44 protein-coding genes (2 of these 44 running past the window's edge) are annotated in these 57,671 nt (G+C 47.6%); 15 read left to right on the forward strand and 29 right to left on the reverse strand.

Going from position 1 to position 57,671, the window contains the following annotated elements:
• On the forward strand, positions 1-449 hold the end of the coding sequence (locus LZG72_RS18490; RefSeq protein WP_233875829.1) for a beta-N-acetylhexosaminidase. Its footprint begins 1,933 nt before the window's first position; the window shows 449 of its 2,382 coding nt (coding positions 1,934-2,382); its start codon lies beyond the left edge, outside the window; its stop codon occupies positions 447-449.
• Between the two features lie 10 nt (positions 450-459).
• Here the strand turns inward: LZG72_RS18490 and LZG72_RS18495 are convergent, their stop codons facing one another.
• The 5 genes from LZG72_RS18495 to LZG72_RS18515 form a co-directional block, all read right to left on the reverse strand.
• Positions 460-1,962, reverse strand: coding sequence for an arylsulfatase (locus tag LZG72_RS18495; protein ID WP_233875830.1), 1,503 nt, complete (start codon positions 1,960-1,962; stop codon positions 460-462).
• Positions 1,963-1,980: 18 nt separating this feature from the next.
• Complete coding sequence (locus LZG72_RS18500; RefSeq protein ID WP_233875831.1) at positions 1,981-3,507, reverse strand: RagB/SusD family nutrient uptake outer membrane protein; 1,527 nt, start codon at positions 3,505-3,507, stop codon at positions 1,981-1,983.
• Entirely contained in the window at positions 3,494-6,844 is a 3,351-nt protein-coding gene (locus LZG72_RS18505) for a TonB-dependent receptor (RefSeq protein ID WP_233875832.1), read from the reverse strand. The genes LZG72_RS18500 and LZG72_RS18505 overlap by 14 nt, the downstream gene beginning before the upstream one ends.
• A gap of 113 nt (positions 6,845-6,957) precedes the next feature.
• Positions 6,958-7,911, reverse strand: coding sequence for a FecR family protein (locus LZG72_RS18510; protein ID WP_233875833.1), 954 nt, complete (start codon positions 7,909-7,911; stop codon positions 6,958-6,960).
• Between the two features lie 79 nt (positions 7,912-7,990).
• A complete protein-coding gene (locus LZG72_RS18515) occupies positions 7,991-8,566 on the reverse strand; it encodes an RNA polymerase sigma-70 factor (RefSeq protein WP_233875835.1) in 576 nt (191 codons plus the stop codon).
• A 137-nt stretch (positions 8,567-8,703) separates the two neighbouring features.
• Here LZG72_RS18515 and LZG72_RS18520 point away from each other — a divergent pair, with 137 nt between their 5' ends.
• The 7 genes from LZG72_RS18520 to LZG72_RS18550 all read left to right on the forward strand — a co-directional run bounded on the left by LZG72_RS18520 (position 8,704) and on the right by LZG72_RS18550 (position 20,347).
• Entirely contained in the window at positions 8,704-11,838 is a 3,135-nt protein-coding gene (locus LZG72_RS18520) for a TonB-dependent receptor (protein ID WP_233875837.1), read from the forward strand.
• 19 nt (positions 11,839-11,857) lie between these two features.
• Entirely contained in the window at positions 11,858-13,315 is a 1,458-nt protein-coding gene (locus tag LZG72_RS18525) for a RagB/SusD family nutrient uptake outer membrane protein (protein WP_233875839.1), read from the forward strand.
• A 77-nt stretch (positions 13,316-13,392) separates the two neighbouring features.
• Positions 13,393-14,862, forward strand: a complete 1,470-nt coding sequence (locus tag LZG72_RS18530; protein WP_233875841.1) for a sulfatase — start codon at positions 13,393-13,395, stop codon at positions 14,860-14,862.
• 16 nt (positions 14,863-14,878) lie between these two features.
• On the forward strand, positions 14,879-16,705 hold the full coding sequence (locus LZG72_RS18535) for a sulfatase-like hydrolase/transferase (RefSeq protein WP_233875843.1): 1,827 nt from the start codon (positions 14,879-14,881) through the stop codon (positions 16,703-16,705).
• Positions 16,706-16,711: 6 nt separating this feature from the next.
• Positions 16,712-18,217: a sulfatase gene (locus tag LZG72_RS18540; RefSeq protein ID WP_233875846.1), complete on the forward strand. Its 1,506-nt coding sequence runs from the start codon at positions 16,712-16,714 to the stop codon at positions 18,215-18,217.
• Positions 18,218-18,478: 261 nt separating this feature from the next.
• Complete coding sequence (locus LZG72_RS18545) at positions 18,479-19,828, forward strand: hypothetical protein (protein ID WP_233875848.1); 1,350 nt, start codon at positions 18,479-18,481, stop codon at positions 19,826-19,828.
• Positions 19,829-19,885: 57 nt separating this feature from the next.
• Positions 19,886-20,347 (forward strand): DUF3291 domain-containing protein, encoded by a 462-nt coding sequence (locus LZG72_RS18550; protein ID WP_233875850.1) that lies wholly within the window; start codon positions 19,886-19,888, stop codon positions 20,345-20,347.
• Here the strand turns inward: LZG72_RS18550 and LZG72_RS18555 are convergent.
• Both LZG72_RS18555 and LZG72_RS18560 read right to left on the reverse strand, forming a co-directional pair.
• Positions 20,340-23,975, reverse strand: a complete 3,636-nt coding sequence (locus LZG72_RS18555) for a M1 family aminopeptidase (RefSeq protein ID WP_233875852.1) — start codon at positions 23,973-23,975, stop codon at positions 20,340-20,342. The two genes, LZG72_RS18550 and LZG72_RS18555, sit on opposite strands and share 8 nt — an antisense overlap.
• Positions 23,959-24,855, reverse strand: coding sequence for an ABC transporter ATP-binding protein (locus LZG72_RS18560; protein ID WP_233875854.1), 897 nt, complete (start codon positions 24,853-24,855; stop codon positions 23,959-23,961). Before LZG72_RS18560 ends, LZG72_RS18555 begins: the two co-directional genes overlap by 17 nt.
• A gap of 187 nt (positions 24,856-25,042) precedes the next feature.
• On the opposite strand from LZG72_RS18560, the gene LZG72_RS18565 reads away from it, so the two are divergent.
• The 3 genes from LZG72_RS18565 to LZG72_RS18575 all read left to right on the forward strand — a co-directional run bounded on the left by LZG72_RS18565 (position 25,043) and on the right by LZG72_RS18575 (position 27,579).
• Entirely contained in the window at positions 25,043-26,083 is a 1,041-nt protein-coding gene (locus LZG72_RS18565; protein WP_233875856.1) for a sensor histidine kinase, read from the forward strand.
• Complete coding sequence (locus tag LZG72_RS18570) at positions 26,052-26,780, forward strand: LytTR family DNA-binding domain-containing protein (RefSeq protein WP_233875858.1); 729 nt, start codon at positions 26,052-26,054, stop codon at positions 26,778-26,780. The genes LZG72_RS18565 and LZG72_RS18570 overlap by 32 nt, the downstream gene beginning before the upstream one ends.
• Positions 26,781-26,997: 217 nt before the next feature.
• On the forward strand, positions 26,998-27,579 hold the full coding sequence (locus LZG72_RS18575) for a dihydrofolate reductase family protein (protein ID WP_233875860.1): 582 nt from the start codon (positions 26,998-27,000) through the stop codon (positions 27,577-27,579).
• A gap of 48 nt (positions 27,580-27,627) precedes the next feature.
• Here the strand turns inward: LZG72_RS18575 and LZG72_RS18580 are convergent, their stop codons facing one another.
• From LZG72_RS18580 to LZG72_RS18640, 13 genes are all read right to left on the reverse strand, one after another.
• Complete coding sequence (locus tag LZG72_RS18580) at positions 27,628-28,650, reverse strand: LLM class flavin-dependent oxidoreductase (RefSeq protein ID WP_233875862.1); 1,023 nt, start codon at positions 28,648-28,650, stop codon at positions 27,628-27,630.
• A gap of 67 nt (positions 28,651-28,717) precedes the next feature.
• Positions 28,718-30,844 (reverse strand): type IA DNA topoisomerase, encoded by a 2,127-nt coding sequence (locus LZG72_RS18585; protein ID WP_233875864.1) that lies wholly within the window; start codon positions 30,842-30,844, stop codon positions 28,718-28,720.
• A gap of 55 nt (positions 30,845-30,899) precedes the next feature.
• Complete coding sequence (locus LZG72_RS18590; RefSeq protein ID WP_233875865.1) at positions 30,900-31,484, reverse strand: SRPBCC domain-containing protein; 585 nt, start codon at positions 31,482-31,484, stop codon at positions 30,900-30,902.
• Positions 31,485-31,574: 90 nt separating this feature from the next.
• Positions 31,575-34,535: a PVC-type heme-binding CxxCH protein gene (locus tag LZG72_RS18595; protein WP_233875867.1), complete on the reverse strand. Its 2,961-nt coding sequence runs from the start codon at positions 34,533-34,535 to the stop codon at positions 31,575-31,577.
• A gap of 14 nt (positions 34,536-34,549) precedes the next feature.
• The gene (locus LZG72_RS18600; RefSeq protein ID WP_233875869.1) at positions 34,550-36,112 is read right to left on the reverse strand and encodes a family 16 glycoside hydrolase; all 1,563 of its coding nucleotides are present in this window, start codon (positions 36,110-36,112) and stop codon (positions 34,550-34,552) included.
• Between the two features lie 31 nt (positions 36,113-36,143).
• Complete coding sequence (locus tag LZG72_RS18605) at positions 36,144-37,652, reverse strand: RagB/SusD family nutrient uptake outer membrane protein (protein ID WP_233875871.1); 1,509 nt, start codon at positions 37,650-37,652, stop codon at positions 36,144-36,146.
• A gap of 28 nt (positions 37,653-37,680) precedes the next feature.
• Positions 37,681-41,091 carry a TonB-dependent receptor gene (locus LZG72_RS18610; protein WP_233875873.1) on the reverse strand — a complete coding sequence of 1,137 codons (3,411 nt, stop codon included), beginning with the start codon at positions 41,089-41,091 and terminating at the stop codon, positions 37,681-37,683.
• A 248-nt stretch (positions 41,092-41,339) separates the two neighbouring features.
• Entirely contained in the window at positions 41,340-42,620 is a 1,281-nt protein-coding gene (locus tag LZG72_RS18615; protein WP_233875875.1) for a FecR family protein, read from the reverse strand.
• A 69-nt stretch (positions 42,621-42,689) separates the two neighbouring features.
• Positions 42,690-43,289, reverse strand: a complete 600-nt coding sequence (locus LZG72_RS18620; RefSeq protein ID WP_233875877.1) for an RNA polymerase sigma factor — start codon at positions 43,287-43,289, stop codon at positions 42,690-42,692.
• Positions 43,290-43,410: 121 nt separating this feature from the next.
• Positions 43,411-44,343, reverse strand: coding sequence for an NAD(P)-dependent oxidoreductase (locus LZG72_RS18625; RefSeq protein ID WP_233875879.1), 933 nt, complete (start codon positions 44,341-44,343; stop codon positions 43,411-43,413).
• A gap of 72 nt (positions 44,344-44,415) precedes the next feature.
• Positions 44,416-45,516 (reverse strand): PepSY domain-containing protein, encoded by a 1,101-nt coding sequence (locus LZG72_RS18630; protein ID WP_233875881.1) that lies wholly within the window; start codon positions 45,514-45,516, stop codon positions 44,416-44,418.
• 28 nt (positions 45,517-45,544) lie between these two features.
• Positions 45,545-47,908 carry a TonB-dependent receptor gene (locus LZG72_RS18635; protein ID WP_233875883.1) on the reverse strand — a complete coding sequence of 788 codons (2,364 nt, stop codon included), beginning with the start codon at positions 47,906-47,908 and terminating at the stop codon, positions 45,545-45,547.
• A gap of 139 nt (positions 47,909-48,047) precedes the next feature.
• A complete protein-coding gene (locus LZG72_RS18640; protein WP_233875885.1) occupies positions 48,048-48,425 on the reverse strand; it encodes a hypothetical protein in 378 nt (125 codons plus the stop codon).
• A gap of 105 nt (positions 48,426-48,530) precedes the next feature.
• Here LZG72_RS18640 and LZG72_RS18645 point away from each other — a divergent pair, with 105 nt between their 5' ends.
• The 3 genes from LZG72_RS18645 to LZG72_RS18655 all read left to right on the forward strand — a co-directional run bounded on the left by LZG72_RS18645 (position 48,531) and on the right by LZG72_RS18655 (position 50,299).
• A complete protein-coding gene (locus LZG72_RS18645; protein ID WP_233875887.1) occupies positions 48,531-48,752 on the forward strand; it encodes a DUF4198 domain-containing protein in 222 nt (73 codons plus the stop codon).
• Between the two features lie 159 nt (positions 48,753-48,911).
• On the forward strand, positions 48,912-49,322 hold the full coding sequence (locus tag LZG72_RS18650; protein ID WP_233875889.1) for a hypothetical protein: 411 nt from the start codon (positions 48,912-48,914) through the stop codon (positions 49,320-49,322).
• Between the two features lie 137 nt (positions 49,323-49,459).
• Positions 49,460-50,299 carry a hypothetical protein gene (locus tag LZG72_RS18655; protein WP_233875891.1) on the forward strand — a complete coding sequence of 280 codons (840 nt, stop codon included), beginning with the start codon at positions 49,460-49,462 and terminating at the stop codon, positions 50,297-50,299.
• A gap of 104 nt (positions 50,300-50,403) precedes the next feature.
• Here the strand turns inward: LZG72_RS18655 and LZG72_RS18660 are convergent, their stop codons facing one another.
• The 4 genes from LZG72_RS18660 to LZG72_RS18675 all read right to left on the reverse strand — a co-directional run bounded on the left by LZG72_RS18660 (position 50,404) and on the right by LZG72_RS18675 (position 52,853).
• A complete protein-coding gene (locus tag LZG72_RS18660) occupies positions 50,404-50,988 on the reverse strand; it encodes a DUF4142 domain-containing protein (protein ID WP_233875893.1) in 585 nt (194 codons plus the stop codon).
• A 148-nt stretch (positions 50,989-51,136) separates the two neighbouring features.
• A complete protein-coding gene (locus LZG72_RS18665) occupies positions 51,137-52,159 on the reverse strand; it encodes an LLM class flavin-dependent oxidoreductase (protein WP_233875895.1) in 1,023 nt (340 codons plus the stop codon).
• A 136-nt stretch (positions 52,160-52,295) separates the two neighbouring features.
• The gene (locus LZG72_RS18670; protein WP_233875897.1) at positions 52,296-52,502 is read right to left on the reverse strand and encodes a helix-turn-helix transcriptional regulator; all 207 of its coding nucleotides are present in this window, start codon (positions 52,500-52,502) and stop codon (positions 52,296-52,298) included.
• A gap of 9 nt (positions 52,503-52,511) precedes the next feature.
• Positions 52,512-52,853: a hypothetical protein gene (locus tag LZG72_RS18675; protein ID WP_233875899.1), complete on the reverse strand. Its 342-nt coding sequence runs from the start codon at positions 52,851-52,853 to the stop codon at positions 52,512-52,514.
• A 227-nt stretch (positions 52,854-53,080) separates the two neighbouring features.
• On the opposite strand from LZG72_RS18675, the gene LZG72_RS18680 reads away from it, so the two are divergent.
• Positions 53,081-54,460, forward strand: coding sequence for a DUF4932 domain-containing protein (locus tag LZG72_RS18680; protein WP_233875902.1), 1,380 nt, complete (start codon positions 53,081-53,083; stop codon positions 54,458-54,460).
• A gap of 294 nt (positions 54,461-54,754) precedes the next feature.
• Here LZG72_RS18680 and LZG72_RS18685 read toward each other — a convergent pair whose 3' ends face one another.
• From LZG72_RS18685 to LZG72_RS18705, 5 genes are all read right to left on the reverse strand, one after another.
• Positions 54,755-55,195 carry a VOC family protein gene (locus LZG72_RS18685; protein WP_233875904.1) on the reverse strand — a complete coding sequence of 147 codons (441 nt, stop codon included), beginning with the start codon at positions 55,193-55,195 and terminating at the stop codon, positions 54,755-54,757.
• Between the two features lie 43 nt (positions 55,196-55,238).
• Complete coding sequence (locus LZG72_RS18690; protein ID WP_233875906.1) at positions 55,239-55,730, reverse strand: SRPBCC domain-containing protein; 492 nt, start codon at positions 55,728-55,730, stop codon at positions 55,239-55,241.
• A complete protein-coding gene (locus LZG72_RS18695; RefSeq protein ID WP_233875908.1) occupies positions 55,727-56,047 on the reverse strand; it encodes a helix-turn-helix transcriptional regulator in 321 nt (106 codons plus the stop codon). The genes LZG72_RS18690 and LZG72_RS18695 overlap by 4 nt, the downstream gene beginning before the upstream one ends.
• 104 nt (positions 56,048-56,151) lie before the next feature.
• Complete coding sequence (locus LZG72_RS18700; protein WP_233875910.1) at positions 56,152-57,072, reverse strand: AraC family transcriptional regulator; 921 nt, start codon at positions 57,070-57,072, stop codon at positions 56,152-56,154.
• Between the two features lie 77 nt (positions 57,073-57,149).
• Positions 57,150-57,671, reverse strand: partial view of an SDR family NAD(P)-dependent oxidoreductase gene (locus tag LZG72_RS18705; protein ID WP_233875912.1) — the 3' portion only. It continues 237 nt past the right edge of the window; only the last 522 of its 759 coding nucleotides appear in the window; its start codon lies off the right edge, out of view — the gene reads right to left on this strand; it ends in the stop codon at positions 57,150-57,152.

Here is a 57,671-nt window from a genome sequence, read left to right on the forward strand (position 1 = left end):
AAGTGCTGGAATCCGTAGCGGCGATCTGCGGACAAAATCTCCGGATGCTGGTGTCGTTGAACCAGATTACCGATCGGCTGCAGGAAGCTTCATCGGCTGCTGCTGCCAATCCCGCGCTGGCTGTCAGGCAACTGGATGCTGCCATGGAGATGGTTAGTAACCTAAAACAACAACGCGACAGTACGCTCGCAATGGTCACGAAGACCTGGTTAAAAGAATGGCATCCGCTGGTTGAAAAGGCCAACGGGCGCACATTCCTTCATCAGGCAGACGATATCAAAGACCACCAGCCGATTCGTACCATTGATCTTAGTTATCTTATTTACAGAGAATTGCATTATCCACTTGAAAAGTGGTGGAACGATGTAAAAAAGGTACGGAATGATTATGCGCAGTCACACCAGTTACCCTTGGTGGATAAACAACTTGACTGGCAGAGGTATCACTAACGGCCATCATTTAATACAAGCTCACATTACTTTCACGCGCGTGGATATTTCCTTTTTTGAGCCTTTTTTCAAAAGCTTCGGGTTGTTCTCCCGGGCTTGGCCACACGTCACTGGGTGTATGTTCCTTCTTAAAGATCTCAGTCGCCCGTTTGATGATATCCGGATGCAGCTGACTCTGGTTTTTGGACTGCTGGGGATCCGCTACGAGGTCATAGAGTTCAATTTCTCCTCCATTGGATTTATGAACATACCATTTTCCATATCTCAATGCCTGATCCTGGTCGAATTCCCAGTAGAGAAACTCATGTTGTTTCTGATCTTTCTTGCCCAATAATGTTGGCAGGAATGATATTCCGTCGATATCGGAAGGCGGTGTCACACCTGCAATTTCGGCAGCGGTCGGCAGAAAATCCCAAAACGCCCAGACATGATCACTCACCTGGCCTGGTGCAATGTGCTTTGTCCAGCGTGCCAGCGCCGGCACGTGAAATGCACCATCGTACGTATTGCCCTTTCCGCCCCGTGTCGGCGAACTCAAATTGAAAAACTGGCTGATGCTTGGCGTTTTTTTATCGGTTACATACCTTTTTTCATAACCACTCGGGTTACCGTTGTCGCTGGAAAAAAGGATAACTGTGTTTTCATCCAGACCAAGTTCTTTTAAAAGGGCAAGCAATTTCCCGACTTCGGTATCCATGCGCGTTACCATTGCCGCCCATTCCTTATGCTGGATCGGCCAATCTTTATCCTTGTACTCACCAAGCTCGGGCACGATCAACTGTCCATGTGGAAGCGTGTAAGCCAGGTATAAAAAGAAAGGAGCGTCCTTATTTTTTTTCACAAATTCCAGTGACTTTTCGGCATACACATCAAAGGAATATTTAGCCTGCGACGGATCTTTCATCCCCAGTGGATGCACTTTTCCATCGGCGTCATACGGACTTGGCTTCGAATAGTTTTCAAGTTTATAATGCTCCTGGTTCCCTGGAAAATATACCTTTTCTTTATTGTGGTAGAGAAATTCAGGATAGTAGGTATGGGCATGCTGCTGGTTCAGATAACCATAAAATTCATCGAAACCCATGTCATTGGGCAGGCCCGGCTGGTTATTTACACTCAACCCCCATTTACCGAATAAACCCGTTTTGTATCCTGCGTTCTGCAACAGGTGGGCAACGGTGAAATCCCCCGGGCGCAACGACTCTCTGTATGCTTTGTAACCGTTATCCCGTACGCGTGCATGACCCGGATGCTTGCCCTGCATCAGGCAGGAACGCGAGGGCGCGCACACCGCATTGCCCGCATAGGCCTGAGTGAATTTCATCCCCTCCCTCGCCAGTCTGTCAATGTTGGGAGTCCTGATCAATTTTTGTCCGAAAGGCCCGGTATCTCCCCAGTTCAGATCATCACTCAGAATGTAGATGATATTGGGAGATTTCTTTCCGCTTTTCTGAGCTACTGCGCCTGAGAGGGTGCAAAAAAGTGCGAATATGGCAATTATCGTTTTTTTCATTTTTGGTATCGTAAATGTTTATTTGGAATAACCCGGATTTTGCTCCAATGCAGGGTTCTGTTCAATCACTATCGAATGCAGCGGCCACAAATAGTCCCTGTCCCTGTTAAATGACCGCGTCTGGATCACTGTTCCTTTGCTGTTGTAAGCCTTCGTGTTCATCACCACCTCTGCCGTTTTCCATCTGCGGATATCGTCGTAATAAAGACCTTCACCCGCGAGCTCGATGCGTCTTTCCAGTCGGATTACTTTTCGTAAATCATCCTTTGACAAGCCAGGCGTTACGTCCGGCATTCCGGCACGTTTTCTGATCTTATTTAGGGCTTCATAAACGGATGCTTCTGCACCCACGGCCTCATTCTGCGCCTCGGCGTACATCAGCAAGACGTCGGCATACCGCAGGACAATGAAGTTCAAGGCCGAATTTGTTACATCGGAAGCATATTTTGTATCATCCTCGTAAGTCGTGTATTTCTTATAGCCAAATCCCGTGCTGTAATATTTGGTATCGGAAACGGTAACGCCTTTGAACTGGTAACCTGGCATCGCTATCGTTTTCAGCAGCCTCGGGTCTCTGTTTTCGTAAGGTTTGGCTGCATTAAAGAGCGGGGATGTATCGCTTGGAAGCCCGTCTTTCATCAGGTAACTATTCACCAGATCGGGAAGTGGGGCCACATTCAATTGCAGATCGAGCGTGAGGTTCCAGCCGTGCACATAATCAGGCGCCGCAAACTGGACATCGAAAATCACCTCGGGATTTCCCTCGTTGGCGATCATGAACAATTGGCGGTAATCGGCAAACAGGGAATAATTGAGCTGCATTACTTCTTTGGCAGACTGCGCAGCTTCCGCCCATCTGCTCTCATGAAGCAGTACCCTGGCTTTCAATGCCAGCGCCGCACCTCTGGTCGCCCGTCCTTTGTCAGCCCCACTGTACGATACCGGAAGAGCCGCAGCTGCGTTCGTAAGGTCGGTCAGTATCTGAGAAAGCACTTCCGACTGCTTGTTTCTGGGAAGCTTACCCTGCTCTTCCAGGCTCGGGCCATCGAGTATCAAGGGTACCCCTCCGAAATAATTGGCAAGGTCAAAATAAAACAACGCACGCAGAAAAAGCGCTTCTCCGGTGATGCGCTTTTTCAATGCGGCATCCATATTCACGGGTTCGATATTCGCCAGCAGGTTATTGACCCTTCCGACTCCCTGATAATTCAACTTCCAGATGCTGTTGAACCAGTCGTCATTACCCGCATCGTGCTTTCCCTCGGCCAGCTGTATCTGCCCGCTTTGGTTGTAGGAATTGGGAGAGATGTTGTCCAGGTTGAGTTTGTAATCCTTATATCCCCGGGTCACGGCATAACATCCATTAATCGCCGAGACCACGTGGGCTTCCGTTTTCCAGAAGTTTTCTTCGTTGTAGGTGTCCGTCGGAACCGTATCGAGGAAGCTGTCCGAGCAGGAAGACAGCGTCAGAATGCTCAGCAGCGCCAGTTTTATACTATTGATCTTCATTCGTTTCAGATGATTATTGATATTAGAAAGTGACATTCACGCCCACGGTGAAGGTTTTGACTGACGGATATTCAGCCAGATCTTCCCGGGTAGTATTCCGTTCCGGGTCGCTTAATTTATATTTGGAGAAAGTCAGCGCATTCTGTGCATTTGCAAACACCTTCACTTTTTGCAATTTTATCGCACTCAGAACCTTGGAGGGTATATTGTAGCTGATCTGAATGTTTTTCAGCCTCAGAAAAGATCCGTCCCGCAGCCAGAAAGTTGAGTTTTTATAATTAGCGCCACTCCCACGCTTGGGTTCGCCCAGGCGGGGATAACGGGCATTGGGATTTTCTTCCGTCCAGCTGTTGGCCCATACGTCTTTGGTGATCCCGGCACCATTAAAATTGGGGAAAGCAAGATTTCCTTTCGGATACATATCAATACCCTGTACTCCCTGAAAAAATGCACCGAGATCGAACCCCTTGTAATTCACGCCAAAATTAAAGCTGTAAGTAAACTTGGGAACGGTGCGTCCCGTGATCATACGGTCGTCGCTGTCTATCACATCGTCTCCATTCAGGTCACGATAAATGATATCTCCCGGAGCTGTTGTCTTTCCCTGAAAAGCATGGTTCTTCACCTCCTCGGCGGTTTTGAAAATCCCCTGCGCCTCGTACAAATAGTAGGCATTAACCGGATAACCTTCCTTGATGATATACAGGCTCTGATCGCCGCTGTACTGCACATCGCCATTGAGGAAACTCACTTTGTTTTTTATAAAAGCGATCCCCGCACCTACATTGTAATTAACCTGACCTACATAATTTGCATGTGTCGCAGTGAGTTCCAGACCTTTATTAGACATGTTATAAAGGTTGGTAATAGGTCCGGTAAGATTTCCAACCTGCGCGGGAACGTTAATGCGCGCCAGAATGTCGGTTGTGGACTTATCAAAAATATCCGCGACAATTCCCAGCTTGTTGTTCCAGAAAGCCAGGTCCAGCCCTATGTTTTTGATCGTCGTCGTTTCCCAGGAAATCCGCTGATCCGCAAGCGTGGTCACCGCTGCCCCGGCCACGAGGGTATTGTTGAAACTTGCTCCCTGTTCCAGGTTAATGGAATTGGAATAACTATACAAAGGCACACTCTGATTACCCAGCTTACCCCAGGATGCCCGCACTTTAAGATTGCGCAAAGCTTCTATGTTTTTCAGGAAATCCTCCTCGCTGGCCCTCCACGCACCGGAAACAGACGGAAAAAATCCCCAGCGGTTCCCACTTGCAAAACGGGAGGAGCCATCGTAGCGGAAGTTGAATTCCAGCAGGTATTTGTCCGAATAATTATAGTCTGCCCGCCCGAAATAGGACATCAGCCTGGACTGAGAGGATGTTCCGCCAACATTTTTGTTAATGGTTCCCACGTTCAGTTCCGTCAGCTGATTCCCGAGAAATCCTTCCACGTACGCATTAAAACCTGCGATCTCGAACGACTCGCGACTGAACCCGAGCAGGGCATTCAGGTGATGGCGGGCACCCAGGTCTTTATTCCAGGCTAATGTCTGAAAGAAGCTGGTGTTCAGGTTATTATTGTCGTAACGGGTTGCACTTCTCTGTGCCGGGTCAAACCGGAGAACCTTGGGAACGTTGGGAGCCTTAGGGTCATAAAGATATACTTCGGGTATGAAACGGGACACCATTTCATCGTACTTATTTGCGGCAACGTTGACCTTGTATTTGATGTTAAAGGGGAAATTATACTCGGCAAATACATTCACCAAAGCGCGCTGGTTCTTCGTATCCAGCCCGCCTTCCACCGCCTTCGCATACGGATGCCGGAACACGTTGTGTCCCGGAGTAATGAACCTGGAATCGCCGTAACGACCATCGGCAAGAATATTAGGATAAATGGGTAAAGCCCTCGTCACGTTACCCACGAGTGTTTCCGCGCCTTCAGCAGGTTCGTGTCTGTTCCAGTACGTAGCCGAAATGTTTGCTCCCGCATTCAGTCTGTCCGTAATCTTGAAACCGAGATTCGTATTCAGGGAATATTTCTTTGCATTCGTGGCTATAAGGATACCTTCCTGACTCAGGTGACCTAATGAAAATGAATACGTGATGTGGTCGCTCCCACCCGAAAGACGGACATTGTGTTCCTGAGACGGGGCCACTCTGAACATGATATCGAACCAGTCGGTGTTCGGGTACAAATCGCGGTCGGTACCTGTTCTGAACTCCTCAATGTCTTTTTCAGTGAAAACCGCGGGCTGTCCCTCGTTAATGCCGGCCTGGTTCCTGGAAATCATCCAGTCCACCGAATTAGTGACGACGTCGGGCAGATAAGTGGCCTTCTGCCAGCCAAAGTAATTGTTATATTCAAGCTGCGGCTTGCCTTTTTTGCCCGACTTCGTAGTGATCAGGATAACACCGTTTGCGGCCCTGCTTCCATATATCGACGCTGACGCAGCATCTTTCAGAACGGAAATATTTTCAATGTCCGATGGGTTCACATCATTGAGACTGTACTCAATGCCGTTCACCAGAACAAGCGGGTTATTATCGTTCAGCGTACCCACTCCCCTGATCCGGATCGTTGCCAGATCTTTTCCCGGCTGGCCACCCGCCTGGTTCACATAGGCTCCGGTAACACCCTGCAATGCCTGAGACGAGTTGGTCAACGGCCGGTTTTCCAGGAATTCCGCGCTGACGGTTGAAATGGAGCCTTTCAGGTTGACCTTTCTTTCTTTGCCGTACCCGATCACCACTTCCTCAAGCTGCGTTTGATCGGGCTGAAGTCTGATCGACAGATCCGTTTGATTTCCTACAACAACTTCCTGGCTTTTATAGCCGATGAACGAGAATATGAGTAACTCCGATTGCTCCGCCTGCAACTTAAACTCGCCGCGACTCCCCGAAACTGCTCCCCGGGTAGTACCTTTTACGCTGATGTTCACACCGGGTAAAGCCTCTCCCTTTTCGTCGGTTACTTTCCCCGTAACCGCCTTCACGACGGCAATGCTACTTTCTTGCGCCGGCGTCAGTTCGGAAGTCTCCTTGGTTGCACCTTCTTTTTGTTTCTCCCGTTTTATCACAATGGATTTTCCGGACAAACGAAACACGAATCCGTGGCTGTCAAGGATATCCTTGAGGGCTTTTTCGAGAGACTGGTTTTTCAGATTTACCGAGACGTTTTTTTCCCTGACCACATCGTCATAATTGTAAACAAATGTGTAATCGGTTTGCTTCTCGATTTTTTTCAGTACCTCTACCAGGGTGGCCTTCCGCAGGTTAAGCGAAATTTTCACCGGTAAAAGCTCCTGCTTTTCCGTTGCATTAACGATCTGCGTAAATGCCAGTAAATAGAGCCAGATGGCGATTTTAGAAATATGCATAACTTCTTTTTTATGTATGGGTGATCAATGTTTTAATCCGCCGGACAAAGCGCGAATTTTAGCGGAGAATTCTATATCTATTCCATTGTTTTAGTAGATTAAAAATGTAAAAATTAGTCGCAGCCGGTTCCTGAGATCAATACATCCTTTCCAGACCCGCTGATGGAAAATTGCAGATCGTTCACGTCACATAAAATCCCGAGCACTTCCTTCAGTGGCGTATTTCCGTCGAGAACTGCCGTATAACGACATTTTTCAATGTCGTTGTTTTGAAAAGCGATCTTCACATCATACCATCTTTCCAGTGTACCCGCGATCTCGGGCAGGGTTTGCGCTGCAAAGCTGAACCTCCCGTCCCGCCAGCTCAGGAGCGCCGCCGAATTAAATTGAGAACGTACAGCTTTCTCGGAATAATGATCAAAACTGATCTGGTCATTGGGTTTCAAAACACCGAGTGGGACGTCGCCTTCGTTCACCTGAACTTTCCCCCTCACTACCGAAACGGCCGTAAGTATTTCATCATCAAAGGATTTTACATTAAATGCGGTACCAAGCACACGGGTTGTAACCCCTCTGGCAGCAACCAGGAATGGAGTTTCAGGATCTGGTTTGATGTCAAAAAATGCCTCTCCCCGGAGCTCCACTTTACGCTGATCATCAAATCGTTCGGGATAACGCAGGGTACTGCCAGCATTGAGCCAGGCCTGCGAACCGTCCGGTAGTTTTTGGATCACAACCTTCCCCGCAGGACTTGTCACGGTAATGTAGCGCACATTCTCCGGCCTGTTCATGAAAAAGAAAACGCCCAGTGCAAAAACAACGAAAGCGGTAACGGACATCGCTAAACGAAACCATAATCCCCGGTAAAAAGGCAGGGACATTGCGGGCCTGATCGTTCGTTTAACTCCCGTAAGTATGCGTTTCCTGATCTCCCGTTCGCCGCCGTCGACCTCAACAGTCTCTTTGATCTCGCTGTTGTACCAAACATGCAGTTCACGCGCTTCCTGGTCCGAAGCCCGATTGAGCAAATACTTTCTTATCACAAAAGGCAAATCTCCCTTTTTCATGTGTAACCGCAGTTTATACTCACATAGTGTTGTAAGTATAATGCGACCCTTGCTCCTGCCCGGAAAAAATTTGAAAAAGTTACAAAGTGAACCAGATGCTAAGCAGCATATTCAGGTCTTTGAGGGATAACCGGATTACCCTGAGTGCTTTGGTGAGATGCCCTTCAACCGTTTTTACTGAAATGCCCAGTTCGTTGGATATTTCAGCAGCCGAAAGACCGTCTTCCCGGCTATACTTGAATACGACCTGACATTTTTCAGGAAGGCTGTCAACTACGCCGGCCAGGTACTCCTCCAGAAACCTGGCATAAATTCTGGATTCATCCAATTGAACGTAATCCAGATTGTAGCCTGCCGCAAGCAGATTTTTCTGACGCCGTTCCTTAAGTTTATAATTAAATACTGCAAACTTGACCGCCTTCGCAAGGTATGCCGACAAAGAAATGATCTCGACTTTACCCCTCCTCTCCCATAAACTGACAAAAACTTCCTGAACCATTTCCTCTGCGATGACCTCATCCTGTGCATGAGAAAGAGCGATCCCCAACAAACGTTTCCAGTACCGATTGTAAATTTCCTCGAAAGCTTTTTCCGAACCATTCGTCAGCCCAAGGATCAGTTCGCTCTCCGATTGATTTGCCTGCAAGTCCATCATATTGTTTATAAAAATGCACAAGCGAAGTTGTAAATTAATTTTCAATAATCTTACTTTGTCTATCAATTAAGTAGAATATTGCTTGCTAGCCACCAGTAAGCAGGTTCGACGCACTTCCACTTATCCTAATTCATCCTATGATCTTAAAATTACGAACGCTCACCTCGCGTGAGGCTTACTGGCCTGCTATGCTCCTGGCCGTGCTTTTTTACCTTCAATCTGCTGCCACATCCGCGCTGGCACAATCCATAGTGGTGAAGGGAAAAGTGATTTCTTCGGGCGACCAGAGCGGCGCTCCCGGCATCAATGTCATTTTGAAAAACACCACCAACGGGACAACGACCAATGCAAACGGCACTTACGAAATTGAAACACCTGAAAATGGCATTCTGGTGTTTTCAGGGATTGGTTACCAAACCAGCGAAGTGCCTGTAAACAAGCGCAGTAACATTGATGTAACGCTTTCGGTCGACACCAAACAACTCAACGAAATTGTGGTCGTGGGTTATGGAACGCAGAAAAAAAGTGATGTGACCGGCGCGGTCGGCTCTGTGAAAATGGACCGCGAGATTACAAGCCGTCCCATTGTTGAACTCGGCCAGGCTTTATATGGAAAAATCCCCGGCGTGCAGGTTTTGAGCAGCAATGGCCGGCCCGGAACATCCTCCACCATTCAGATTCGCGGGATTAATTCCGTGTCGGCCAGCAGCTCGCCGCTGATCGTGATAGATGGGATGCCGATTCCCAATTACGACCTTAACTTACTCAGTGCGAATGACATTGAATCCATGGAAGTCCTGAAAGATGCTTCCTCAGCAGCGATTTACGGTTCCCGGGGCGCTAACGGCGTGATCCTGATTACAACCAAAAGCGGCAAGGAAGGCCGGACCAAATTCAATGTCAATTATTCCTATGGTGTGCAAAAGGTCATAGACAAGATCGACGTGATGAATTCGACGGAATATGCGCAGGCTTCCATTGATGCAGCACAAAACGGCTGGATCGAAAGCGGCGGCGACCCCAGCGCGCCTAACACCATTGAGGCAAGAAAACAATACAAATACACCTGGCCCACACAATTTGACAATCCCGGAAGCCTGCAAAACACCAACTGGCAGGACCTGATTTTCAGAACCGCTCCCATGCAAAAGATCGAGCTGAATGCAAGCGGAGGCAATGCTAAAACCAACTTTATCGTTTCGGCGGGTTATGTAAAACAGCAAGGCATCGTGATTACTTCCGATTACAAAAAATACACATTCAACATCAAAGCCAATTCACAAATCAAGGATTGGTTGCAGGTTGGCGGCATGCTGAATGTGAGTTATGACCATGAAAATGAGCCCTATAACCGCACCGTGGAATGGGCCGTGCAGTATCCGACCATTTATCCGGTTTACGGAAACAACGGTCTTTTGGGCGCACCCGCCAACACGCCGGGCTTTGAGAAATACGATGCGATTTTGTTCAGGCCGAAAAACGGACATCCGCTTTACCAGATCACGGACGACATTCAGCACAGGCAGTTCAATAACCTGGGAAATGTGTTTGCACAAATTGATTTTCTGCCCGGATTGCGTTTCAAATCGGCCCTTAACTTCTTCTATAACAGGTCGGACAACAACAATTACCAGGCGGTTGACCATAATCTGGGACCGACTTATTACACCGAAGGGATTATGACCGTGAACCAGTCGCGGACATTGAATTACACCTCTCAAAACCTGCTTACCTACGACAAAACATTCAAGGAACATTCGTTTTCGGCGCTTTTGGGAATGGAGTATAACAACAATGATTATTACTACACCAACCAGGAACGCAGAGGTTACGACAATGATCTTTTAAAGGCATTAAGCGCTGGAAAAACGGTTTTCCAGGCAGAGGATGATAAAAACCGGAGCATTCTGATCTCTTACTTTTCACGTTTAAACTACACATTCAAAGGACGTTACCTGCTTTCTGCCAGCATTCGCCGCGATGGTTCCTCGCGTTTCGGGCCGAATAACAAATGGGGCGTTTTCCCGTCCGTATCTGGCGGCTGGATCGTGTCGGATGAAGCATTTCTTAGTTCTGTTAAACCAATTAACAACTTGAAATTGCGTGCTAGTTATGGCTTTACCGGGAACGACCGCTTTGCCGATTACAAATGGATTGGTGCGATGTCACAGGGCCGCATTGCTTTTGGAAATAGTTTAAATACAACTTACTATCCCGGCAGCATTACCAATCCTGATCTGGAATGGGAACGCACGCAGCAATTTAATGCGGGTGTGGATCTTGGCCTTTTCAGCAACCGCATTGTTTTTGAGGCAGATTATTACATTTCAAAATCCGATGGATTGCTTCTGGACGTCCCGATCCCGATCGTTTCCGGTTTCACGAGTGTTTTCAAGAACATTGGAAAATTACAAAACAAAGGACTCGAACTGAACCTGACCACGCACAACCTGAAAGGTGCATTAGGCTGGACTTCGCAGCTTAATTTTTCAAGAAACCGCAACAAAGTGCTGGCTCTCGGGAAAGACAATGCGCCGATGATTTATCAGCCCGGATTTGGAATGGAGTCAATCAACAAAGTGGGTGAGCCGATTTTCAGTTTCTATGGTTACCAATATGATGGCGTGTACATGAACCAGGGCGAAGTAGACGCAGATCCGTCGCATTATGCGTCTGCAAAACCCGGCGACGGTCGTTACAAAGACATGAATGGGGATGGTGTTTTGAATGCACAGGACCGCACGACCATTGGAAATTACACACCCGATTTCATCTGGGGCTTCACCAACAACCTGACTTACAAAGGTTTCGATTTCAGTGTGCTGATCCAGGGCGTGCAGGGAAGCGATGTGTATGACAACAACATTCACCGCGCTATGCTTTACCACGAAGGCCGCAATTATTACAAAGAAATGACAAACCGCTGGCGCTCCGAGCAGGAGCCGGGCGATGGTTATCATTACAAATTGACGGTGGATCTGGATGGTTATGAGAAAACAGCGTCGAGTTACTGGATCGTTGATGGCTCTTATTTCCGCGTTAAGGCGCTCACATTAGGCTACACTTTCCCATCTTCAATTTTATCCAGATTAAAACTCGAATCGCTGCGCATTTATGCCAATGGCCAAAACCTGTTTACACATAAAAACGCGCCCATTTTTGATCCCGAAAACTTCAACGGAAGCGCCACCAGCGCAACGGCCCGCGGCGTAACACACTCGCCCTACCCTTCCGCAAAAGTTTACACATTTGGTATCAATATTGGTTTCTAATAATCTAACATTCAACGAAATGAAGCATTTTAAACGACATATATTATACATTTTCCTGGCCGCAGCAGGCTTTTCATGCAGCGAAAGCCAGCTCGACCAATATCCTGAAACACGGTTGACGGAAGGAAATTTTTATTCCAATGAAGCGCAGATAGTACAGGCCGTGAATGACGTCTACCGCCAGCTGAACCGCCACTATGCAGCAAGCGGACTGGTGGATCTTTACGGTGAAATGTATTCGGACAACACGTACATTGAGTTTTCCGGCGGGGCAACCACTTTTGAAGACGACATTAAAGCATTCCGCATTCAGCCAAATAACGGACTGATCCAAACGGCCTGGAACAACAGTTACAACTCGATTTATATCTGCAACAATGCTATTGAACAGCTCGAAAAAACAACCGTTCAATTCAGCAACCCGGCTTTGAAAGACCGGCTAAAAGCGGAAGCGATTTTCATTCGCTCACTGTTGTTTTTTAATATGGCGCGCGTGTGGGGCGACATTCCTTTGCCTTTGAAAGTGGTGAGTTCTGATGAAAGTTATTCGTACTTGCGTGAGAAAAGAGATGGCGTTTACCAGCAGATCATTGCGGATCTGAAAGCGAGCAAGGCCGTTTTACCCCCAAGTTACACCGGAACGGATGTGGGCCGTGTTACCAAATATGCGGCTGCGGCAGTGCTTGCGGAAGTTTACCTGACCATTAACGACAAGGCCAATGCTGCAAAAGAGCTAAAAGAGATCATTGACAGCAATGTGTATTCCCTAGATGCAAATAAAGATGGCGTCGTAAACAGCGCGGATTATGCATTCAACTTTTTGCCGGGCACCAAAAATTCGAAGGAATCGGTTTTGGAATTGCAGTTTTTGGCGGGACAAAATGCGGTGAACAGCAATTACCAGCAAACTTACACGCCTTATCACTGGGCGTTCCATTTGCCGGGCAGCACAGAAACTTTCCGTGGAAGCGGCCTCAACAGCCCCACGCCCGACCTCACCAATGAGTTTGAAACGGCAGACACTATTCGGAAGAACATTTCGGTGTATCCGGGTTATGTGAATCTGGAAACGGGCGCATTTATCAAATATCCATTTACCCAAAAATTCTACGATCCCAACTGGCGTTACCCGGGTCAGAATGTAGAACTGATCCGCTATGCCGACATTCTGCTTTCCTACTCCGAGGCGACGGATGATCCGACTTATCTCAATCAGGTAAGAGCGCGGGTTGGGCTTCCGGGCTTTGGGAAAGCGGGTTATCCAGTGAAATATGCCACATTAGCACTGGCAATCGAGCATGAACGAAGGACAGAACTGAGCTTTGAATTCCACCGCTTTTTTGATCTGGTGCGGACGGGCCGCGCGGTGCCGGTTTTAAAAGCGAAGGGTTATAACATTACCGAAAGCAAGCTCCTGTTCCCGATTCCGCAGGCGGCGATTGATGTAAATCCAAAACTTACGCAAAACCCATATTAGAAAGGAAGGTCAGCAATGTTTTGATAACATTAAGCGGAATAGCACGCTATTCCGCACCTTCATAACCCATGATTTTTGTGAAAAAAATAGTTAAATACATCATTGTAACGACCGTTGCGCTGGCAACCAACTGCGTAGCGACCAGCTTCGTGGAAGCCAGCGCGCAAAGCGCGCCTAACATGATCTTCATTATCGGCGACGATATCAGTTGGGATGACATTGGCACGTATGGAAATAATAAGATTAAAACGCCCAATCTGGACAAACTTGCGCGCAATGGATTGAAATTCAACAACATGTATCTGACGGCAAGCTCGTGCAGCCCGAGCCGTACGAGCATTCTCACCGGCAGATATCCGCATAATACAGGCGCTGCCGAGCTGCATTCGCCGCTGCCTGCGCATTTGAAATTCTTTCCCGAACAGCTTCGGCAAAAAGGCTATTTTTCTGCATTAGTGGGAAAATGGCACGAAGGTCCGGCGACAAAACGGGCATACGACACATTGCTGGTGGATAAAAAAGCCAATGGCGAAGGCGGCGAATTGCAATGGGTGAATCTCCTCAAAGCCAGACCAAAAGGCAAACCGTTTTTCTTCTGGTTGGCAGCTTATGACGCGCACCGGCCGTGGTCAACGAAAACGGAGGGGCCACAGCACAATCCGGCGACAGACATTATCGTGCCGCCGACATTGGTGGATACGAAAGAAACGCGGCAGGATCTTACATTTTATTACAATGAAATTTCCAGGCTCGACCATTATGTAGGTGAATTGGAAAAGGAATTGGAAAGACAAGGCATTGCCGAAAATACACTGATCATTTTTACAGCTGATAATGGCAGGCCATTCCCCGGAAGCAAAACCCGATTATACGATGCGGGTGTAAAAACGCCATTTCTAGTCAAATGGCCTGCTGGAATTAAAGCCGGACAGGCGACGGAAAGTCTGGTGAGCAGCATTGATATTGCGCCGACATTGCTTGAACTGGCAGGTGTGGAACCGGCAGAAACGGTTCAGGGAAAAAGCTTCGCAAAACTTTTCAAAACGCCCGATCAGGAATTCAGAAAATACGTTTTTGCCGAGCATAACTGGCACGATTACGCTGCTTACGAGCGCTCCGTTCGAACGAAGGATTTTTTATATGTGATCAATAAACGAACAGCATTTGATAATGGCGGGCCGATCGATGCCAACCAAAGTGCATCTGCCAAAGCATTGAAAGCAACGAAGGCAAACGGCAAATTAACATTGCTCCAAAGCGACGCATTGCTGACGCCACGGCCTGCCGAGGAGTTTTTTGACAACTTCAAAGATCCGCTGCAATCCAGAAACGAAATAGCCAACAAAACCTACGCCGCGCCAATCGCCGAGCTGCAAAAAGTATTAAAACAATGGCAGGACGAAACCGGCGATACGGAGCCCGCAAATCTCACGCCCGATTGGTATGACCGCGAAACCGGCGAGCCGACCGCAAATAAAGATAAGCGCGGCGAAATGCCCGGCAGTGCAAAAAAAGCCGATCATATCAATGCCAAAGGGCCATTTTAACCAACATTAACCCATTATGAGCACCCGGGTTTTACTCCTGTTTCTCCTGATTTTTGTAGTCGCAGAAACCAATGCGCAGCAAAAAGACAAGCCCAACATTCTCTGGATCGTAAGCGAGGATAACAGCCCGTTTTTAGGCTGCTATGGAGACACTTTTGCCACCACGCCAAACCTGGACAAATTTGCCAAACAGGGAATTTTATACAAAAATGCATTTGCCACCGCTCCCGTGTGCGCACCCTCGCGCAACACGCTCATTACGGGCATGTACGCGCCGTCGTTGGGCACGGAACATATGCGCAGCACGTATCCCGTTCCCGATTATGTGAAATTCTTCCCGCGTTACTTCCGCGAGGCAGGTTACTACACGACCAATAATTCCAAAAAGGACTACAACACCACCGACCAGCTCGAAGCCTGGGACGAATCCAGTGGCAAAGCGACTTACAAAAACCGGAAGCCGGGGCAGCCATTTTTTGCTGTCTTTAATCTGAATGTTTCGCACGAAAGCGGCATCCACACTGCTGTTCCGACGGAGAAATTGAAGCACGATCCGGAAAAGGTAAAACTCCCGCCTTACCATCCCGCTACGCCCGAAATGAAGCACGATTGGGCGCAGTATTACGACAAACTGGAAGAAATGGACCGTCAGGCCGGCGCGCTCTTGAAGGAACTGGAAGCGGAAGGGTTGGCTGAAAACACAATTGTTTTTTATTACAGTGACAATGGCGGGATCTTGGGCCGCAGCAAAAGATTTGTGTATGAATCGGGCCTGCGCGTGCCGCTGATCATCCGCTTTCCTGAAAAATATTCGGGACTGGCGCCAAACACACCGGGCTCCGTCACAGATCGCATTGTTACCTTCAATGACTTTGCGCCGAGCGTGCTTAGCCTGGCAGGGCTCGAAATCCCCGCGCATATGCAGGGAAAAGCATTCTTAGGTTCAAAAGAAGTGAAAGAACGCGCTTATGCTTACGGTTTTCGCGGCAGAATGGACGAGCGTACGGACCTTTCCAGAACAGTGCGGGACAAAAAATTCAGGTATATCCGCAATTATTTGCCGCACAAAATTTACGCGCAGTATCTCGAATATCTGTGGAAAGCGCCTTCAATGCCTTCCTGGGAAGCTGAGTTTAAAGCAGGCAGGTTGAACGAGGATCAAAAGAAATTCTGGCAGGAAAAACCTGCGGAAGAGTTGTTTGACATTGAAAATGATCCACATAACATTCACAACCTCGCCGCCGATCCCAAGTATAAAGACATTTTGTTAAAACTCAGAAAAGCCAACCACGACTGGCTCATAGAATCGCAGGACGTAGGATTCATTCCCGAAGCATTATTAAGCAAAATTTCTGAAACCACTCCCCTGCGCGACTATTCCAAAAGCGGAAAATATGAGTTGAGCAAGGTCATCGAAACAGCTGAAATTGCGTCGTCGCGAGACAAATCACACCTGAAAGAACTCATTAAGCGACTCAGTGATAAAGATGCGGTTGTGCGTTACTGGGCGGTAATCGGAACGATCGTGCTGAAAGATGACGCAATAGCTGCGAAGGTTAAATTACAACCATTACTAAGCGACCCGGAAGTGGCTGTCCGCATTGCCGCCGCCGAAGCATTGCTGGCATTTGGCGAAACGGACGCAGCGGTGCAAACATTAAGCGAAGCATTAAAAAGCGAAAACCAAATGGCGCGCGTTCAGGCATTGAATGTCCTGGAAACGATTGGCGCCAAAGCACAGCCTGCATTTGAAAATGTAAAATCGCTGTTAAAAGGCAACCCGAAAGATTCTGATTATGACGTGAGGGCAGCGAAAAAGATCCTCGAACTGACCTCAAAATAAAACAAGATGCAAAAATTGAAATCATTGGCTAGTCTGGCGCTACTCATCCTAACGAGCTTCTCCACACCAGCGAAGCAAATGGAAAAACGGCCCAACATTCTTTTTGTCATTGCCGACGACCAATCGTATCCCTATGCAGGTGCCTACGGCGATAAGGCTGCCAAGACACCGCATTTCGACAGGATCGGCCGGGAAGGAATTTTGTTTACCAATGCTTTTGCCGCTTCACCGGGTTGCAGTCCGTCGAGGGCCGCGTTGCTTACCGGCCTCAACTGCTGGCAGATCAAGGAAGCGGGAACGCATGCGAGCAGCTTTCCCGCCGAATTTCAGGTATTCCCCGACCTGCTTGAAAAGGCGGGATACACTGTCGGATTTACAGGTAAAGGCTGGGGGCCGGGTGATTTCAAAGCTTCCGGGAGGGACAGAAACCCGGCTGGAAACGCCTATTTATCCAAAAAACTGACGAGTCCAAAAGGTATTTCTGATGTAGATTATGCTGAAAATTTTCAGGATTTTTTTGCTCAAAAAGAAAAAGACAAACCTTTCTTCTTCTGGCTTGGGACGCATGAGCCGCACCGCACCTATCAAAAAGGCATCGGGGCCGCGAATGGATTTGACATTACAAAAGTAAAAGTGCCGCCATTTCTGCCAGACGTTCCGGAAGTTCGTAATGACATTCTGGACTATTTATATGAAATCCAATGGTTTGATACGCAGCTCGGAAAGGTACTGGCGCAGCTGGAACAAGCCGGTGAACTGGATAATACGCTCATTGTGGTGACGGCGGATAACGGCATGTCTTTCCCCCGCGCAAAAGCCAATGTATATGAATATGGCATTCATGTGCCGCTGGCGATTCGTTGGGGAAATGAGATCCGAAAGGGTATAGTGGCGCAGGATCTGGTAAGTTTGGTTGATGTGTATGCCACATTTCTGGAAGTTGGCAGGGCTGAAAAGCCGAATTACCCTATTGAAAGTAAAAGCCTGGTACCTTTTCTTAAAACCGGAAAAAAGCACCGTGAGGCTGTATATGCATCCCGAGAGCGGCATTCGTCGTCGCGCTATAACAACCTGGGCTACCCGCAGCGCACAATCCGTAATTCACAGTTTTTATATATTAAAAATTACAAACCAGAACGCTGGCCGGCTGGTGATCCCCAAAAATTTGATAAAAATGGCAAGCTGGAACCCATTAACACCGGCTTTCACGACATTGATGAATCCGCTGATAACATTGTGATCCGGGAATGGCAAAATCCCAAGATCGCGCCTTTCTTTCATCTTGCGACAGACAAGCGTCCTGCCGAAGAATTGTATGACATTGTAAAAGATCCGGGCTGCCTGAAAAATCTGATTCAAGACAACAAATACCGTGTACAAGCAGCCTCGCTGCGAAAACAGCTCAAAGATTACCAGCTTGCCACCCGCGATCCACGCGAAACAGGCAATGCCGATTACCTCGATTCCTTCCCGAGATTGAACGGAGAAATACGCAATTTCCCAGCCAACTAGCTGCATTTGACCGATCATCACACTACTGTCTTCCTTATTCACCGGCAATTTCTGATCCATGTCACCGCCGTGCCGGAGGTCCCTGCATTTACGGTTTTTACATCATTCTTTAAATCTCGCAAAACACCTTAAAGCTGAAAAAGCCAGTGTTTAACGAAGAATAACTACAATACAAGTACTTCCTGTTTCCCCTCGCGAGGCAAGGTGATCAATTTTGTACAGTCGGCCAGCCAGCCAGACATGTATCATTTAACCATCGCGATGAAAAACTTTGTATTTGTACTTGTCGCTTTTTGTTACTCAATTACCTGGTCGCGGGCCCAGGATTCTGCCCGTTACCAGCTTCGCCTTTCGGTTCCGGCAATCGATCTTCCTCAGAACAGGGACCTCCCCTACCGTTATCCTTCCATGAACCAGGCCCTGGAATTCTCGGCCGACTTTTACGAGCTTGGATACCTCGGCATTGACAAGCTGGGAAACGCGCTTTTTAAGCCAAAAACGAAAGAATATTCATTCGGAAAGAAGCTGCTGAATGCGGGATTCAAGTATTTGCTCAGTGCGGGTTTTGTCAAATACGGAAGTGAATTGCCCATTCCGCTCGGCGTTTGGGCGCACGAGGAGTTTCACCGGTCTGTTTTGGGAGTCAATACGATCCATTCAAAAAATGGCAACTGGTTTCCGCACCGCTGGGATGGGACGGTTTATGGCATTGGTGATCAGGATCTTAGCACACTTAAAAGTAAAGACCCGGATCAGCTTCTGTATGCCTACGTGGCCGGCGTGCAATCGGAAGTTTTGCTAAACCGAAAAATATCTGTTCAGGATTTTTACAAAAAAAGAACATTGCCCAAGAATGCGCTCATTCTTTATAATGCCTGGTATGTCTGGGATTATTTCAAATTTTCGGCCAGTTCTGTAACAGATTCAGTAAAAGTCTGGGGAGCAAAAAGTGAGAACCCGGACCCGAAAGAGCGCGATTTTGCAGGGGCCGACCTAACCGCCTGGGCTTACGATATGTTTAGTCCTGAAAAACCCTACACCGACCGGGATAAGTTTCCCAATGGAGAAGGCGTCAATCGCCGGATCGGCTACTCGGATTTATCTGTTGAAGCGCAGGAATATTTAGTAAAACAAAAAAAATTGTCGCTGCTGAACTTTGTGAACCCGGCTATATTTTTCATTAACCGCATCCCGCTGGGCAAACACACCTCATTCAACTTTTTCATGCAATATGCACCCACGCACTTTGGCAACGACATTTCACTGACACTCCCAGTACAATACCGCAATACCGATCTCCTTTTTGGTGTGCACAAATTCAGCAATTTCAAATCCGAAGGTTATGGGCTTGATCTGGGTCTTTACAACAGAAAACTGACCAAACGTCTGGAAACTGACCTGGTCATACGGATCTGGAACCAGCCGGAAAGTTTTTACGATGATGCCAAGGAAACCGGCGGTGCTCTGCAACTGGACGCCCGCTACCGGATCACAAGAAACATAGCCGTCGCAGTAGCCCTCAATGGGAAAACCAAAGGCTGGCAGGTAGATTCTCCCTACCTCAAACCAAATCTCTCATCCAGTTTGGGGTTGAGTTATGCCATGAGATGAAAACTGGAACGCTCTCCATTCCCGCAAGCAACAGAATCAAAATATAATCTATTAGCGATGGAAAAATACCAACTGGCCCAGATCAATGTGGCTAAAATGAAGGGTGTGAATATCGACGACCCGATAATGAAAGAATTCGCGGACAATCTGGATGCGGTCAACGCACATGCTGAAATCAGTGAGGGATTCGTGTGGCGGTTAAAGGAAGAAAATAACAATGCAACCGGCCTCCACCCGTTTCAGGATCCCACCGTCATCATTAACGTATCGGTCTGGCGTGATATACCGACTTTGCAGCAGTTCACTTACCGTTCTTTTCATTCGGAATTTCTGAAAAGAAGGCGTGAATGGTTCTCAAACTATGGGAAAATCTATATGGCTTTGTGGTGGGTTCGAGCTGGTGAATTCCCCACAATGGAACAGGCAATGGAGCGTCTCGAACATCTGGCGAAAAACGGTCCGTCTCCGTATGCATTCAGCTTCAAAGACAATCAAAACATGCCTGCGGGGATCATTTAGAGGTAAATGTATCAAATGGATATGTCGCGATTTTGACATTATCGTCCATCTTCCAGTCTATCAATAAATGATTGGGGTCAATGCCGGCGCGGGCGGGTTTTTGTGGTACCATTACTTGAATGGTCTGTGTGGTGGAGTGGAGGTAATGCTTTTGCAAATAGAGCGGCTTACCCGGTTCCTTACCCTCTTCCCCGGCGGCAAAAACCCCGATCTCTACCCAATCGTTTAAAGGAAGGTTGGTTTCAACGCCAGCACTATCCACTACCTGCTTTCCCGCCTGTATTTCGAGCGTTACCTGCCAAGAACCTGTAATGGTTTTCTTCGCGATGGCTTCTTTTGTTTCAAGCTCCCAAAAGGTATTCTGTTCAAAAAGGTCGTGGAGCAGGTAATGGAGGGAGTCTGGTGTTACTGCCTGCAATTCCTGATAAAGGTCTAAGGCAGTGGCCATTGGAATCTTGCCGGGTCTGTGTTTTTGAAGCAAGCTACGGAGCGCTCCATTCACCCGGTCCTTGCCGATGTACTCACTCAGTGCGTATAATGCGAAAGGGCCTTTTCGGTAATTATGGTAATAATCGTTGGCACGCAACAGCGGCCCGGCAGCCCGGGTGCGGGGATTCTCGTACTCCTCCCGCAAAAAGCTCAACAACTTGCTCAGGTGTGCAGGCCCATACTTGTCCTGCAGAACCCCCATAGCCGAATACCACGCCAAACTCTCAGAAAGTAGGCCTGCACCTTCCAGATAGGCAGATTTCAGTTGATTTCCCCACCACTGGTGCGCCACTTCGTGCGCCACAACCGCCGTCACCAGGTCGAAGCCCCGCGGATCTTGCTTTGTATTCAACAGGAAAAAACCTTCCTCCGCCGTGATGGTAGCCGGAGCGGCATGGTTCCCGCCACTGTACCCCGGCACAGCCACAAACCGAAGCTGCCGATGCGGGTAAGGCCCGAATTGTTGGGTATAGTAGCTCAGCGAAGCTTTCACACTCCGCACCATCCGCTCCAAATTCTCTGCATTACCGGGATCGTAGTAAATCTGAATGGCAACAGATTTTTTTACATCTTTCGACGGTGCCCAAAGCGCCTCATACAGCGCATATCTCGCCGAAAATAAAGCATATTCGTGCCTTATTCGTGCATCCGTGGCATAATGGAAATACCGACGGCCCCCTTTTGTCCAGGTTTTACAAAGACTACCCGGCGCCACCACCATCTGATTGTTGTCCGTCCCCACCACCGCATTAAAAGAAATATGTTCCGCAAACGGCGCATAATTTCGCGCTTTCAGGTCATAAAGCGAAGCAGTTGCAGGCCGGGGAGAAAGCCCATATTTTTTCCGGAGCCCGGGCTCATCCAGCTCACGGTACTGCTGGTAGCCAATGGAAGGCAACCATTCATAATTTCGAATGTGCGTGAAGTTGGCCGTCACCGCCGAATCAGCACCCTTGTTTGTAAATCCCTCAGCTTTGTGATGCACTTCAAAATCAAATTGCAATGTGTCCCCAGGTTCCAGCGGCTTTTTAAGTTTATAAATAAAAAAACCTGATTCCTGGTCTTCGAGCACTGGTATAGCTGATTTGCCAAAAGCTAAGACCTTCGTTTCAACCCCATCGGGAATGGCCAGATGCACAGAATCAATGGGAAAGGAATGCTTGTTAACTAACAGATAACTTCCTTTTACCTCAAACTCACGCCGCTCGGAATAAATCTCAACCTGTAAATTGACGCCGGTCAAAATAGGCTGCGGCGCATTGCTATACTTCCCATACCGTTGCTCGTAGGTGGCACGTCCTGCCAGTATTTCCGAGGCAGTTGCGTAGTGATTGAGGATGTTGGTATTATAGAAAATAAAGCCGCCCAAAGTCAAGATTAATGCTACTGCAACGGCCGTTGTCCACGCAGTAGTCCGTGTAAAGCGGCGTCGGGCCAACAGAAACCGCGCCTTTAAACTTTCTTCCCGGCCGCGTACCCAAAGCAGCCTTGCCGCCACCGAGAGCAGCATCGCCCAAGCCACCCAATATGCCTTAAACCAGAGCCAAGGCGCAACGGACACCCCAAAACCACCCATGTTGGTATACGACCACCCGGGACTGGATCCGAAAATAAGAAGCTTGTGCTCTATTCCCAGACTTGAAGCAAAGACCACGCAACCAAATGCAAGAAGCGCAACCAGGTGCCCCAGGTATTTTTGACTGACCAACACGTGCACCACCAGCGCAAGCAGGGCAAAAAGCAGGGATTCTATCAGCTGAAACCCAAACAGTACTTTCAGGTACAATCCTAATTCAACATCGGCTCCACCAATCCCAATTTGCGCCAGTACCCCGGCAACCAGCAGAAATACCAGACAAACGATAAGCAGAAAACTTAGGGACAAAAACTTGCTCAGGAAAAGCACCCATTCAGGCACCGGTACCGCATGAGAGAACTCACTCATACCGCTTTCCCTTTCCCGCCAGACCAGCTTCCCGGCGTAAAAAATGGTTAGTAAAAAAATGATGATCCAAAATTTTCCAGGAGCCGTAATGGTGCCGGTCACAATATTCAAAACCTGATCCGTTCTGGGGAGCAATGGAACGCCTTTGGCTTTCAAATTTCCCGGCATGGCAAAACCAACCATCAGTGCAATCAAACCCAAAAGAAGTAGCCCCGTCCGGTTTTTTGCCAGTGCCAGGAATGATTGCATTGTGATCATTTTCAACTGATGTATGTGGGTTGGGAAGCCGAATGTTCCACGCGTTCGTAATAACAATTCCGTTGTTCCCCTTTTAGGCCAGTCTATGCCTGTGATACTTGCAAGTTGTAAAGCGTTCTGTTTTCCCGGGTTATTGGTAAATGGGTTTGTAAACCGGAAACGATAGTAGGTAAACGTCAGCATGCCGAGTGCCACAAATAGCCATAACACACGGTTTGCCAGCAACATCCCTTCTAATTCAATGAAGCGCGTATTCCTTTCAATCGGGCTCAAAACCGTAAGGTGCCGCATAATGGGAGTGAAACTGATGGGATCCAGCACATCCCCCCAATTCCCTGCCTCACGCGAATTCATTTCCAGCATGAATGCAGCCATAAAAAGCAACACCCCGCCCAGATAGCTCGCCATCGCCCGCCGGTTGAGTGCCGCCAGTGAAAACTGGATGGCCGTCACAATAAATGTGTTAGGTATTAGGATAAAGAAAAAGGCAGTCAGATAGGCTCCTGACCGGAATGGGCCCAGAACTTCTGCCTCTATGCCGGAAAGGTGCATAGCCGCCAAAATGCCCAGCGGTATGGCGAGCAGGATGATGACATTGAGCAGAAATGCGGCAAGAAGCCTCCCGCCCAGGTATTCCGCTTTCCTGGCAGGTGCAGTGTAGGTCAAAGAAAACATGCGCGTCTGCACATCGCGTGCCGCCGCATCGCCCGCCACAGATGCGCCTATCAATAGCCAGAAAAGGTTGCATAAGACGGTGACAGCTGCGATGACGATGGGTGCATTAACCTGGAAATAACCCTCGCGCGCGTCAGACAGGTAGTTACCTGTTACCCACAGAAATGCAAGGCTCAATACCACTGCGAAGTAAAGCCAGGTAGAGACGCTGCGTAACTGGTAGCAGAATTCAAGGCGAAAAATCTTAGCGAATTTCATCATTCCCCGTCATAGTAGTGAAGTATACATCTTCCAGATCAGGATCCACCGGCTCGAAACCGTTACCGGGCAATTCCTTGCTGTAAATGTGCACCATGGTGCGACCGCTCAGGAGTTTTGCAGAAATGACCTTGTGTTCCTTTTCCAGTTGGGCAATTTTATTTTTCTCGGTCAGCTTACGCCAAATCCTGCCTTTCAGAGCTGCAACGGCTTCTTGAGGTTTCGCTTCCAGCAGTATTTTTCCTTTGTTGATAATGGCCATGTTGGTGCACAGCTCGGATACATCTTCCACGATGTGGGTGGATAGGATCACGACGCTGTTCTCGCCCAGTTCACTTAAAAGATTCAGGAAACGGACGCGCTCGGCTGGGTCCAGGCCGGCGGTCGGCTCGTCTACGATCAGCAGCTTCGGGTTGCCCAAGAGCGCTACCGCCACTCCGAATCGCTGCCGCATCCCACCTGAGTAGCCGCCCAGCTTCTGCTTCCGCTTGTCCCAGAGGTTGGTTTGTTTGAGTAAGGTTTCCGTTACCTCTTTGCGGGATGCGCGGTTGGTAATGCCTTTGAGTACCGCGAAATAATCCAGCAACTCCTCCGCGGTCGATTTTGGGTACACACCGAATTCCTGCGGCAGGTAACCCAGCGTCTGGCGCAGTTCCTCCTTTTGCTTCAATACATCTATTTCTCCTAAAAAAACTTCTCCATTATCCGGTTCCTGCAAAGTTGCCAGCGTGCGCATAAGCGTGGATTTTCCCGCACCGTTTGGCCCGAGCAAGCCGAACATACCTGGGGAAATGTCCAGCGAAACATTGTCCAATGCTTTTACTGCATTTATATAGGTTTTGGAGACATTGCGAATGGACAGGCTGATTTGGTGATTTTCCATGTTGGTAAAAAAACCTTGTTCATTACAGTTGGCAAAATGCGATATGCGACCGCCGGAAAGTAATCGACCAATGGCTGCATTGCTTCTGCGGAAGTGCTGGCAGGTTCGATTCGATGTTTCGTAGATCGGGATAAGGCTTTGGTAGATACGGTGGTTAGAGATTGGCAGGAAAAAATATCTTTGTTCTATGAATCGGATTAAAAAGGTATTTACGGCAGTCCACGTCATTCTCTGGATTTTGTTAAGCCTGCTGGTAGGCTTCCAACTTAGCGGTGAGGATAATCCAAATTGGCTTTCATCCTCTGCGAGCTTTATTTTAACCGGTTTGTATGTTTTTTACACCCATTTCTTTCTCCTGACCCGCTTTTTGGGTAAAAGACGAAAGGCTGCTTATTTTCTCAGGCTGGCAGGAATCGGGCTGACCGCACCTTTGATTTTTTTGTTTTTCCATTACAAAACACTAAGCGCTTCGCACTCAGCCTTCGAGTACTACATGATGGCGCTCATTTCCATTGTGCCGATATTCCTTTTTTTAAGCTGGCTGGCCCGGGTCACGGAAAATCTGGTGCTGAATACGATCCGGAAAGAGCAGCTGGAAAAACAGGCCGTAGAGGCCGAGCTGTATTATCTGAAATCGCAGATCAATCCCCATTTTTTATTCAATACCCTCAATAACATTCATACCCTGGTTTACAAACAAGCTCCCGCCGCTCCGGATGCGGTCATGCAGCTGGCCTCTTTAATGCGTTACATGATCTACGAGTCCAATGCGCCCACCGTTCCGCTTTCGAGAGAAATGGATTACCTGCAGGATTATGTGAGTTTGCAGCAGCTGCGGTATAAAAATTCGCCGGTTGTGCAAATGGAAATAGCCGGCGAAACAGGAGGCTGCACCATTGCGCCATTGTTGTTTATTCATCTGTTGGAAAATGCTTATAAACATAGCCCTGCGCGGTTAGAACCCGGTGACATTAAGATTTGCATTCAGTTGAAAAAAGATACGCTGTTCCTTAGCATCCAAAATCCTGTCGGCAACAACCAAAAGAACAATTTGGAAGAATCGGGCGGGATAGGATTGCCGAATGTCCGGAAAAGATTGCAGTTGTTATATCCCGACAAACACACTTTGGAGATAACGAAATCAAGCGATACGTTTAGCCTGACTTTAAAAATTCAAGGTCTTCGACTACCAGCTAATGAAACAAAAGCTCACCTGCTACATCATTGACGACGAATATCTGGCCCAGGAAATACTGGAAGCGTATGTGGCTAAAGTGTCTTTTATCGAACTGAAAGGTACTTTTTCAAGTCCGCTGGAAGCAGTTGCTCAAATGGAGGCTGACAAACCGGATCTGCTTTTTCTGGATATCAATATGCCGGACCTGGATGGGCTTAGCTTCATTCCAATGCTGAACCCGAAGCCCATGATCATCCTGACTACGGCCTACGATCAATATGCCCTGAAAGCCTTTGAACTGGAAGTAAAGGATTACCTCGTAAAACCTTTTTCCTTCGAAAGGTTCTATAAATCAGTACTGAGACTGTACCAGGAGCACCGTCCCAAACTGCCGCCGGAAAAGAAAGAAGTTATAGCAGAGCCCAAACATGAACAGGAGTACATCTTCCTGAAAGTGGGCCACCGCATTCAGAAAATTGCGGCTTCCGAGATCATTTTCGTGGAAGGTATGCGCGACTACCTGCTGATCCACACCGCAAAGGAGAAGATCATGACCCTGCTTAGTTTCGCTAAACTGGAAGAACTGCTCCCTTCCCAGGGCTTTGCCCGCGTGCACCGTTCTTTTATGGTAGCCATTGATAAAATAGACCACATTGAAAAAAACAGGATCCGGATCGCAGATCAGATCATTCCGATCAGTGAAAGCTATGCCGAGCCTTTCTTTAAAATGCTGAAAGGCATTCAATAGCGCTTTAAACGCTCTTCGGAGTAAGTCCATTGCCACCTCAAAAATCCAGGAAGAGGAAGCCCGCAAGTTCAGCTTCACAGCCACAATGTTGAATATTTGGAAACTTTCAGCATTTTTGTCCGAACCGTAAATGCAAAATGGCAACGACAGCAATCAAATCAGATTCAGTTTCCGAAATGCACGATAAAATATCGCAGGTAACCAAATGCAATCAAAAATGAGAAAGGTAGTTTTATTTGCGCACATCTCGCTGGATGGTTTTGCTGGAGATGTCAATGGCGGACTGGGTTTCCTGTCATACAATGAAGAACTGCAAAAATATGCAGACGAATTGGTCAAAACAGTAGGTGCTCCTCTATATGGCAAGACTACCTACCATTTGATGGAAGGTTATTGGCCCACCGTATTGAACAATCCCGACGCTGATAAACGCTCGCTGGCACATGCGCAATGGGTGCAGGATATCCCTAAGGTAGTGTTTTCGACAACTTTGGACGAAGTGAGTTGGAACAATACTACGTTGGTCAAAGAGAATATAGTCGAAGAGGTGAATAGCCTCAAACAACAACCCGGCAAAGACCTGGTCATATTCGGCAGCCCGGGCCTTGCCAAAAGCTTTATGAAGCTGGGCCTGATAGATGAGTACAGGCTCACGTTGCATCCCGTGATATTGGGGAATGGCATTAAGCTGTTTGACACCAACATCACCACCAGTTCTTTAAAATTGCTTGAAACAAAAACGCTGGGATCGGGGGTAATTACCATGCATTATTCATCGAATAACCTGACAACGGGTTGATAGAATGACGGCAATGCAGACCTCCCAAACCAATGCTTGTAAGTACAATCACGACGCGACCACACTCTTCTCCTGCGCGCTTTTTAAAACTTCATAACTATGAATCCGCGCCTCGGGATCGTAGATGTGGCTGGTGACCATCAACTCGTCGAGCTGCGTACGTTGCTGAAAATAAGCAAGATCATTGCTTATTTTTTTTCTGTCGCCGATGAACGTGTATTTCATCATTTCTCTCACCGCGGCTTCTTCATATTCTCCCCAGAGTCCATCCATACTTTCTACGGGTGGTTGCAAAGGCTGGCGTTTGCCTGTGATAATGCCCGTAGCCAGCTGGTAGAAAGAGGTCGCAAGGCGCTCTGCTTCTTCGGTGGTGTCTGCGGCGATCACATTCACACAAGCCATCACATAAGGTTGCGCCAGATATTGCGACGGTCGGAAATTCCGGCGATACAGTTCTATCGCGGTCAGGAATTGGGTGGGTGCGAAATGGCTCGCGAATGCGTAAGGTAATCCCAGATGTGCAGCCAGTCGCGCACTGTCGGTACTCGAACCCAGTATCCAGATCGGTACTTCCAGCCCTTCACCGGGGATCGCCCGAACTTTGGAGTTGCTGTTATCTGCTGAAAAATACGTTTGCAATGCCATCACATCATCCGGAAAATCCTGAGCGGATTCCATATAATTGCGTCTGAGCGCGCGGGCTGTCACCTGATCTGTTCCGGGGGCTCTGCCAAGTCCGAGGTCGATGCGGCCGGGATACAGTGACGCAAGAGTACCAAACTGTTCGGCAATTACCAGCGGCGCGTGATTGGGTAACATAATGCCGCCGCTGCCCACACGGATCGTATTGGTACCGCCGGCAATGTAGCCGATGAGAACGGAAGTAGCCGAGCTGGCGACGCTTGCCATATTGTGGTGCTCGGCAAGCCAGTAACGATTGTAACCAAGTTCTTCTACACGCTGCGCGAGCCGGAGGCTGTTTTTGAATGTTGTGCCTGCATTATTCCCCTCCGTAATCGGCGCGAGATCAAGAATGGAAAATGGTATATCCTGAATGAGTTTGTCTGCCATGATTTATTAACAATGAGAATGCTGTTAATAAAAGCATTTAATTAGCCTGTGAGTTCCTTTGCAACCATCAACCCACTTCAAAGTTGAAATCGCCATTCATGATAAGCTTTGCATCTGTCGTGTTTGGGTTACCGGGAATCTGCAATCCCTTTATTTTGGCTGTTTTGCCTTTGCTCAGCAAATCGTAAACGTGTTTGTCGGTGAGTTTTTTGCCCAGAAATTCAAACGGGATCTTGAAGCCGCAAGCCTGAAAGTTGGAACAGCCATAAGCCGTTTTTCCCTTTTTTAGCAAATGTTCCTTGCATTTCGGACAGGTCAGGGACTCAATGGAGATTTCTTCTTTTGGCTCCCTCGGTTTGGCGGGTTTCTTCTCCTTTTCTTCTTTTGCAATCTCTGGCGGCGCTTCTTCGGCAATGCTGATCGCCTTTCCGCGATTATTTTTCACCTCTTGCGTGAGGTCAACCACCATCTGAATCAACTCCTGCTTAAACGTTTCCATCGAATAATCGCCTTTTTCGATCAACCGCAGCTTTCTTTCCCAGTTCCCGGTCAGTTCCGCGCTTTTTAGAAGCTCGTTCTGGATCGTATCGATGAGATCGATGCCGGTTTGTGTGGCGAAAATATTTTTCTTTTTCTTTTCAATGTAACGCCTTTTGAAAAGTGTTTCTATGATATTCGCCCGTGTTGAAGGTCTTCCTATTCCATTGTCCTTCAATGCCTCACGCATTTCCTCATCCTCAACCTGCTTGCCTGCCGTTTCCATTGCCCGTAGCAATGTCGCTTCGGTATAGGCTTTCGGCGGCGTTGTTTTTCCCTGGTGCACGCGCGGTTCGTGCGGACCTCTTTCTCCCACCTCAAAATCAGGCATCAGCTTTTCCTCTTCCGCCGCTTCTTTTTTTGCATTCGCATCATTGGCGTACACAGCCCGCCAGCCGGGTTCCAGGATCTGTTTTCCGGTTGCCTTGAATTCCACCTGCCCAACCATACCAAGTACTGTTGTGTTCGAAACCTTACATTCAGGATAAAATGCAGCGATAAACCGGCGGGTGAGCAGGTCGTAAATGCGTTTTTCGTCCTGACTGATGTGATTGGGCAAAACGCCCGTCGGGATAATGGCGTGGTGATCAGTTACCTTTTTATCATCAAAAACCGCTTTCGATTTTGGAATTGGTCTTTCTAAAAGCGGCGCTGTGTATTGGGCATAGTAAGTAAGCTCTCGTAAAATGCCCTCCATTTTGGGATGCAGGTCTTCCGAAAGGTACGTCGTGTCCACCCGGGGATAAGTGATGAACTTCTTTTCGTATAGGTTTTGGGTATGTTTTAATGTGTCTTCGGCGGAATAGCCGTATTTTCTGTTCGCCTCCACTTGTAGTGAAGTAAGGTCAAAAAGCTTTGGATTTCCTTCTTTTCCTTCTTTCTTTTCAAATGCGGTTATTTCAAATTCGTGTTCAAGCAAGTAGGCGAGGCCTTTCTTTGCTTTCTCCTCGTTTCTGATCCGGTCAATGGTCGCCGTGAATTCGGTTTCGCGGTAAATGGTTTTCAATTCCCAATATTCTTCCGAAACAAATGCATTGATCTCCTTCTGGCGCTGAACGATGAGCGCCAGAGTCGGCGTTTGCACCCGGCCAATGCTGAGTACCACTTTTCCCTGACCGAATTTTTTGGTAAAAAGCCTGGTCGCATTCATGCCGAGCAGCCAGTCGCCAATGGCGCGCGCACTGCCGGCCGCATACAAGTTGTTGTAAAGTTCGCTGTCTTTGAGTTTTTCAAAACCCTCGCGGATCGCCTGCTCGGTCAGAGATGAAATCCAGAGACGTTTCACGGGCACATTGCATTTGGCTTTCAGCAAAACCCAGCGCTGGATCAGCTCACCTTCCTGGCCCGCATCCCCGCAATTGATCACTTCCTCGCATTTACTGACCAGACTTTCAATCACGCCAAACTGTTTCAATGCACCAGCATTGTCAATGAGCTTAATGCCGAAGCTCGACGGGATCATGGGCAGGTCTTCCAGCCGCCAGGATTTCCACCGCTCGGTGTAGTCGTGGGGTTCTTTTAATGTACAAAAATGCCCGAAAGTCCAGGTTACCTGATACCCGTTTCCTTCGTAGTAGCCGTCCCTGCGCTGATTCGCACCGATAATTGCTGCAATATCTTTGGCAACGCTTGGCTTTTCAGCAATACACACTTTCATGCCGCAAACTTACTCGATTGAGCGGCAATGTTCCTACAAACAATCTGGAAACTAATCAACCGCCTCCCACCTTAACCTGTTCCGGCGATTCGTTATACCCGCCCGAGCGGTCCGACATGCCCTCCGCATCTTTCAGGTTATCTTTTTGAACTGGCTCAGATCCTGATGTCTGGTTTTGCGATTCACCTGCATTTGTCGAGCTGCCGGACAAGTACGCCTCAAGAGCATTCAGACCTTTATCCCACCCATCCTGATGCGGCTTCAAAAACTCAGGCCTCGAAAATCCTTCCTGGATCACACGCAGTTTACTGCCTTCCCCCTCGGAAGAAAAGCTGACATCCAGCGAGTAGCCATTCTCCGAACCCTCATCGCTCATATTCCAAACCCACGAATAAACCAGTTTTTCATTGATTGACACTTCGCTGTACGTACCGGTAATTTCCAGTCCGGCCTCGCCTACATAATATGCAACTTCGCCACCTTCTGTAAGCTCGTTTTTGACATCCGTGAGCGATTCCCCCATCGGACGCCACCATTGTTTGAGGTGTTCAGCTTCTGTCCAGGCTTTGAAGAGTGTTTCTACGTCAACATCAAACTGCCTTTCTACTTCAATCACATTTACCTTTTTATCCTCTTCCATTTTTCCCGGATTTTGTTGATTAACAGAACATGCGCCGGTCCGCATAATAATCGTGCCTTTCGGGATCCTTCGAACCCCACCCTTTGCCAGTTAATTTCCCAGCTCACTCAGGTAACGCAACAGGTCCCGGAGTTCTTCTTCCGAGTAATTGTCCATCAGCCCCGACGGCATGAGCGAGCCGGTTTCCGTTTTGCCGGCGATGATCTTCTTGCTCACTACTTTCGGCTTTTTGGATTCGGTGGTTTCAATCTGTATTTCTTCCGCATTCTCGAAAATCTTGATACCCTGGATCAGTTCGCCGGTTTTGGTCTCCACGGCCACCCGGTTATAGCCTTCTTTCACATTCTGGTTGGGCCAGAGTACTTCTGAAATGATCTCCCGTGCCGACAAACCTTTGCCGATAGCCGACAGATTGGGACCGATATTCCCACCTTTTCCGTTGATCGTGTGGCAGGATGCGCAGCTGGGATTTGCCATGTAAATCGCCTGCCCTTTTCTGGCATCCCCGGCTTCCTTTACTTGTTTTGAAAGCTTATCGACATACTGCTGATCGTAAGTTCTGGTCACCAGGTTTTTCACACCGGCCTGTTTGTTGAGCAACGTTTTCAGCTGGGATGCATTGATACCTTTTGTTGCCAGTACTTCCAGCATCAGCCCTGCTTTCTCTTTGGACAGGTTTTGGGATGCCAATGCGTGAGTAAGCGATGCAATGCCGCCTTTACGTTCCAGAATCGGGGATATTATTTCCTTAAATTCCGCAACAGAACCGCCGGAAAGGCTGATTTCGTTGAGCGTGGCACTGGTGGCGAGTCCGATATCCAAAGCACTCAGACTTTGCAATCCTGCCAGCCGGATCTGTCTGGGAGTCTGAGGATTTTTGACGAGTTTTTGTAAAGTCGGCAAAGCGGCCCGCCCGTTCAGTTGTGCCAATGTTTGCAAACCTTCGGCGCGTACAGCAGCATCATTATTTTCATTGACAACCAGCGTTTGTATCGCCGGAGCGAGCGGTTTCAACTTCCATGCCCTGATCAATCGTACTGCCGATTTGGCAACTTCATTGTTATCGGATTTTTCAAGAATGTTTTTCAATTTGTTCAAAGAAACCTGCGTGACAGGCCGGGGTTCGGTTTTGGCAAGATGATCAAGCAAAACGGCGTCGTTAGCTACATTCTCCGGAGCTAGTACAAATTCAATATCCGAAGGTCCGCCTACTTTCGCCAGACTGATCAGCAAGCTTCTTTTTACTTCTTTTGGCAGGTTGCCGGAAACCAGTTTACGGTACATATCGGCGGTATACCATGCCGGCGGAATGACGCTGACTACGTAGGCCAGATGCGCGGGATCTTTAAATGCGAGCGTATTTTTCCTTAAAGCCGGCTCCCAATCCTGCTGCAATGCATGAACCGTTTTTTCCAATGCATAACGGATAAATTTGTCGGTCGGGAAATTCAGTACTTGCGTAGCTACCGCCATAGCTTCGGGCCGGTGCACGTCGCTGACGGCCACGAGCGCTTCCAGCCGCACTCTTGCCACGGGATCATTGATCAGCGGGTCGAGGATGGCCAGCGGGTTTTTCAGTCTGTCGGCCCAGCGTCCGGCCACATGGGCGGCGTAGCCCCTGGCGCCCGGCTCTTTTCCTTTTGCCAGTTCTTTCAATAAATCCTCGTTGACAATCTCGTGGCTTTCATATACATGGATCGCTTCCAGCAAATGATGTTCAAAATCTGTGTCCGACGGGCTTAGTTTTGCGACCCAGTCGGTCAACGGCTTGCGTATTTCCTCAAAATCGCGCTCGGCCAGGAGCCTTCTTACCTGGTACCTCGTCCAGTGTTCTTTCGATTTGAGGTGGTCCAGCAAGGTCGCTACGGATTGTCCGGCGAGTACCGGGGGAGTCAGCAGCGGCTGGCCTGTGGCAGTGATCCGCCAGATCCTGCCGTGGGTTTTATCGCGGTCGGGATGCCGCATGGAAGCCTGGTAATGCCCGATGATCGGGTTATACCAATCGAGTACATACATCGCCCCGTCCGGTCCGATCTTAATGTCGATCGGCCGGAAGCTCCGGCTGGATGAAGTCAGTATCGGGTCGAGCAGTGTCGCTTTGTAGCCGGAAGAATCCTCTGCCACGCGCATCCGCTCTACTTTATTGTTATAATAGCCGGCGATCACAAAATCGCCCCACAAGTCTTTGGGTAAATGTTTGGTACGGATAATTTCAATGATCGAACCTTTGATCACCAGCTTTCCGATCGGCGGCAGCAGCGCGCGGTGGGTGGTATTGACCATTCCCGGAACGGTATAAAACAGCTCGGGATCATTGGCTTTGTGAAACATTTCTCCCCACTCGCCAAAGTTCATCCCCCAGGGATTTACGCTGGCGGTAGACCCGTCCAGGAATCCGTCGAGCCTGTTTTGCAGCGGACGGTACCGCCAAATCGAGGCACGATCCGCTTTTTTTATACCCCACGCGGTTTCTATCCGGCTGTAAATGCTATGTCCCTGTGAAAAGAAAAGTTCGCCTCCCGGACTCCACAAAAAGGAATTGATCGTCTGGTGGGAATCGTGCGTTCCAAAACCTGAAAGCACAACCCTGCGGCTGTCCGCTTTTCCGTCATTGTCGGTGTCTTTGAGAAACACCAGCTCGGTCTGCTCGCCCAGATACACACCTCCGTGCCCGAGCTCAAAGCCCAGCGGGATGTTCAGTCCTTCTGCAAAAACGGAGGAATGGTCCGCCTTGCCGTCCCCGTCTTTATCTTCCAAAATCATCAGCTTGTCATTGGGATTCGAACCGGGCAGCGGCTGTGGATAAGAAGGGATGGTAAGCACCCACAAGCGGCCTTTTTCATCCCAGCGCATCGCACAGGGATCGGCGATTCCGAGCGTTTCTGAGGCAAACAAGTCAATTTTATAACCGTCCGCGATCTTAAAAGACGCCATTTCCGCCTCTACCGAATTGTCGTTTTCGGCAGGCGCGACGGACATCAGATTGATCTGGGCAAAAGTTGTATATGAAAGTAAAAAGGCAATTGATATGAGGAATGATCGTATTCGCATGAAAAATAGATTTATCAGTTTTGCGTAACCAGCAGGTTCTGTTGTTCGGAAATGCGGATTTCTGCCTCCCGGATCAGCGGCTCAAAACCTTTTATTTCTTCGGGGAAAATTCGTTTTTCGGTGTTCTTCCAATCGTGGCTGAAAGGGACTGTGGTACGGTCGCCGCCCAGAAAAGCCCAGTTACCGGGACGCCAGTAACCGATCCAGAGCTGGTTTTTGGTCAATACCTCTTTCCGCAAGGGTTCCAGCTTTTCGGTAAACCGCTGGTGCATTCCCAGCTCCTGCACGATCGCCTCAGCTGCAAGTTGCTGCCCTTCCGGTGTAAGATGAATGCCATCAAAAGTAAGGGAGCCGGCCCGTGGGGATTTTTGGAGGGAATGATAAAGGTCTACAAAATGGTAACCTTCCTGCGCAGCCAGTTGGCGCACAGCATCTGTATACTGTTCGGCCGCTGCTTTGTTCAGAGGGTTTTCTGGCACATTACCTTTCCCCAAGTTCAGGTTTGCCGGTTCAAAAGGAACAGGTGAAATCAATACGATACGCCGCTTCCCGGTTTTAACCCCGGAAAGCAGTTTTTTATATGCATTAATGAACTCCGGAATTGCCGCTTCTCCCTGCAAAGATTCCATTTGCCCAAACTGAACAAAAGCAATGTCCGCGCCCAGACTGTCCAGGTTTTTAGACCATTTCCCAAAACCTACATCCCTGAATTGCTCGTAAGCCGTATCGCCATCCCAGCCCAGGTTCCAGATGTGGAGCCGGGTGTGCGGGTGTGCGGCCATGAGCAGCGTTTCCAGGTAACAGTCCTTGCGCATGTTCACGATGTTGGTACCTCCGGCAAAAACGATCACTTCATTTTCTCCGAATGTCAGGGACGATGTTTTTCCAACGGGTTTGTTCAACGGAAGTTTCAGTTCCTTAACCAGCTGAGCTTCATTCAGGCCCGCGAGTTCGACTTTGGGGTTATGCACCAAGGTATTGATCTTGTACCGGACTGTCTGCGCATCGCCGGAGTGGATTTGTAAGGCGATATAGCCTGATGGATCGCCGCCCGGATCTTTTACCGAAACTGCCAGTTTTCCATTGATCGCAGTCCAGATCCTGTCGCCAGAAACCAGGATTTCATATTTGTTCCATTGACCGGGTTTCACCGCTTTTTCACCCCTGTCCGACCAGTCGAGCTTTTCCCGTCCATGTTCGTGGTAGAGCCTGCCCCATACGTCTTTGCCCATATCTGCCTGGTAACCAAGTGCCTGACCCGACGCATCCGCTTTTTTCGACCGGAACTGTATTCCTGCATTGCGATCATTGGTTTCCAGCAGCACGTCCACATTCAGGTAAAAATCGGTCACTTTTACATCGGACCACAAAAACTGGTTTTTCGCTACTTTCTCCGTTGCCCGGCCCACAATGGCGCCGTCTTCAACCGACCAGTACTGCATGTTGACGGCCGACCAGCCCGTCAGGTCTTTTTTATTGAAAAAACCGGTGTCTGTTTTTTTCTGACTAAAACCGGCGTTACCGATCAGGAGTAACAACAGCATAATCAGCCCGGATCTAACTTGGGATGCTTTCATGAATGCATATTTAGGATCAAAATGGTCTGGCTCAATAGCCTGTATTCTGTTTCAGTTCAGGATTGATGATGATTTCGCCCACCGGGATCGGATAAAGCAGGTCTCTTTCGCTCACCTGAAAAGCGGCGTCGGCGGGTGCGCTACCCGCCGGGTAATAGTATTTCTGAGGATTGGCTTTCACTCTTGCGCCATAGGCTTTCATGGTGGCAACAGCCTGGCCGCTCCGTACCAGATCGTGCCAGCGTTTGTTTTCGAATGCCAGTTCTACCCTCCGCTCTTTAAAAATCGCCTCTCTTACCGACGCCTGGCTTCCCGCAGGAATATCTTTTAAGCCCGCACGTCTCCTGACCAGGTTCAACTGGGCAAATGCCTCCGCGGGACGGTTTTGCTCATTCATAGCCTCGGCCAGCAACAGCAGCACTTCCGAATACCTGTAAACCGGCCAGTTTGAGGCTGTTTCGCGGTAGCGGGCGTGCGGGAACAAATACTTTTTGACATAAGGAGTATGGTTATACACCACGCCTACCAGCGGAGAAGGCCCGCTGTAAAACCCGATCGACGCGGCGAAACGTTTGTCTGCGAGGGTATCTTCATAGGCCGCGAGCATATCAGGTGTTGGCGTATTATACGAGCCGTCGGTGTTCGATGCCGAAGGTTTTACTCCCGTAATTACCGAAGGATCCGCCAGTACGGGCATAAATTTGTATGGCAGAAAATTGCTGACAGCCTGCGCGGTCCCCTCTGCATATTGGACATCAAATATGATTTCGGTATTGCCTTCATTCGACGGATTAAACACATCGGCATAGTTGGGCAGGAGCGTATAACCCATACCTGTTACCTGTTTGAGTGCAGTTTCTGCGTCTGCCCAGCGTTTCAAATTGACATGTACATCCGCAAGAAGCGTGTAGGCCGCGCCGGACGAAACCCTGCCCGCGGCCTGATTTGCCCGGTTCGGCAGCAAGGTCGTAGCTTGCGCGAGGTCAGACAGGATCTGCTCATACACGGCGGCAACCTCGGACCGGGACTTGAAAGTGGCCTGATAGGAATCCGAAGGTTCTGTAAAAATGGGTACTCCGCCGAAATTTTTGGCCAGATCAAAATAGGCGAATGCCCTTAAAAAGTAGGTCTGTCCTTTCAGGTTATCCTTTGACGGCTGGTCAAACTCCACGGCATCTATACTTTGCAGAACCTGGTTCGCGCGGGAGATGATCAGGTAGTTGTTATTCCACTTTGCCGCAGTGTTCACATTGTTATTTTCAACGGTAAAAGTGGAAGGATCTTCATCCTGTTTGGGGCCTCGCTGGGCAATATTGAAGATAAAATGGGTGTTGTCCGATCGCATTTCATTCAGTATCCAGTCCTGGTTGTACAGCGGCTGCAAAGGTGCATATACCCCGCCGACAGCCTGTTCGAAGTCGGTTTTTGATGTATAAAAACTGGTGGAGCTCAGGTTTGTTTCTGGCGAAATGTCGAGAAAATCGGAGCAGGCGCTGGCGGTTACGAGCAGCATTCCGGCAAGTAATATTCTAATATTCATATCATTTCCTTTTTTGTCTTGCTGTAAATTAAAAACCGATGTTAACGCCCAGGCTTACTGTTCTTGGCACTGGGTAGGAGTTCTCATCCACGCCGGGAGAGCTTCCACTGGAAGAGTTCCGTGTGTTCACCTCGGGGTTCGGTCCTGTGTATTTGGTAAAAACATGGGCATTCTGCACGCTGGCGTACACTCTCAGGTTACGGATCGCATTTTTACTGACCGGTATCGTGTAGCCGACTGTGATGTTTTTTAATGACAGGAAACTACCGTCTTTGATGTAGCGGGTGTGCCACCGGTCGCGTTCCAGGTAAGTAGTGCCTTGTTTTACGCTGCCATACTTCCCGGCCCCGGGATCTTCCGGCGATTTCCAGCGGTCTTTTACCTCTTCCAGCACATTAAAAACGCCATCCAGGTTGGTCGTCCAGTTTTCGTGGTGGGCCAGGATATCGTTTCCTTTCGAGCCGGTGATGGTTAATCCGAGGTCAAAATTCCGGTAGTTGAGCTGATTGGACATCCCGAAAATGAAATCGGGCCAGGGATTGCCGATTGTAGTATAATCTTCCGGAAAGGAAATCTTCCCGTCCCCGTTGAGGTCTTTGAATTTGATCGTACCTACTTGTGAATCAGCATATTTTGGCGAGCTGTCAAAATCCTCCTGATTTTTATAAACACCCTCCTGCACCGCTCCATAAAACAACCCGACCGGCTTGCCTACCTCTGATACGTGGCTGTAAAACCCGTAGCTGAGCATACCGTGGTACAATGCCGTCGTTTTTTCGGTGGAAAGTTTCAGTACCTTATTTCTGTCGAATGAAATATTAAAGTTGGTATTCCACGAAAACCGGTTTTTATTGATGTTGTAAGTTGTGATCCCGATCTCATGTCCCCACAGTTTCAGCTCGCCGATATTGGTCTGAATATTGGCAAAACCCGAAGACTGCGGCACCGCCACATTGAAAAGCAGATCGCTTGATTTGGTCGAATAATAATTGTAAGTCAGCTGGATACGATCGTTGAGCAGATAAATATCAGCCCCGATGTTCATTTGTTTTTTCCGCTCCCAACCCAGGTTGTTATCGCCAAGATTATTAGCTGCCCGGCCCTGGAACAAACCATTATTAAATCCATAATAAACCGGCCCCACCGTTGACCGGAATGTATAATTCCCGATCTCAAAATTTCCCGTAATGCCATAACTGGCCCTCAGTTTCAGGAAAGAAACCGGTTTTACGTTCCAGAAACTTTCCTTGGACACGATCCAGCCTACGGACGCGGAAGGGAAATTACCCCAGCGGTTGTTCGGCCCGAAACGCGAGGAACCGTCGCGACGGATGGAAGCTGTGAGCAGGTATTTGCTTTTGTAATTGTAGTTCAGTCTGGCGAGGTAGGAAAGTACCGCCCATTCCTGCACGTCGCTGGTCACTACCTGCCGCCCTGCCGCGCTCACAGCCTGAATTTTGTCATCGGCAAAGTTGGTGGCGGTCACAAGCGTTGCATCGCGGCGGTAACGCTGGGCGGTAAAATCGACAAGCGCGTCGAAGCTGTGGCCGCCAAATTCATTCTGATAGGTCAGCGAGTTTTCATTGACCCAGTTATACATCCGCGCCGTGTTATCGGAGCCGCTCGGTATGCGCGGCGGAGGTGTGAACAAAACACCGATTGTAGAGGGATTGAACTGGAAAACATTTGTGTTGCCGAGCTGCACATTGGCGGTCGTTTTGGCGGTAAGGCCTTTTAAAATCCTGTATTCCACATAAGCATTGGAAAGCATCTGGAGGTTTTTGTTTTTATAAACCTTTTCTTCGGCTACCCGCAGCCAGTTGGGATTTCCGAATGTTGCAGGATCGGAGGCTGTCAATGCGAGACTGCCGTCGGGATTGTAGGGACTTGCCAAAGGTGTGGTCGCGAGTGCGGAAGAGACAATGTTTTCCGTACCATACGGACCGCCGTCGGTCGCGAAGTTGGTGTTGGTCGCGTAGTTGGGAGCGACATTAAAGCCGATTTTAACTTTGCTGCTGGGCGTAAACACTGAATTGATCCTCAATGATAGCCGCTGGAAACCGGTACCAATCACCACTCCTTCTTCTTTAAAATAACCCCCGGTCACGGCAGTACTGAAATTCTTCGCGCCGGAAGTTACCGTCAGGTTGTAGCTCTGGACAGCAGCTGTGCGCGTAACCACATCAAACCAGTCGGTACCTTTTCCTGCATATTCGTTGGGATTTGCAAATACCGGGTTCACGGCCCGGCCGTTCAGTTCAGCGATTTCCTTTTGAAACTGGGCGTATTGCTGCGCATTCATCATTTTCACTCGCCTCGAATCCGGGACTTTTTCAAAACCGTAATAGGCGCTGAAATCGACCTGGGTTTTCCCCGCCACCGCAGATTTCGTCTGGATCAGCACCACGCCATTGGCAGCCCTGGAACCGTAGAGGGAAGAAGCAGCGGCATCTTTCAGCACGCTGATGCTTTCAATTTCAGCAGGATTAATGGTATTGATATCCCCCGAAATCGGCATCCCATCCACCACATACAAAGGATTTGCACCCGCGGTAATGGAAACAGAACCCCTGATCTTGATATTCATACCTTCTCCCGGCCGGCCCGAAGTCTGATCGATGCGTACTCCGCTGAGTTTTCCCTGAAGCATCTGGGCCACCTGCGCTACCGGCGCGTCGCGGAGCTCTTTGGCCGATATGGTTGAAATTGCGCCGGTAATGTCTTCCTTTTGCTGCGTTCCGTAGCCCACCACCACTACTTCGTTCAAAGCCTTAGTATCTGCTTTAAGCACCACTTCCACGGAGCTGCTGTTACCAACGACCAGCTCCTGGGCAAGGTAACCTACATAACTGAAAACGAGTATTGTCTGCAAATCCTGCCGGTCGGCATCGGAAATCGATATGGTAAATTTACCCTGCGTGTCGGTGGTTGTGCCGCGTTGGGTACCTTTCAGCAGAATACTTACGCCGGGCAAGCCGTCGCCTTTTTCGTCCGTTACTTTTCCGGTGAGATCTATCGCCCTGCTGATCTTGATGTTGAGCTTATTGACCAGCAGCGTCGCCATTCTTTTCTCGTCGCCAGCCACATATGGCGTGTTTTCGGGAAGCTTTTCGATCAGCATTGCGTCGTCTTTATCCCGCAGCTGTTCTTTCTTTTTAACAACGATCGTTTTATCGATAATGGAATAAGTCAGCGGCTGATTTCTGAAAATCTCCTCCAGCACCGTTATCAGCGGAGAACCTGCGGTTTTGACGGTAACTGGTAGCGTATTTTTCAGTAATCTGTTATTATACAGAAAGTTATAACCAGTTTGTTTTCGAATCTCCGTAAAAACTCTTTCCAGACCGCTACTCCGTTCGTTCAACCTAACGGTCTGGGAATATACGGACGCTTGCACCTGCATAAAAGCTACCAAAAAGAAAAGGAAGGTGAGCTTCATGATTCGTATAAAAAAAACATATTGCATACCTTTACAATGTTAAGGTTAAGTGATACATGATTAGTACTTCGCAAAAATTACCGGATCGGTTCCTTTCTTAACTACTCCAAATGCCCGCCGCTCCAACGGCATGGCCTGGATCAACCGCCCCGGGGCCTAATCCGGAGCGGTTTTGTTTTTTAAGGTCCCTTCCTTTCGTTTAACTGGTGTCGGTCTTCATCTGTCGGATGGGGAAATGGTATCTGAATTTATTCTGCTTTGGTAACTTCCACTTTCTTTCCTTTAATACTGAATTTCACCCCGCCGCCTTCCTGCAGGATTTTGAGCACATTGGACATCCGGATATTGCGTGACACGAAACCCGTAAACTGTTCGGAGGAGAAATCGCCTTCGTAGCTTACTTCTATGTCGTACCACCTTGCGAGCTGACGCATTACATCCTGGATATTTGCGTCTTTAAATCTGAAATACCCTTCTTTCCACGCCACTGCCTCTTCCGAATCCACACTCCTGACGGTTATACCTGCGACTGAAATAGGCTGCGATTTGATCCGGGCAGGAACCAATGCCTGCTCGCCCGGCCGAAGCCTGACCTCGCTTTTAACATTTTTATCCTTTTTTGCAGCCAAAACCCTTACACTTCCTTCAAGCAGCGTGGTTTTGGTCGCCGATTCGTCCTGGTACGAATTGATGTTGAAATGTGTACCCAAAACCTCGACTACCTGGTCTGCGCTGGATACATGGAAAGGGACTTTCTGCATTTTCCCATTGATATTCTTCTGTAACTGCGCAACTTCAAAATACACCTCGCCGGTAATGTCCACTGTCCTCACCGGGCCATTGAAACTGGCCGGGAAGCGGATGGATGACAGAGAATTGAGCCATACCCGTGTTCCATCGGGCAGGTTAACCTTGAACTGTCCTGCTTTGGGGGTGGTGATGGTATTAAAAACCCGGGGAGACGAACCGTCGGTGTTTCCGGTTATTTTTTCGGTACTGTAAATCAGCTTGCCATCGGCTGTTTTAGTGATTCTGATACCTTCCTGCACTGCAATTTCACCATTATGCGCATCGTCGAGTATGATGTCCGAACCGTCTGCTAACGTTAGAATGGCCTTACTACTGCCGGGAACAGCATCGTTGCTGATTGTCTTTACTGTCGTTACTTCGGGTGTTTTTTTCCTGGATAGTGTGAAATAGGCAAATGTTCCAGCCAGGACAAGGATAGCCGCCGCAGCATACCGCAAAAATCCAAGGCGGAAACGAGTTTCGGACATGTCACCGTTTTTGTGCTCACTGAGTTCGTCGAGCCGCTGTTCAATGGAGTTGATGAGCGATTTCTGCGGAGGAAAAAGCGTCTGGTCGGACTCGTATTTTGCACTGATCTGTGCATATTGTTCCATTACAAGTTCCGCTACCTCCGGGTCCAGATGATCAAACCAGTTCAGAAACTGTGTATGCTCGGCCCCGGAATGCAGCCCCTGCGCATATCTTTCCAGAAAGTGAATGTAGTGTTTAGCGTCCTCCATAGTGTGAAGACGAACGGGCGGGGCAAAAGAACCCCTCGGTTCATGAAAAATTTGATTTTATTTTGGATTTTACTGTGCGGAGCAAAAAACAGACAGAAAAATAACCAGCTCTGTAGTCATTTCAGCATGTTTTCGAAGGTATTCACGAACGAAGTCAGTCGCCGCATAAAGTTGCTTTTTGACGACAGTTTTAGAGATCGAAAGGCTCTCCGCTATTTCGTCCAGCGACAGCCCTTCTTCTGTTTTCATTTCAAAAATGCGCTTTCTTTTTTGTGGCAGCAGGTTTTTCGCCTCATGCGCAATCTGATGGTATTGATTGTAGATAGCGTCCGTATCAGAATATTCACCGCTTTCTTCGGTAACCGGACGGAGATAGTCCAGCATTTTGGCCTCCGTTTCTTTTCTCCTGATCAGGTCGAGGAGCTGATTTTTAGCTGTTTTGAAAACATACGGCCTGAACGAATGCACGGCCACGAGGTTTTCCTTTTTTTCCCAGATTTTCACAAATACGTCCTGCGCGATTTCCTCGCTGTCTTCTTTGGATCGGGTGAATAAAAACAGGTAACGGCAGAGCGGCGACACATATCGGGTGTAAAGAAGCGCATAGGCCTGCCTGTCGCCTTTCGAGCAACTCACAAGTAACGCTTTTTCCTCTTCCGGGTCGATCATTTTATTCGCTGTACAAAAATTTGGGGAGTTGGCAGTGTGTCCAGTAGTGCCGGGGCCTTCAAATTTAGTTCAAGTTGAATAATTGTATCAATCTTTTGTGAAAAAATAACATTTTAATTCTTTAATACCCGTTAGCCAGCTCGATCTCATCTTTGATTTTTTCGCCGTTTAAGAACTTCCGGACATTATCGACAAACTTCGCGACTTTATCGCGATCCCGCATTTTGTGCGCTGCTCCCGTATGTTGGGTCAGTATTGCATTTGTCATTTTCCATAGCTTTGAATCTTTCGGAAGTGGCTCTGTTTCTGTTACATCCAAAACAGCGCCGGCCAACTTTCCGCTTTCCAAAGCATTGATTAATGCATTTTCGTCTGTTGTGTTGCCGCGGCCGATGCTGGCGTAAAGCGCACCTTCCTTCATGGAATCGAAAAAATCTTTGGCAACGTATTTATCTAAATTCCCCGGTAAAGTATTGATTACTAAATCAGTTTCTGGAAGCTGGGAAAGCAGCTCATCATAGGAGTGGATATCTGCTGCCGGGTCACTCTTTGCGGTCATCTGCACGCTGCATCCGAATGCCTCCAACATTTTGCTGACGTGTTCGCCAATCGATCCTGATCCCAAAATGATGACTTGTTTTTCACCCAGAACCGATAGGTGGCTTTCGACAGCTTCACCCTGCCATTCGGCATTTAACTGATTTCTAACCATGATATGCACACCCCTGTAAAACCCGAGGATCCCGGCAACAATCGTCTCGGCGCATGCAGCAGCAGACATATCTCCCACATTTGCAGCGACGCCTTTGTAATGCAGATCTTTATATTGTTCAAAACCGACATTTTCGAGTTGCCAGAATTTGAGGGTATCCGGAATGTCGTTGAAAAGATCAGAGGGCGGGTTACCAATCAAAATGTCGGCTGACTTAATCTCCTGCATGATCTCGTCGTCCGAAAGTTGTTCTTTTAAGATCATTTCGGCGTCACCGGAAAGCTGCTTCACAAGTTCTTCCAAATAGTGTTTTTGCAGGTCTGCATAGATGAAGATCTTCATAGGATTCGGTTTTAAGTAAAAACGGAAGCCTACTAAATAATCGAGCCTCTGGACAGCGAAATTGCAAACGACTCATTTGTTCATCCGTCGCCACCAAAGCAAAAAACCGGTAACGGCCAGTAACCCGGGCGTAAGTCCGATGATCACATACAGGATTTTTACAGGTAATCCACCGAAATTTCCAACGTGCAATGGGAAGAATGTGGCTTCAATGCGTTCTCCCAAAGGCTGTTCAGTGATTCGGCTGACTTGAAGGATTTCGCCGGTTTGCTGATCCAATTGTACCGAATTTCCGCTTCCCCATAATTTCAACTGCCCTTTTGTGTAACCTCTAACCTCGAATTTCCGCTGGGGCTGTGTAGGCAGATAAACATAGGTTGGTTCGAGGTCCGGCATTGCCGACAATGCATTGCTGTACATCAGGTCCGGGGATATAGAAATGTGTGTGTTCCGCTTTGTCGCTACCAGTTCGTTCTGCCAGGTTTTTGGTTTAAAGGCAAACAAGTTCATCCAGAACCCGGTAAAGAAAATGATCGCATTCAAAATCAGGGACCACACGCCCACAATGCGGTGCAGATCGGAGCTGATCGTGCGCCAGTTTTTCCGATTGATCCTAGCCCGGAATGTCACGACTTTCCAGAGCATTTTCCGGTACACGATCGCTCCGGTAAGCAGCGAAAACAACATTGTAATACCAAAAATTGCGGTGAGCGCGGCACCTGGCATACCTAATTGAAAACTAAAGTGAAACTGAAACAGCCACTCGATGAAGCTGGGGGCGAATTCGCTCGAAGGCCCTTCCCTGAGGATTGCGCCGGTGTAAGGATTAAATGTGATCAATGCCAGATCATAGGTCAGCAAACGGGCGTCGTTGAAGTAGATCCTGAAATCGTACGCCTCGCCGGGACGGGCATCGGGATTAACCCATGCAATGCCGTCCAGATTCGGATATCTGCCAGTAATGTTGTCGTAGCAGCGCTGCAAGACCTGATCCGGCACCGTCGTTTCCGAATGTGATATGTGAAGTAAATCCTGGTTAAAAAGCTTGTCCAGCTCCGTTCTGAAAACCAGAACGGAACCGCTCAGTCCAAGTAAGATCAAAAAAATGCCTGTAAACAAACCAAGCCAACTGGGCAGCTTGAATAAGTATCTGCGAAGCAATTTGTTTTTCATGTACAACCTGATAATTAATGAATATGAATTACCAGAGCTGATAGCTTACTCCCACCCTTACATTAAACGGATCGCCCAGCCCGGCCAAAGTCACACCTGAGCGGCTGCCGGTGAAATAGTGCCGGTTGTCCAGGTTGTAAGCATTAACCTGAACCTGAAACCGGTTGCGCTGATACGAAAGCGCCGCATCCAAGACGGTGTAGGAAGGAAAAACAAAGTTTTGATTGCTTAACAAACCAACCTGATCACTTACATAGCGGACACCCGCAGCCACTCCCAATCCTTTGAGTACATTGCCAAGTGTGTATTTACCCCAAAAATTGATCTGATGTTTCGGCGCATTGGCAAAACGGTCGCCTTTTTTACCATAATTGGAGGTACTCACCAGAACATGCTCATTGAACGCATATCCTGCGATCAGGCTCACCGCATTCAGATTACCCGTTACGGAAAACTCCCCTCCCCGGCTGCGTGTCCCATCGATGGCTGCCTGCCGGTGCGAATTTTCTTCCGTGGGAGCTGCCGTTAATATGTTGGCATAGTTGATTTGATATAACGATAATGTAGTCGATACGCGGCTGCTGAACAGATCGGCTTTTGAACCAACTTCATATTGCGTCGCCTTCCGGGTTGGAAACGGGCCGCCTGCAAGCACATTATTGGAGGTTTGTGGGTTGAATGATTTCAGGTAAGTGCCGTAAATGGAAACATTTTTTACCGGCAAATACACCAGCCCAATGCGGGGAATCCAGCCGGAAGTTTGCAGCTCGTCGCCCTGCTTGTTGTCGCGGTCCGACAATGGCGTTTCCTTTCCGTTGTAATTATCATAGCGAAGTGAAAGCAGCACTTTCAACTTTCCGACACTCACCTGATCCTGAATGTAGCCGCCGATCAGGTTTGTAACGCGCTTATTATCATCCGATTCGTCGGCGGGGACGGACGCATCGGGGATGCTACCGGCATAGTTCGGGTTGAGAATGGAGATCCGGGTAGATGATTTATATTGATAATCGTTTTGCGTCCAGCCGAAACGGTTGTAATCGGTGCCGACGATGATCTGATGTGCGAGCGGGCCTGTTTTTGTAGTATAAGTTGCGAAAGCGGTTGTCTGCAAACTAAATCTGTCAGTGAGCCAGTCCTGATATCCCCGGCTGATGGAGTCATTGCGGATCCTGCCCACCGGAATGTGGTCCGTAAAGTCCAGCTTATTACGCACCGCGCGTTCCACGATCGTGAGTTTCAGGTTGTCATTGAGCTGATGGTCAAAGGTTAATGTGGCTGACGTATTGTGGGTTTTACCATAATCGGTCGGACTCTGGATCGTCAGATTATTGGGATAATGGTTAAAATCAAAACTGCCGTCGGGCCGGGTGTAAACAAAGTTCCCGTTGTCGTATTGGTGAACTGCTTTTTGATAGGCGTAGTTGAGTTCAAGATTTAATGAAGTCTTTCTGTTAAAAAGGTAAGTCAGCGAAGGCGCGACAAACAGGTTCTTTTTCTCCTGATAATCCCTGAAACTTTCAGAACGGTCAAAACCAATAATGGCCCGGTATAGCAGCTTTTTTTGACTATCAACCGGCCCTGTGAAATCCACCGAAGCCCGGCCAAAGCCCCAGCTACCGAGCGACAGATCCACGCTGGCCTGTTTTTCGGACAAAGGCTTTTTAGTTACAAAATTGACCACACCGCCCGGCGAACCTTCACTAAACAATGCTCCCGACGGACCGCGAAGCAATTCCACGGATTCGATATTATACAACAAAGGCTGCTGACTCCACAAAAACAGGTTTCCCCGGATTCCATTATAAAGTAAAAAACTGGCATCGCTGGGGGAGTAAGCCGTAAAACCGCGAATCTGGAAATTGCCGTTGCCATTATTGGCTTTCATGCCTGTGAATGAACCTGCGATCTCATTCAATGTAAATGCCTGCCGGTCGCGCAATACCGCAGAAGACATTACCTGCACCGATTGCGGCGTGGAAAGCAGCGGCGTATTGGTACGGGTGGATGCGCTGGATGCCAGCACCTGATAGCGATTTTTCGCGGTGCTGACCACCACTTCTTCCAGTTGCAGTTTGCTTTCCGAAAGTTGTAGATTAAGGAGAGGATTTCTCCCTTTTGAGATCCGAAGACTTTGAGTGTAAGCCGTGTAACCGACATTGGAAACCGAAAGAATGTACGATCCTGGCGTGATGCCAGCCAGGCTAAACTGACCATTGGAATCGGTCGTCGTCCCTAAAGTTGTGTTCTGCAATGTGATGGACGCCCCAGTTATGGCTTGTTGCCCCGCATTGACAATACGACCATTCAGCATCCCCAACTCGGATTGCGCAAAGGAATGGAGGCCGTTATTTGTAATAAAAAATAACAGAAATAAAAGTTTGACTTTCATTTGAATAATGAAATTTAGATGCTCCTCATCCCGGCTTTTTGGAATGAGTGCAATGATGTGGCCTAAATGTGAAAAGAGTTGTGCCCGGACGAACAAACGGGTTCATCGGGTCAAAAGCGGATTATAAAACGCGATCCTACTATACGCAGGGAGGTGGAACCAGGATCGAAAGCGGTGCCTGATAAGTCGCCAGGTGATAGGAAAAAGTAAGCACGGGAGACTGTTGAAAAGGTCCCGACAAAAACTCGTAAGATACTATGGGTGAAGCGAATAGTTGGAGTACAGGAATGTTTTGAACCAATTCACTGGTTTGCTTATCCTGCTTTTCCTGCTGTTCTTTTAATTTTTTAGCCAGGTAGCATTTACCGTTACAATGCAGCTGCGGTTTGTCACGGTTTTCGCACAAAACGCGCGTGATATATTCTTTATTAATCTGATAATACGCAATCGTCCCCCACTGACTAAACGTCGGCAGGACTGTTGTAATAAGCCATATGTAGACGATGACTGTGCGCATTGGATTGGCGGCAAATATAGCAATTCCTAAGATATCCGTTAATTTGCGGCACTTAAAGTCCCATTCAGGAAAGTCAAAAATTTACTTCCTGTAACCGCTCTATTTTTGTTTTGCTCTCCTGCATTCGCGCATGAATTCCGGCTTGAACCCGTAAAGTTCTGGCTTAAAAAAAATGAAAAAGCCCGTATCGATCTGATGGTGGGCGAAGACTATCAGGGCGAACATTCAAACGGCCACAAATACAAGATCCTGAAATTGGATTACTATGGAAATGGTCATAAACAGGATGTTAGCGACAAGGTTTACGGTGATAGCCTGAGCAATTAAACAATGCACTGGTACTGGCCTGCCACCGTGTAAAAGGCAAAACGACTCATAAGACGCTCCGAACCGAATCTGACAATCCTTTATCGATGCACTGATCCGGAAGCGATTGCGCTTCTGGCAGGCTTTTTATGTGCGCGACGCGATTCAAAAAAACAGATTATGAAAAAATTAAGATTTGCCACACTAACAGCAGGGATACTGACGGGCTTTTGTGTACCCGTGTTTTCCCAGGTCGAGATCGTTGAACGCCTGCCGACAGAAGCTTATGTCACCAACTGGGAGCCGGTTTTTCGAAATATGATTGTGTCGTATGTGCAGCTTCCGGGCGATTCGCTGGAATACAGGAAAGTCAAACTTTATGTACTGTATAAGCCCAAATTCAACAAGGCCAAAGAAGAAGAACCGTATAAATACAACGATTTGGCCAGGTTGAGATACCTTGGAGCTGTCCTTATCCGGACGGGACGAAAATTCAGTAATATATTGGATAATAGCGTCTTAGGAATTGAGAATACAAACCTGACTACCCAGGATCAGCTTCTGAACAACGAAATGGCATCGGCCAGATAGCACGGTAAGATTTAACCACTTATCGCAGCCGCAAATAAAAATTTCCTCCGTACAACTATTTCAACAGCCGCAGGCCTCTTTGGTTGTAACGCCAGGTAACATCAACGGACTTGGGGAAAGTTTCTTTAGTCAGCGCTATGCCAAAAAAACCAGATGTTGCCCTGATAGTACACAGTTGTGACCGCTATCAACTTTTGTATCAGGGTTTTGAATATTTCTTTAAGGAGTTTTGGGATTTCAGCATCGACTGTAAGTATTATTTTGCGACTGAAGAGCTGGACGTAGAAATCCCGGGTTTCACCAATATTAAATCCGGAAAAGGGGAATGGTCGGACAGGCTCTCTTATTTGCTGAGAGAGCAGGTGCAAGAAAAGTATGTACTTTATCTGCAGGAAGACGTATGGTTCAATCAGAAAATCTGTAAAGGTTTTTTTACCAAACTTTTCGAGGCGGCGGAACTGAATAAATGGAAACAAGTGAAACTCCACAGCGCAGATATTTATAAAACAACAAAAACCAGTTCTTACATTGAAGGCCTTAATGTAGCCTTGTTAAACAATTCGGCCTCCCGGTACTTAATGTCGCATCAAATCACTTTGTGGGAGCGCAAATTTTTTATTGAGCAGCTTACTGCAAACGAAAACCCATGGAGGAATGAAAGAAGGGGTACCAAAAGGCTGAAAAAGAACAATCCGGACATTCTGCATATTGACTATTTCGCGCAAAATCATTCTAAACCCATCAACGAAAACCTGGAAAACGTGGAACGGGCAAACTTCCACACGATTTCTGTAAATGGTATGTTGAATGAAGAAGTGCTTCCATTTATAGACCATTTGTCGAAGGGAGATGACTTGGCGCAGGAGTATGCCGAAAAACTAATTTATCACTACATAAACGGGCTCACGCACGACGGCAGGGAAAGGCCCCGAAAACAGGATATTTTCAAAAAAATGAAAAATTGGTTGTTCCAGTAGTGACACCGGCCCAGCAATACATGTTAAATACGAGCAACTGTTGTGCACATAAAAAAGCCAGCGACCACAACCGTGACCACTGGCTCCGAAACTTTTATTAAGAATTACTTGGTCTTATCAAGACTTTTAACATGTTCAGCGTGCGCTTTGATCACAGGCAAAGTCTTTTCGATGAACGCTTTTAGCTCCGCATCTTTCACTTCTTTCTGCCCATCTTCAAAAAGTTTCACCGTTTTGTCATGGTCTTTCTTCATTTGCGATATGTAAGCCTTGTCAAAATCGGTTCCGCTTTTGCCGGCAAGGTCTGCTGCTGCCTTTTGCTTTTCTTCATCGGACGCTGAGGGCAGTGTAATATTTTTGCTTGCGGCCAGTGCTTTCAGCTCATCATTTGCTTTCGAATGGTCTGTTACCATTTGTTTTGCAAATTCTTTCACTTTCGGATCGGTTGCTTTGGTCTCGGCGATTTTGCTTAATGCAACTTCTGCCATCCCGCCATTCGCTGCTTCTACCGCGAAGTCGGCATCCTCTTTGGCGGCGGTGGATGCGGAGTCGGTGGCAGCGTTTTCGGCTACTGCTTCGTTGGTACTGTCGGCTAAATCAGTTGTGTCTGTTGTTTCGGTCGATTTTGACCCGCAGCCCCACAACATTGCTACAGTTGCGAGTGTCATGAATGTTGATGCAATTTTCATCGTAATGATTGTTTAAGTGGTGATCAAATTACTATGCCGGAAAGTACCGGCATAGTTTGCACCTGAACCTCAAAAATCATACCCACTCGTTTCTTGTCCCAGGTCCGGATGGTTCCCTGTCGATTCAAATGTTTTGCCGGGTCGGGATTTAACGCCACCCCAACCCGGGTGCAACATGTTTTAAAATGGAAGACAAAACATGCACGTTGTAATCTACTCCCAAAGTATTGGGTATCGTCAAAAGAATTGTATCTGCTTCCTGGATAGCCTCGTCCTGCGCCAATTCTTTAATGAGCTGATCGGGTTCGGCGGCATAGCTTCTACCAAAAATCGCGCGTTTGTCGTGTTCAATCATTCCAATTTTATCACGCCGGTTGGATTCCTGCCCGAAGTAATTGCGGTCCTGGTCGTTCACCAGTGCGAAAATAGACCGGCTCACCGAAACTCTTGGTTCGCGCTCGTGCCCCGCTTTTTTCCACGCTTCTTTGTACAACCTTATCTGCTCCGCTTGCTGTACATGAAAAGGCTTGCCGCCTTCATCGTATTTCAGCGTAGAACTTTGAAGGTACATTCCGTTTTCGGCTGCCCAAACAGCAGTGGCATTAGAAGCGGCCCCCCACCAAATACGCTCCCGCAACCCTTCCGAGTAAGGTTCCAAACGCAGTAAGCCCGGCGGATTCGGAAACATCGGGTACGGATTTGGCTGTGCGAACCCTACACCTTTTAGTCTTTCCAGGAATTCCAACGCCTTTCGGCGTCCCATATCCGCGTCGGTTTCCCCCTCTGCCGGTTCGTATCCAAAATAGCGCCATCCGTCAACTACCTGTTCCGGCGAGCCCCTGCTCACTCCCAACTGCAGTCGTCCCTCCGAAATCAGATCGGCAGCGCCGGCATCTTCGACCATATACAATGGATTTTCATAACGCATGTCGATCACTCCTGTCCCAATTTCAATTTTGCTTGTTTTTGCACCAATAGCCGAAAGCAATGGAAATGGCGATGCCAGCTGAGACGCGAAATGATGTACACGAAAATAAGCGCCGTCTAAACCGATTTCTTCGGCCGCAACAGCCAGGTCAATGGACTGAAGCAATGTGTCGCTCGCTGTCCGGGCATTATATGCGGGATGGTTAGCCCAATGCCCGAACGATAAAAATCCTATTTTCTTCATAATTCGTCTTTCAAAGTAAGCTTAGAATTAGAAAGATTACGGCGCGTTAAAAGTTCCTGGTTATCGCTTACTTCTTCATATAATCAATTGAGAGTCTTATATGAAATTCTATAGACAATGCGAAGATTGGCGGTGGCTACTTCCAATCGCTGTCTTCTAAAATAAATACATCTTCCACACGAGCTTTAAATACCACGGCTATTTTCAGTGCCAATATAGCTGACGGAGTGTATTTACCGATTTCGATAGAGTTGATCGTCTGCCTGGATACACCTACCCTGCTCGCCAGATCCGCCTGTGTTAAATTGTGCTTCGCTCTTTCAACCTTCAAATGATTTTTCATTCAACAAAGTTATCTTGCTGATAGGTAAAGCCTTGAATAATAGATAACCGTTGCGACCGCAAAAACGAGAATGAGGAAATGATTTATTTCCGATAGTTGAAAGCTGATAAGCCCATGATCGTAAAGATTGCTGCTCAGCAACTTAAGGCTGTATCCTACAACAAGTGAGGTATAGGCTGATGATGTTTTGAGATGTAACGCCCGTTCATCTTCGATCTTGTCCCGGCTCACGAAGCCTATGAAGAGCCCAATCAATAAAGGAAGTTCAGCACCAGTTCGAGCGTCGAAAAACAAAACAATGACACCAATTGTCACTAGCACCACACTTAAGAGCTTAATTATTCCAGTCATGACTAGGCATGTTTGTATGAGTTCTCAAATGTAAAGTATGCTTCTCAAAAAGACAAACAAACTTATCATCTTAAACCATCTTGACCGGCCTAGTTTTCCCATGACAGGCCGATCTTGACCGGCTCCACCAATCGACTACATATTTTTCTATATTAGTAACCTCAAAAATGAATGTCTGATCGAACATGAAAATAACAGTACTATCAGATTAGGCCAACCAACGCTTCATGAAATTAATTATTACTTGCTTCCTTATCTGCTGGACTGGACTCGTTTGTGCCCAAAACTTAGTCGTCCCTACCTTACACTCATCTTCTGACAGTCTGACCATGTATTTGGATGGCCAAAAGGAAGAGTTCAATGGTATTAATAAATTAGGCAGGCAATTCGATTACAGCTTTGTAGTCCAGAAAGATTCCTCGGTCTTTGCTCTGGTTTCAAAATCTGACTCCATATCAGTGATGCTCAGGCCAAAAAAAAATACGGAGTTTAAAATTGTGAGAGAATCTACGGGTGACACGGTGACGTGCGCCTTTACCATACAAAAGCTAGTTAAACCAGCATCTTTCACTGAGAAATATAAAACAGAGAATGAAGGCAAAACCCTTATTGAGGTTCCGGAAGTATACGAGTTGATCAATATCATCTTCGCGCTTACCGATTACGGAAAAACGGGTGCTATTAAAAAAGGGACCAACTACTATAAGATCGTAACTGATCATTTTATGCCGTATAATCGGGACGCAGCTGTAAAGGCGGCAGATTCTCTGTTAAAATTTTCACCGCAGTTCTTCTACCTGCATTTAAAAATGGATAGCTATGCGTATGTTTTTTCAGGGAATAAAATTATAAACGGAGGGGTGTATGACCGCATCGCCCCGGGAGAAAAAAACGAACTGGAATATTATATTCCATTACTGGAAAAATTTGCTGAAAAGTCCGGGTTCAGAGCATTTTACAAAAAAAATCTAAATTATTATTCAAGCCTTAAAAAGGATTTCAGGGATAATATCAATACAGCCGGGATGAAAAGTTGGCTCGAAAAACAATTCCCAACTACCAAATACTCAGCTGTAAAAGTAATTTTTTCGCCTTTGGTCGGATGGAATCAATCTGCCAGCCGTTTTGAGGATAACGGCTTTACGGAGGCGCAAGCTCACGTTAACTACCCCTTTATAAACAACGAAGATAAGAAGCTGCCCGCCGATGTTCTGAAAGGACAACGCATGATGATTGCATTTACCGAGATTAATCATGCTTACCTGAATCCGGAGGCTGAAAAATATAATAAAGCAATCGGTGATGCATTAAATGACTTATCAAAATGGATTACTTCTGGAAAGCCTTCTTCCGGTTACGATAATTCGCTTGTTTGTTTTGAAGAATATATGAATTATGGATTGGTCGCTTTATACTATTCAGATATTTTTGATAAAAAGACATTCATTTCTCTTAATATGACCATTGAAAAAAATATGGTTGACTTCCGTGGTTTTCAGCGATTTAGAGAATTTAATCAGGAACTACTACGCTTATACAAGAATAGAAAAACAGGCCAAACTGTTGCCGATTTGTATCCTGCAGTTATTGAGTGGGCATCCAAATAAGAAAAGCCAGCTTCTGGTCTCCACTCACACATACATTGGTATGTTTATTTCGAATACCTTTGGTTACTTGAGACAAAAATGAGTCCTATGTCTAAACTAATTTCATGTCGTGCCTGCGACCAGCCTGTATCGGTGACGGCGGAATTTTGCCCCCATTGTGGTGAGAGAGAACCAAATCAAACGGTTTTCAGAGTGCAATCGGTTCTTATCACCACCCTCCTTTTCTTTGGACTACTATTCGTTCTCTATAGATGCATTTCCTAGGATCTTTATGCAAAATATTTTTTCGTTAGGTTAAATCTGGACATTGTCATTTGGGTCAAATTCCACGATCCATTCAATGCCATATTTATCTCTAAACATTCCGGCGTATGTACCCCAGGGACTGTCGCCAATGGGACCTTCAATATCTCCACCTTCCGACAGGCCGTTAAATATCTGGTCGGCCTCTTCCCTGCTTTCTGCACTAACCGTTATTTTAGACCTGTTTTCACTTTCGCTTACCGGCCCCATAAATTCGGGAACATCATTGGCTATTAATACATTGTGTTTGCCAATAGGCAAAGCAATGTGCATGATTTTGTTGGCTTCATTTTCGGGTACCGGAAATTCAGCGCTCGATAGGTCCCCGAAGCGGACGATCTTTGCAAATTCTCCGCCAAAAACTGATTTGTAAAAAGTGAATGCTTCTTCAGCATTTCCATTGAAGTTGATCCAGGGATTGATTGCTTTCATAATTTTTAATTCTAAAAGTGATTGTAATTTTCTTTTATGTTTTCTACGATAAAGTGGCCAACAGTTCTTCCAGGTTTTTTAAGGTCATGGCGAAGCCTATTTTGAAGCCCTCTAATAATTTCTCCAAACGCTCAAACGATTCATTGAAAATGGTAATGTCCACTTTGGTTATGCCATTTTGTTCGCTGAAATTATAATCCCATTCAGAACCCGGCAGTTCACGATTTTCGTCTTTGTCTGCAAACGCGTTGTACATTTTAAAATTGGTTTTCGGGGTAATGGATGTAAAATCCTGCACCGCCCAACGCTCCTGCCCGTCTGGGCTTATCATCGCGTAAAATCGCCGCCCGCCAACTTCAAAATTCATATACTTTGTTTTGGCGCGCATTGGGGCAGGTGCTCCCCATTGATCCAGCAATTCGGCTTTGGTAAAGGCATCCCATACTAAAGATTGCCCGGCATTAAACTCCCTGGTTATATAAACCGTTTTCGCGGTTTTGTCAACATTAAAATCAAATAGCAAATCGTTGTTCATTTTTTCTGTTCTTTAATTGTTGACAATAGTCCGTCGAGTTGATTGAACTGAATTTCCCAGTTCTGCCTGAATTGGGCTAACCAATTATCAAATTCTTGCATCTTTCTTGCATTAAAGTGATAATAAATCTCTCTGCCGCTTTGCTCAGGTTTAATCAATCCGCATTCGTGCAATACTTTAATATGTTTTGAAACTGCCTGGCGGGTCATATCAAATTTTTCCGCCATTGCATTTGGGGTTAATGCCTGGATAGCGATCAACGTTAAAATGGCCCTGCGTGTCGGATCTGATATGGCCTGAAATATATCCTGTTTCATTTTTAATTGTTAATTCCGCAACCCTCAGGTTGCAAATATAAATGCAACTTTTGAGTTGCGCAAATTTTTTGTAGAAAAAACTGCTGATCGTGAACTGGGCCAATTCATGCATTTGCAAACGACTGCCTGAATTCCAGTGGCGATTGCTGGGTTTTATTCTTAAAAAACTTATTAAAACTTTGCGAGTGCTCAAAACCGAGTTCGTGACCTATTTCACTGACATTCAGATCCGTTGTCGACAACCTCTCCTTGGCTTTTTCAACCAGTTTTTCATGAATGTACTGCTGTGCATTCCGACCGATGAGGGAGCGAAGCATGTCGCTTAAATACCCGGAAGAAACATGCAGTTGTTCGGACAAATACTGCACAGTGGGCAAACCCCTGTCGAGCGCCCTTTGGTTGTTGAGATAGTCATTCATGACGCATTCCGTTTTTTCCAAAATAGTATTGCAAGAAGCCCGGCGGGTCACAAATTGTCTTTTGTAAAAACGGCTGGCATAGCTCAATAACAATTCAAGTTGGGCAACAACAATCTCCTGACTAAATTCATCGACACGACTGTTCAGCTCACGCTCAATAATTTGGTACACCGACAAAACAATGCCTTTTTCCTGATCAGACAGATGTAAAGCTTCGTTTACCGAATAAGAGAAATAACTATATTGTTTTATCTTCTGCGCCAAAGGATATCCTAATAAAAAATCGGGATGGATAAGCAATACATAAGATTCCCCAGGCTCATGATATTCCGTTGGGCCAACCAGCTGCTGAGGCGCCATAAACATCATACTTCCTTCTTCAAAATCGTAATAACTTTGTCCGTATTTTAGCCTTCCGCTATTTTGCACATTGAATGTCACTTTATAAAAATCCAGTACATCGTAAGCAACTGCCTTATCGGGATTAAATGGATTGTTTTCATCAAAATGCGTGAGGCTTATCAATGGGTGCTGGGGTTTGGGTAAACGAAAAGCCTGATGGATTGCTGAAATCGAGCGGAACCGGAGATGATCTGATTTTTTCATTGTATGCGTTTAGACAGGAAAAACAAAATCTGCGGCGAATTCATCGCCACAGATCGAGTTCTCACAATAAATATTATCTACCAAGGGTAAACCTCCTGATTAGGGCCTGTAAAAAGTGCGGTTGGCCCGTCTTCTTCCAAAGCCACCCGGATGGGCTCAAGGGAACCTACTTCCACTGAATCCGTTCCCTGAAAATTGTTTAGCGCGGTTGCCGTGAAGCCAGGGCTCACTGCACTTACCTTGATTCCACTCTTTTCCAGTTCATTGGCAAAGGCAACGGTGACAGCATTCATGGCCGTTTTAGATGCACCGTAAATCAATTCAAAATGCGGGGCATAAGGATTTTCCGGATCCCGGGCAAGCGCAAGTGAAGCCAACCCGCTCGAAACGTTCACGATACGTGCCGCTGTAGCCTTGCGAAGCAGCGGCAGGAATGCCTGCGTTACAACTACGACACCAAAGACATTGGTTTCCCACACGGTACGCATTTCATCCACCGAACTAATGCTTGGACGATTTGCGGCCATAATTTCTTCCAGCGTCCGTCCCGGAGTCCCTGCATGCGAAATTGCAGCATTATTTACCAACAGGTCCAGTTG

The organism is Dyadobacter sp. CY323 (genome assembly GCF_021390245.1).
In the GTDB taxonomy this organism is placed as follows: Bacteria; Bacteroidota; Bacteroidia; order Cytophagales; family Spirosomataceae; genus Dyadobacter.

What these genes read in the sequence shown, in the direction of transcription:
- LZG72_RS18690 (WP_233875906.1), bottom strand. Translation starts at nt 55,730, where the DNA reads ATGAACAACGATTTGCTATTTGATTTTAATGTTGACAAAACCGCGAAA.
- LZG72_RS18525 (WP_233875839.1), top strand. Translation starts at nt 11,858, where the DNA reads ATGAAGCATTTTAAACGACATATATTATACATTTTCCTGGCCGCAGCA.
- LZG72_RS18535 (WP_233875843.1), top strand. Translation starts at nt 14,879, where the DNA reads ATGAGCACCCGGGTTTTACTCCTGTTTCTCCTGATTTTTGTAGTCGCA.
- LZG72_RS18630 (WP_233875881.1), bottom strand. Translation starts at nt 45,516, where the DNA reads ATGAAAAACAAATTGCTTCGCAGATACTTATTCAAGCTGCCCAGTTGG.
- LZG72_RS18655 (WP_233875891.1), top strand. Translation starts at nt 49,460, where the DNA reads ATGCCAAAAAAACCAGATGTTGCCCTGATAGTACACAGTTGTGACCGC.
- LZG72_RS18600 (WP_233875869.1), bottom strand. Translation starts at nt 36,112, where the DNA reads ATGAAAGCATCCCAAGTTAGATCCGGGCTGATTATGCTGTTGTTACTC.
- LZG72_RS18570 (WP_233875858.1), top strand. Translation starts at nt 26,052, where the DNA reads ATGAAACAAAAGCTCACCTGCTACATCATTGACGACGAATATCTGGCC.
- LZG72_RS18500 (WP_233875831.1), bottom strand. Translation starts at nt 3,507, where the DNA reads ATGTCACTTTCTAATATCAATAATCATCTGAAACGAATGAAGATCAAT.
- LZG72_RS18495 (WP_233875830.1), bottom strand. Translation starts at nt 1,962, where the DNA reads ATGAAAAAAACGATAATTGCCATATTCGCACTTTTTTGCACCCTCTCA.
- LZG72_RS18635 (WP_233875883.1), bottom strand. Translation starts at nt 47,908, where the DNA reads ATGAAAGTCAAACTTTTATTTCTGTTATTTTTTATTACAAATAACGGC.
- LZG72_RS18580 (WP_233875862.1), bottom strand. Translation starts at nt 28,650, where the DNA reads ATGGCAGACAAACTCATTCAGGATATACCATTTTCCATTCTTGATCTC.
- LZG72_RS18680 (WP_233875902.1), top strand. Translation starts at nt 53,081, where the DNA reads ATGAAATTAATTATTACTTGCTTCCTTATCTGCTGGACTGGACTCGTT.
- LZG72_RS18675 (WP_233875899.1), bottom strand. Translation starts at nt 52,853, where the DNA reads ATGACTGGAATAATTAAGCTCTTAAGTGTGGTGCTAGTGACAATTGGT.
- LZG72_RS18685 (WP_233875904.1), bottom strand. Translation starts at nt 55,195, where the DNA reads ATGAAAGCAATCAATCCCTGGATCAACTTCAATGGAAATGCTGAAGAA.
- LZG72_RS18585 (WP_233875864.1), bottom strand. Translation starts at nt 30,844, where the DNA reads ATGAAAGTGTGTATTGCTGAAAAGCCAAGCGTTGCCAAAGATATTGCA.
- LZG72_RS18615 (WP_233875875.1), bottom strand. Translation starts at nt 42,620, where the DNA reads ATGGAGGACGCTAAACACTACATTCACTTTCTGGAAAGATATGCGCAG.
- LZG72_RS18560 (WP_233875854.1), bottom strand. Translation starts at nt 24,855, where the DNA reads ATGGAAAATCACCAAATCAGCCTGTCCATTCGCAATGTCTCCAAAACC.
- LZG72_RS18625 (WP_233875879.1), bottom strand. Translation starts at nt 44,343, where the DNA reads ATGAAGATCTTCATCTATGCAGACCTGCAAAAACACTATTTGGAAGAA.
- LZG72_RS18575 (WP_233875860.1), top strand. Translation starts at nt 26,998, where the DNA reads ATGAGAAAGGTAGTTTTATTTGCGCACATCTCGCTGGATGGTTTTGCT.
- LZG72_RS18595 (WP_233875867.1), bottom strand. Translation starts at nt 34,535, where the DNA reads ATGCGAATACGATCATTCCTCATATCAATTGCCTTTTTACTTTCATAT.
- LZG72_RS18550 (WP_233875850.1), top strand. Translation starts at nt 19,886, where the DNA reads ATGGAAAAATACCAACTGGCCCAGATCAATGTGGCTAAAATGAAGGGT.
- LZG72_RS18590 (WP_233875865.1), bottom strand. Translation starts at nt 31,484, where the DNA reads ATGGAAGAGGATAAAAAGGTAAATGTGATTGAAGTAGAAAGGCAGTTT.
- LZG72_RS18610 (WP_233875873.1), bottom strand. Translation starts at nt 41,091, where the DNA reads ATGAAGCTCACCTTCCTTTTCTTTTTGGTAGCTTTTATGCAGGTGCAA.
- LZG72_RS18640 (WP_233875885.1), bottom strand. Translation starts at nt 48,425, where the DNA reads ATGCGCACAGTCATCGTCTACATATGGCTTATTACAACAGTCCTGCCG.
- LZG72_RS18605 (WP_233875871.1), bottom strand. Translation starts at nt 37,652, where the DNA reads ATGAATATTAGAATATTACTTGCCGGAATGCTGCTCGTAACCGCCAGC.
- LZG72_RS18695 (WP_233875908.1), bottom strand. Translation starts at nt 56,047, where the DNA reads ATGAAACAGGATATATTTCAGGCCATATCAGATCCGACACGCAGGGCC.
- LZG72_RS18620 (WP_233875877.1), bottom strand. Translation starts at nt 43,289, where the DNA reads ATGATCGACCCGGAAGAGGAAAAAGCGTTACTTGTGAGTTGCTCGAAA.
- LZG72_RS18515 (WP_233875835.1), bottom strand. Translation starts at nt 8,566, where the DNA reads ATGATGGACTTGCAGGCAAATCAATCGGAGAGCGAACTGATCCTTGGG.
- LZG72_RS18510 (WP_233875833.1), bottom strand. Translation starts at nt 7,911, where the DNA reads ATGAAAAAGGGAGATTTGCCTTTTGTGATAAGAAAGTATTTGCTCAAT.
- LZG72_RS18650 (WP_233875889.1), top strand. Translation starts at nt 48,912, where the DNA reads ATGAAAAAATTAAGATTTGCCACACTAACAGCAGGGATACTGACGGGC.
- LZG72_RS18540 (WP_233875846.1), top strand. Translation starts at nt 16,712, where the DNA reads ATGCAAAAATTGAAATCATTGGCTAGTCTGGCGCTACTCATCCTAACG.
- LZG72_RS18505 (WP_233875832.1), bottom strand. Translation starts at nt 6,844, where the DNA reads ATGCATATTTCTAAAATCGCCATCTGGCTCTATTTACTGGCATTTACG.
- LZG72_RS18670 (WP_233875897.1), bottom strand. Translation starts at nt 52,502, where the DNA reads ATGAAAAATCATTTGAAGGTTGAAAGAGCGAAGCACAATTTAACACAG.
- LZG72_RS18555 (WP_233875852.1), bottom strand. Translation starts at nt 23,975, where the DNA reads ATGATGAAATTCGCTAAGATTTTTCGCCTTGAATTCTGCTACCAGTTA.
- LZG72_RS18700 (WP_233875910.1), bottom strand. Translation starts at nt 57,072, where the DNA reads ATGAAAAAATCAGATCATCTCCGGTTCCGCTCGATTTCAGCAATCCAT.
- LZG72_RS18545 (WP_233875848.1), top strand. Translation starts at nt 18,479, where the DNA reads ATGAAAAACTTTGTATTTGTACTTGTCGCTTTTTGTTACTCAATTACC.
- LZG72_RS18660 (WP_233875893.1), bottom strand. Translation starts at nt 50,988, where the DNA reads ATGAAAATTGCATCAACATTCATGACACTCGCAACTGTAGCAATGTTG.
- LZG72_RS18665 (WP_233875895.1), bottom strand. Translation starts at nt 52,159, where the DNA reads ATGAAGAAAATAGGATTTTTATCGTTCGGGCATTGGGCTAACCATCCC.
- LZG72_RS18520 (WP_233875837.1), top strand. Translation starts at nt 8,704, where the DNA reads ATGATCTTAAAATTACGAACGCTCACCTCGCGTGAGGCTTACTGGCCT.
- LZG72_RS18565 (WP_233875856.1), top strand. Translation starts at nt 25,043, where the DNA reads ATGAATCGGATTAAAAAGGTATTTACGGCAGTCCACGTCATTCTCTGG.